Genomic DNA, 57,671 nt, shown 5'->3' on the forward strand with positions numbered 1-57,671 from the left:
CACCACCACCGGCCGGAACCGGCGCACGCAGCGACACGCGCACGCGAAACGCGCCCAAACGAGACCAACGGCCAACTCAGCCGAACCGCTCAGGCCGGGCCACACACCACGCGAAGGATCAGGGCTGAGACTCGTCATGTCGCTGTCATGGGGAGGGCGGCGTTGATCGATCTGGCACCGGCATACGGGTGAGCTGGGGGTCGGAGTGCATCGTGGCGGCGGCTGACTACTGCCCTCGTGTCGGTGCTGTCTCTTACGATGCTTGCCATGGCGATTCCCTTGTCTCCGAGCGTGATGCTCGCGACTGCGATGCACGCTCAGCCTGGGGTCTATGCGGCCCTCCTTGGGTCGGGAGTTTCGACAGGCGCGGGCGTTCCCACGGGGTGGGGGATAGTCGAGGAACTGGTGCGTCGCGTGGCTGCTCAGGAAGGGGCCGAAGCTGAGGCTGAGGCCGTGGCAGATGCAGAAGCCTGGTGGACCGCGAGATTCGATGAGCGCCTCGGCTACTCAGCCTTGCTGCGCAAGCTCGCCCCTACGTCCGCCACCCGGCAGGCGATACTCGAAGGCTTCTTCGAGCAGAATGCCGAGGGAGAGGTAGAGCCGATCCGTCCGAGCCGGGCGCACGAGGCGCTGGCACAGCTGGTGAAGCGTGGTGTCGTCCGTGTGATCGTCACGACGAACTTCGACCGGTTGACGGAACGGGCGCTTCATGCGGCAGGGGTGGAGCCGCAGGTGATCTCGCGACCATCGGCAGTGGTGGGGATGAGGCCGCTGGCGCATGCGCCGGCGACTGTGATCAAGCTCCATGGCGACTACAAGGACACCGATTCGCTCAATACGGATGAGGAACTCGCGTCCTACCCCGAGGCGTGGACGGCACTGCTGCAGCAGATCCTTGACGAGTACGGGCTCCTGGTCTCGGGATGGTCGGCCGACTGGGACACGGCCCTGGTGGCCGAGATCGAGAAGGTGCCGGGCCGTAGGTACCCGATGTACTGGGACAGCAGGAGCAGTCGTGGTGAGAACGCGCAGCGGCTCCTGGCTGTGAGGGGCGGCTTCGTGATCGAGGCGCCTGACGCGGACACGTTGTTCGCCGGGTTGCTGGCGAACCTTGAGACGCTGGATCGCCTTGCCGAACCGCCCTTGACGACGGCCATGGCGGTGGCGCGAGTGAAGCGATTCCTGCCCGACCCCGTGAAGAGGATCGACCTTCACGACCTCGTCATGGACCGACTCGGTCCGATCCGGCAGGTCGCGCTGGAGCAGGGGTCCTACAACCCGCAGATTGGGGAACCCCAGACAGCAAAGTCCGTCCTGGACGCCTACCGGGCAGCGACCGAGCCCCTCCTGCCGCTGGTTGCCGTGGGCGTGTTCCACGACGATGGAAGCCACGCGGACCTGTGGGTTCGTCTGCTTCAGCACGCACTGAACGTTCGCCAGCGTCCTGGCGGCACCTTCCACGAACCGATGTGGGCGCTCCAGCACCTGCCGGCGCAGTTGCTCTTCTTCACGATGGCGGCGGCGGCTCAGGCGTCCGGAGACCAGAGTCTACTGATCCGGCTCGCGACGCAGCCGACCTGGCGTAGTCCCTTCAACAGCCGCGAGCCGGCACCTGCCGGGGCGGTCCTTCACCCGAGTTTTGTGGTCGACCCCGAGATGGTGAACCGACTGCCGCGCGATGAGGGGGAGTCAACGAAGGGCTGGAGGTATGCGAGCAGTCACTACCTGAGGAAGGTCCTACGGCCGATCCTCCGGACGGTCATCGACGAGGCGTCGATCGAGCAGGTCATGGACGACATTGAGTACCGACTTGGACTCATCCAGTGGGCAGACCGGAACAGTCGGCAACGGTATCCCTACGTCGGAGAATTCATGCTCGGGGATCGATGGGTTGACGACGAAGTGCCGATGGCCGAGGCGCGACTACGTGAAGAGCTTCAGCACGCGGATGCTACGGGGCCCTGGCCTCGCGTTCTGAGCTCCGAGTGGGACGAGGCGCTCGCCAAGTACCGTGCTGGGGTCGCCGAGTATCGTCAGCGCTGGTCGTAGAACGCGATCAAGAGCGACGGCGGTAGGGCCTGCTACATGGATGGGTGATCTTCACCATGTGGCCCCGGATTGGAGTTGCGCGGACGCTAGCATTCCAGGCATGACGCAGGGTCCAAGCGCTGGTTGGCGCGATGAATGGCGGGCGCCCGCCACCGTGGTCGCGATCATCGGGATCGGCGTCACGATCGCGATCGCGGTTTGGCCAGACTCCCCGTCAGACGATCCACCCACACAGTCCTCGTCGTCGACTGGTCCCGCGCCAGGTACTAGCGGACCGTTGGAGATCGACGAGCAGACCCGGTCGCCCACGCCCACGCCGGATCCGTCCCCCTCGTCGAAGCGCAGCACCGACAGCGCGACCACTCCACCCTCGCCGTCCGTCGCCAGCCCTTCCACCCTCTACCTGGAGGATCTCGACGACAGTCTGATCGTCACGGAGCCGCGCAGGGTCTCGGAGAGCCAGGGAAGGGCGACCATCAACGGTGTCGAGTACCTCGACAGTCTCCTGTATGAGTACCATAACTGCAGTGAGTGTGAGGGGTCTCTGGAGTTCATCGTGCCGGAAGGCTACTCGAGGTTGACCGGGACGGTCGGCCTCGAGGACTCCTCTCGGCACGACGACGTAATCGACGGGATCGTCAACTTCGCGGTCTACGACACGAGTGGAAACCAGATCTTTCCCACGACGGTTATCGAGTACCCGGAAGCTGTGCCCGTCGATGTCAGGATTTCCGGCCAGACCCGTTTGCGAATTGAGATGACGCGCGGGACCAATTTCGAGACTTTCGTTCTCGGCGATATGGCGCTCGTGAAGTAGCGCCGCGTCAGGGAATCGGAGACGCTTCCATGTCTGTCAGTACGGAGGTCAAGGACATTCTCGCGATGCAGGCGGGGGATGCGCTGATGGTAAGGACAGTCGGTACGTGGGCGCCTGCTCCTGGATTTGCTATGACAGAGCGTGCAGCGTTCGCCGATCTGCAGTAGTCACGGACAAGATCTTGAGGCTTGAAAATTGACAGGTAGTGGAAGATCTTTTCACCGCGAGCAACGCCTGGCAGCGATAAGGCGTTGGGCGGTCGAGGGTGTCGTCCCCGAGCGAGAACGTCTTCCGATCGAGCAGCAATTCCTCGACCGGGTCGACCGCGTGGCCAACCCATTCTTCATTCCGGTGGCATTAAATGCTCTGGAATCGGTCGACTACCATCGCCAGGTGAGCTATCTCTTGGATGCCTTTGACGCTCTTCCGTTTCGGGTTGATGTGGCCTTTGACTCGGCATGGAAGGCTTTCGAATCCGCGTCGAAGCGCGTAGTTTCCGGGAACATCACCGATCGGCTCAAGTGGTTGTCGGCCGGACGTATTGGCTTCGATGTAATCGACCATCTATGCGCGAACCTTCCGGTTCAATCGTGTGAGTATCTGTTCAAGCGTCTCATCTTGGACTCCTTGGATGGTGAGAGGGGCCAGCGCCCACGTAATCGAGTCGAGAATCTAGAGTACCCGGCCGCCACTCAGCTGATGGAGTTACTGAGTCGAAAATATGGTGCCGGCCCCCCGGGGTTACGTCGCAAAGGCGCGATGTTCCTGCGCAAGGCTGTCCGTGGTGATTTGCTCACGATTGACGGTGCCGCGAAATTTCAGCTCGATGCGCGATCCCGCGCAGGCCTGCTTATGTCTGGCTTGCTATATTCCGCTCGAAACGACCGATTCCACGGTGAGTCATTCTCGCCATTTGTGAGTAGTGCAGCATCTCTTCGAACCTACACACATCCATACTTTTCATTCATCTCCTCCTACTACTTGCTCTTGTGTATCTGGGCGGAGGTTCATCCGGAAGTTATTGACTTCAGAAAGGGGAGTGTGCTGGACAGTTTGAAAGAAAACCTTAGCTATGGTATTGAGCTATTCGGTTCCCACTGGAATAGGTGACGGCGGACGCGGGCGCGGGTGATGCTCTTGACCGCTGCTACACGTCAGGGCCGAGCTGAGGGGTGCCGCCGCATCCTTGTTGTCGGGCATGGGCGGCGACCGCCCGGCGTGCTCGCACAGGCGCGTGGTCGAGTGGCGCTCAGTGCTCGGTGAAAGGGGTGCAGGGGAAGCCGAGTTCTTCGAGGATGTCGTGCCAGAGGCTTTCGGCGAAGACCGCCTTGGTGCGCAGGAGTTTCTCGATGGTGTCCTGGCGTCCGCTGGTTAATCCGGCGGCTTGGGACCAGTGCAGGATGTCGCTGGCCGTCTGCGGTATCCGGGCCTTGAGCTGGGTGCCGAACGACGTGGGGTCCTGCGCGCCGATGAGGTGTTCGCGCAGGAAGTCGTCATCCTTCATGTGTGCCATGAGCGTGTCCGGGTGGGTCGATGCGTGCCAGGGTTCGCTTCCCGGGGCCTGGCCGGTGATCCAGGTCCAGTCGCTGTCGTTGACGGTCGCGATGGCTACTGGCGCGCCGGTGATGCGGATCAGTTCGGCCAGGTCGCCGAGCAGGTCTTCGCCCACGATCGCGGGCCCGACCTCGACGAGCTGCCATCCGTGCTCGTTGGCCCAGCAGGGGTCGATGGACGCGACCGGATCCTGTTCGACCTTGTCGGCCAGGAACGGCATCGTCTCCAGCGGCTGGTCGTAGTGGGCCAGGAGGATCTCGCCGGACAATCCCATGGATCCTTCTTCCTCCTGTGGCGGCGGCAGTTGCGGACGGGTGTGGTCGAGCCTGCATCGTGCAATGCGGGCGGCGAACAGAAGTGCCAGGTTGTCCCAGGTGTTCGACCGTATCCTCGGGCTTGAGGACGTTGTCGGGAACTCAGCAGTCAGCGACACAAGGAGCAGTGCTCGCCCGTCCTCCACGATTTCGAGTCCGTTCTCTGCGCAGCTCGCCCTCTGACTTTACGCGTCTCGGTCGGGTGGTTTGACCAGATGGACGTCGGTGATGCCGCCTTGGTTGATGCAGTCTTCGGTAAGGTCGTGGACCTGCCAGTAGAAATCCAGGTCTTCGGCATCGGCGAGCACCGTCGTGGTGACGGGTGTGTAGTGTGCTAGGGGTATCGAGGCGCCGTCGTAGATTCTGTCGTTGCGCACGGTGTGGATGATGAGCGGGCTGTCACCGGTCCATTCGATTCCGACGCGAACTTCGTACTCGCTGGTGCCGGCCTCCTCTTGGATGGCCCGGATCATGCCCATGAAGTCAGCCACCGCGCACTCAATGGACACGGAGTGAACGTGGCCACCCAAGCGGCGCTGGTTGTTCTGGTGGTGGCCTGCGATTGCGGCGGCGAGGGTCACCGAGCCGTCGTGGTGGACGGCCGCCCATGCTTCCTTCCAACGATCGGCGTCGTTGGTCACGGTGCTGACGGCGTTCCAGCGTCGCAGTCCCGGCCGCGGGTTGAGCCGGTCGACGTTCTCGAGCGGGTGGATGCCGCCACGACCGGCGTAGAACAGCGCATAGTCCTCAGCGGCCTTGAATACTCTCCGTGCGTCGTCGCGTGAAGGGCGACTGACAGGGGTGTTGGGGATGCGCGGGTGGGCGACCGCGATCAACCATGCCCGTGCCCTCGTCTCGCGGCCGGCCGCGGCCTCGTCGTAGAGGTTGTCGAGGGCCTCGGTGGCGTGTCGGCGTGCGTCGAAACGTGCCCGGTACATCGCTTCGACCTGGCGTTCTTTCATCCATACGGTGTCGGCATCGTTGCGGATCGGGGCGCCGAAAAGGTCGTTGCGGTAGATCAGGTGAGGCCCGTCCACGGTCGCGGGGACATCCACGACGAGGGCGCGGTTCGGCGGCTGTCCGAGGCGGTGGATGCCGAGGCCGAAGACGGGTGGGCTGATCGCCGTGATCGCGGCACTGCGCAGCGCCCTCTCGTAGAGTTCATCGACCTTGCCTACATCGCGCCGCCCTGTTGCCTTCTTCTGCGCCTCCTCGACCCCGTAGACCAGGACCCCCCCTCCGGCGTTGGCCATGGCCGCGACGTCCTTGGGGAAGTCGCTCTGCTTCAGCTCCCGGATCGGCGGCAACTGCGACTTCCAGTCCAGATCATCGGTCTCTGCCAGGCCAGCGGCCACAGCGTCGTCGAGCAGTCCTTCGCTCAGGTCGCCTGGCGGGCGACCGAGGAGACGGTGCAGAGCAGTAAGTGTCATGGTGGGCTGCCTCCACGGAGTTGGCGACGGGGCATCTACGATGGGTCGGCGTCACCATGTCTTGTCGAAATCACTGAGCAGCATCGACGTGACGGGTCGGGCGACCTCGGGCGCGCCGTGGTCGAATGCGGCGGATGTGACGGCCTCGTCGAGCACGATGTGCACGGGCTGAGGGTTCATCTTGACAGGTGCATTCGAGCGGCCAGCGCCGCTGTAGGTCCCGCGGCTCACCAGCATCGATCCGCTGAGGCCGGCCGCGATCGCATAGGTCTCGCCGGTCAGGATCTTGAGCCCGCCGGCAAGCCGGAGACCGTCAGTGAGGTTCTGGACAAGGATGTTCTCATCCAGGATGTGGCCGAGTCCGTCCCGGGGGAGGGACCACCACACCGACAGCTGCCCGGTTGTGCTGACGTGAACCCCGAGGAGAGCGCCGGGCGAGGGGGTGGACCGCGTATCGGTGGCGCTCACCTGGACTGATGCGCTGTCGCGGTCGCCGCCTGGTTCCAGTCCGGCCGTCATCGAGACGGCTCCGAGTGTCCGCAGGCTCCCCGCGAGACGGTCCGGGAGGTCGAGCATCATCCGGCTGGGGATCGATGTGCCGTCGAGCCCGACGACATGCAGCTCGAGCGTGCCCTCGGTGTCACGTTGGAGAGGATTGGTGTTGGTCCACTCGTGCTTCCACCGGATCGAGACCGGTGTGGTCCGGGGAGCGAAGACGAGCGCTGCCGGGGCGGCGGCATGGGCTCGCAGGGCCTTAACGACCTTGGCCTGCAGGTCGGTGGCGTCGGTGAACCGCCCGTAGAAGACACCGGTCCCGTAGTTGCCGACCTCGTTGGTGAACGCCTCCTGGTCCGGCTCCATCGCCACGCCGTCCTTGCGGAAGACATAGGTCGGCTTGCCGGCCGCCCGGGCAGCCATCCACTCGTCGTGGGTGGGGGACTGATTCGTGTCGGCGAAGCGGTGGCCGTAGTTCGGTCCAAGGAGCAGGACGTACACGTCGGACGAAGCAACGCCTGCCAGGCATGCCTCACGGGAAGGTGTCGGCTGGGCGGTGAAGTCTTCGAACCTCACCGGAACGTGGCCGAGCGCACTGATCAGCCCGGGCAGGGCGTCCCGTTCGGCCTCCAGGCCATGCCGGACGCTGCTGATGAATACTCGCATCCCGCCATCATGCCCGGGGACACTGACATCCACGGCTGAAGTGGCCTGAGCGGAAGGCGTGTCCTGTCCGCGGCGCGTGGGACGCTCAGTGCGGGGTCCCCGGCCGGTGACTGCGGGTGCTGCCAGTCACCGGCCGGAGGTAACCGTCCTGCTGGTTCGGGGCCTCGCTCGTCGAGGTCGGGTGCTACTCCTTGCCGATCAGGCGATTGAGCGACTCCACGGTGGCCAGTGCGGTGGTTCCCGCGCAGGCCATGCCGACCAGGATCCTGGCCGCGGTTCCCGCGTCCACAGCCACAGCGGCTGCTGCCAGACCTGCGCAGGCCGCCAGCAGCAGGGCGATGGACCCGATCACCGCGGACCTCACGCTCACGAGCGCGTCAGGTTCGCGCGCTCCTGAGCCGCGCCGTCGTCGTACAGTGTTCTTCAAGCTGGTTTCTCCTAGATCTCGGGCGGAACTTGCTGGCGGCTCGCACCCTGGCCGGTGCGAGCCGCCCTAACTCACGGTGCCGAAGCACCCGCACGCACAAGCTTCCTCGTTCGGGACCTGGTCGTCGAGACAGGATGCATGTAGGCTTGACCCGCCAGGTCACAGTTACTCGCATATCAACATGTTGGAACTCGTATCTGGCGGGTCAAGGCGTACAGGTCAAGATCCAAGATTGGGTGCTCGTGGGTATGACCGAGATCGAGGTGGACTTCAGCCGGCCGCTGACCGGCAAGCAGCGCCAGGCGCTGAGCAAGCGGCTGGCGAGGCTGGAGTCAGAGGTGATGTCTGAGTCGGTGGAGGGGGCGCGCAATGCGTTCAAGTTGATGGCGGGGAGGGAGCTTCGTCGCCCGCTTCGGGTGCGCAGTGGGTTCGCCTACTGGGCTGATGCCCCGGAGTCTCGTACGGTCTCGGACCGGTCGGCGCCCCCGAAGAAGGATCGTCCGCCGGCGACGCGGATCGTGTCCCCTCGGGGAGTCGCGCTGCGCTTCGTGCTGACGATGATCGCTCTGCAGCAGGCACGGCACTCGAAAGCCGGGTCGCGAGCGACCAACGATGTCCCGATCCGACCGACCAGTGGTCGGGATCACGGGTGGGCTGACCTGATCGCCTCGGCGACACCCCACGCCGACGGCTTGATGTACCACACGCCGCTCGACAAGAAGGTCCGACACGTCCAATCGGCGCTGAACGCGCTATCCGGCGCACATCTCGTCGAGCTCGAACCCGGAGGCAAGCGACCCACGTACAACGGCTTCCGTCTCCTCGACGAGTGCGCAGGACTCAACCGGCCCGGCAGCACGCTGCTGCCGTACACCACCCCAGACCGTGAAGATTCGTGCCTGGCGTTGCCCGCGGCGTTCATCAACGAGGGCTGGATCCACGTTCTGGAGGACAGTGAGATCGCCCTGCTCCTGATGGTCGCCTGCGGCATCGGGAACCTGGAACCAGGGCCACAGGTCGCGATTCCCAGCAGGGTTCGCCTGCTTAAATACGGGATCGGCCGAGACTCCTACTCCACAGCCCACCCCATGCTCGCGCGGTTCGGGCTCCTCGAAGTGGAAGAGATCGGACGGCGAGACGACGGACGCGTCCTCCAATACGGTGGCGACGACGGAGAAGCACACGTGCACCGCCTTCAACTGATGAACGACGCCTTCGAGGGGCCGGCACTCGAGACCGTCACGAACGCGATCAAGGACGCACTCGACCGCAGCTGAGAGTCGCCCAGGCTCTGACCGTTCGACAGCCGAGGCCCCGGGACAGGCACCCAGCGACCCCGGTGAACGAGTACTCCGTTCCCGGGCGGTAGCGGTCGACCTCGCGAAATCCGCCGAGATGCTCACCGCGGCGTTGTAGTGACGAGGCTACGAAACTTCATGCCGAGTCCTGACCTGTTACGTCGCGCCTTGCGCATCTGCGAGCGCCCGCTTGTACTGCGTCGTCCAGTTGGTCTCGCGCTGGTCGTCGGGCAGGCCGGCGAGGCCGGCGCTGAGGTTTTGTGCTGCCTCGGCGGGTTGGCCGAGTTCGAGGAGCGCGAGCCCGAGGGGGAATCGGAGCCAGGTCGGGGTGAGCCAGTAGGCGAACTCGTCGGGGCTGGTGTCGTCGGCCGCGGTGATGGTGTCCTGGGCCTGGTGGAGTACGGCGACCGCGTCGCGGTGCTCGCCCATCAGGGCGAGGCCGTGGGCGGTGCGGATGGTGGCGTCGATCTGGTGTAGCCGGCCGGCGCCCGGGGTGGCGGCTGCGTGCTGGTAGTGCTGGACCATCGTCGCGGGTCGTTTGCGTTCCCAGGCCAGGGAGCCGCGGAAGCGGCGTGACTGGGAGGCCAGGCTGGCGGCGTCGACACTCTCCGCGCGGGTGGCTGACTCCGACCAGAGGCGGTCGGCGCGCGCGTAGTGGCCGAGTTGGGAGTGCAGCCAGCCGAGGAACTGCAGGGACTCGGCGGCAACGGTCCGTAGGGCGTCGGCGTGGCGGCCGCGGACGTCGTGCGCGAGGCCGACGACGAGGTCGTGCGACGGTGCGGCGATGGGCCACAGCTCGCCCGCTGTCATCGTGTCGTCCAGGCGTCGGTGGGATGCCAGCACCCCGGCCAGCGCCTCGACGGTCTGCCGGTCGACCAGCCGAGGCGAAGCCGCGGCACGTTCGATCCTGTCGGCGTCGGCCGCACTCGGGGCCGGTTCGGGCACCATGCCGGCCAAGGCTCCGCCCGCGTCGAGGCACTCGTCGAGCAACTCGACTCGCTCAGCGCTCGGGCGTCGTCGCCCGTTCTCATACTCACTCAGCAGGGACTTCGAGACGCGAGACAAGCGGTACATGTCCCGCAGCGAGAGGCCGGCGGCCTCACGCAACTCGCGCAGGCGCCGCCCGAACAACGGATCGACTTGTCCCATGCGCGCGCCTCCGTCGTGCGTCTCGGTGAGATTCCTAGCGGCCGTCCGTCAGCGGCGTCGACCACTTGAGAACGGTCGACCCGTGGCTGACCTTGACGGCTACCTCCAGGACCCGACCGTCGGTGAGGGACACCGTCCTGAGGACCTGGGTCACGACCACCTGGCCGCTGAGGCCGAGGGCTGCGCGCTCGTCTTCCGTGGCGATCCTGGAGGTCACTTCCTCGAGAACGTGGCCCTGGGGCACGCCTAGCCGTTCGGCGGCCAGCTCTCGCGAAGCGCCGGTGGAGACCGGTTCGGCCAGCTCCGGCGTCGCCTCGACGACGAACGGGGCGTAGTAGGAGGAAGAGAGGTGGACCGGCGAACCGCCGCGGCTGACGATCCGTCGTCGGACATGTACGGGAGACCCGGGCTCGACGTCGAGCCGCGCTGCGATGGCCTCCTCGGCACCGACCGTGGCAACCTCCGTGATCTGCGAGGTCTCCCCAGCGGCCAGAGCCCTGCTGGTGGCCGCATGCGTGCGCACCCGCGAGGCGATGTTGTCACTGCCGTAGCTGGCGACGATGGTCCCGGCGCCCGTGTTGGCGCTGGTCAAGCCCTCCTGTCGGAGCGTCTTGTACGCCCTGAGCGCGGTCGCGTTGGACACCTCCCAGTCGGCCATGACGTCTCGGATGGTCGGCATCCGGTCGCCCGGGGCCAGGGAGCCTTCACGGATCAGGTTGCGGAAATGCTCGGCGATTGCGGCGTATCCGGCAGCTTTCGTCATGCCGCCTTCCCCTCGTCTCGTCGTCGGTTGCTCTACCTGGTCGACGTCGTGCTCTACATCTTGCACTGCCCTTGACCCGTAGACCACACCAGGACATCACACCAAGCATACCGGTCCGGTGCAAGGAGGTGGTGGACGGCTGCGGCGCTCTCAAGCGCGATTTGCCAGCGGTAACTCGGGGCGCAATCGCATCGCGGTCTTGGTGAGTCCGCGACGCCGGACAGCGAACCCCTCCCGGGCTCTCGTAGTACATGGTCACCTTGAATCGGATCTTGTACTACGTGCCGGTTCGAAGACTGCGGTCGGATGCCTGTCCGTCAGGCCACGTCCGGAGACAGCCGGAACGGGTACGAGCCGCAGAAGGCACAGCACCACGAACGTCCTCGACCGGGTGGTCGCGGGCCGGCGGAGGGGAGCAGGCATGAGAACGCCGCGTCACGATCAGCGCGCCGATGAGGGTGCTCTGGAGCTTGTGTTGGGCACAGCGATTGCGATGGTCGCGAAGGTCGGCGGTGAACGGCTCGAGGTCGTGACCGTCACCAGGAACCGTGTGTGCCTGCAGCCGCGCGAGTTGTCCGACGGCGAGCAGATCGCGAACGAGCTTGCCTGCAATGCTCCGCTGGACCACCGGCTCACGATTCCCGAGTACACGATGTGGACAGGGCACCGCGGGGGCCTGGAGGTCCAGGTCCGGTCGGCGCTGCGCGATCCGGTGGCGACACACGGGGCAGGAGCACACTGGTGAGCCCCGCCGGAGGGACCGCTGCCATCGACGGGGTCACGTGGAGCATCGCGCGGCTGGTGATGCTGGACATCGATGCTCATCTGGCGGCCACGGATCAGCGGATCTCGGCCGACACGGTCGGGACGTTGGAGTTGGTACGCGCTGCCGGACACACCGTGCTGCTCTCGACCGACCGGTCGCTGCTCGGGTTGCTGCGGCTGGCCGCGCGGTTCGGCGTTCGTGAGGGCTACGCGATCTGCTCCCACGGGGCGTTGACCGTGCGCCTCGACCCGGGAATGCCTTCGGGGTACGAGGCGGTCCGCGCGGTCACGTTCGACCTCGCGGCATTGATCCTGCAGTTGGAGGACCTGCAACTACTCTCCGAGGTCTCGATCGCGGCTGAGGACGTCGGACGGGGCTGGCGGGTCAACCGCCGGTTCGAGAGCGGGCTGCACGGCCCTCAGGAGCAGGTCCCGCTCACGCGACTGCGTGGTGGGCCGACCACCTTGGCCAGGCTGCACACGGCGGGGATCAGCGAGTACGCGGCGGTCCTGGCCGCGGGCACAGGCCTGACCGTCACTCCGACCGGACCGGATTCTTGCGACGTGCACGCTCCGGACGTGTCGTCGACGGCGGCGGGTGACGCCGTGCGCGACCGCCTTGACCTCCCGGCCCACACCACAACCGCGGTCCGCGACAGCCTCAACGACAGCGTCCGCTCGCTGATCCCTCCCGATGCGCTGCGGCCCGGGCTCTCGCCGCTTGCCGCGCAGTTGACCGCCGCCGTCACCACCGTGACACCTGCTACGGCCGGTCCGGTGCCGGAGATGGTGGTCCGCGTGTGGCACGGTGACGACGTCCGCCTGGCCGGGGCCGAGGTCTGGACCCGCCGCAAGCACGGCTGGGTGCGTCATGCACCGATCCCTGCTGGACGCGGGACCACGATGCGCGACATCGAACACGCGGCCCTGGACGCGGGACTCACCTTCCCGCGCGGGAGCGAGGGGCGGCGCCGCCCCTGGTGGCGCAGCACCGCCAACGACGGCCCTCCAGCCGGATTCGAACTTCCCCTCGACGGCACGTAGAACCCCTCCTCTTGCGGCCGGGCCCATCCCAGATGCCCCCTGGGCCCGGCTGTAGATCCCCACCGCCTCACCATCGACGCTGCGGCCACGACCAGAACGTCGAAGTTCGAAGCACCGCATCGGAGCGGGGTCAGCGATCTGGCTCCGCTCTCCCCACCGGCCTCGATACCGAGGCCGACCCCGACAGCACGCAGGACCGAATCCACGCAAGGGAGCAGGTCATGTCCCACCTCGAGACCCCGAAACCCGCCACGACCCTGAAGCTCGCCACGACCTTGAGGCTTCCCACGGCGGCTCCAGCGCTCGTCGCGCTGGATATCGACGGGACGCTCCTGGAGACCGGCCAGAAGGTCCCGGACGTGACGGTCCGCGCGATGCGCGCCGTGGTCGCTGCCGGGCACTGCGTTGTGCTGGCCACGGGCCGGTCGCTGGCCGGGGCTCGACAGGTGATTCGGCAGCTCGGACTCCGGTCCGGCTCGGTCGTGTGCTCGAACGGAGCGGTCGTAGCCCGCATCTCAGCGCGTCGCCTGATCGTGCAGGACCAGGCGACCTTCGATCCGAAAACCGCTCTGCTGCGCGTGTGCGGCGCAGCGCCCGACGCGCTCCTGGCCGTCGAGGACATCGAGCGAGGCGGCTGGCGCGTGAACCAGAAGTTCCCCCGCGGACGCCTGAACGGACCTCAGCACCGCGTGCGATTCGAGCACGAGCTGTGGGACCGGCCCACCACCCGCGCCGTCGTCCACGCCGACGACGCTGCCGCGCTGGCCGGCGAACTGGCCTGGTGCGGAGTCACCGCGACCCCGGCCGGGCCGGACTGGCTCGACCTGAACGCGAAGTACCTGTCCAAGGCTGTCGGGCTCGAACGTGTCCGCCTCGCCGCGCGTATCGAGAGGAACGCGACGATCGCCGTCGGCGACGCAGCGAACGACATCCCCGTCTTCGAGTGGGCCGCCACCGCCGTGGCTATGGGGCAAGCGGCAGACGAGGTCAAGGCCGCCGCCGACCACGTGACCGGCCCGATCGACCAGCACGGCCTCGTGCCCGTGCTCCGAGCGCTGGCGGTGACACGATGAGCGCGGCCCCGGCCAGGCATCTCGCGGGTGTCGGAAGTTCGCCGGTCAAGGTCATCCCGTCCAGGATCCTGTCGCACCTGTCCGAGGAAGGGCGAGTCGTGATCCGCTGCCAGATCGCCGACCTGCCCGGCACCGACGCGAACGTCGCCATCACTCGAACGTCGGGCCGGTTCGAGACCGTGGTCTACGCCACCGAGGCGAGCCCGATCGCGATGCCGGACACACCGCCGTCGTACACGATCGTGCAGCACGCCCCGCAGCACGTCCTGGCCACCGACCGCGGCACCGATCCGGCGACTGCCGAGCAGTGGCTGACCGCTGTGCGCACCGGCGAGACGACACCGTGGACGCACGACGCCGACGACTTCGACCACGTGAAGAACTGGATCCTGGCTCACGCGCCCGACGGGCTGTTCACCTCGGTCACCAGGCGCGGCGTCGCGATCGGTCTCGGTGGTCACGCTGCCGGCGGTGGCGGCGCAGAGGCGGCGATGCTCACCGGCAACGATCTGATCGCATCCCCGCGCTGCTCGACGTCGGTGACCCGGCTGCACGGCCTGATCGCCCGCTGGCGCCGAGCCGGAACTCCTTACACCGAACAACTTCCCGCTGCGCTGTTCCGGCAGGGCCACGGCTGGCGGGTGCGCCTCGTCCTGCCCAGGACGGAGACCGAGCGATGAGCGTTCGGACAGGCGGCGTGCTGACCGGCGAGATCCGCCAGATCGGCGCGACGTCCTCCGCGACGGTCCGGCGGACTGGTGCCCGATGGTCTGGCGGACCGGCGTTCCGGCGGACTGGCAGCCGAGGTGGTCGTGGTTGTGCCGCCGTCGGCCCGCGTCGAGGTTCGCAGGACTTGGGCACCGCTTGGGCGCTCTCATCTCCCCTGATGAGCCCGGTCCGGGCAGGATCGAGAACGAGGCAATCACACCGACCGAAGGAGCCGCTGACGTGACCGAGCACCCCACCACGAGCATCGACGAGCGCGCCGCCAGCCTGCGGGAGCAGATGGTCCAGTACCTCGTGGAGCACGGCGACGCCCGCACGCCGTCGGTCATCGCCGCGCTGCGCGCCGTGCCGCGTCATCTGATCCCGGGAGCCGATCCGGAGCGGGCCTACGCTCCGGAGAAGGCTCTGGTGACGAAGCGGTCCGACGACGGCGTCGGGCTCAGCTCGGTCTCTGCCGCGCGCATTCAGGCGATGCAGCTCGAGGAAGCCGACGTCCGGCCGGGGATGCGGGTACTGGAGATCGGTTCCGGCGGAGTGAACGCCGCTTACCTCGCGGAGCTGGTCGGGCCGTCGGGGGAGGTCGTCACGGTCGACATCGACCCGGAGGTCACCGACCGGGCTCGTCAGTTCCTGGACGCGGCCAGTTACAAGGGCGTCACCGTGGTCACGGGCGACGCCGAGCATGGCGTGCCTGACCATGCGGCGTACGACCGAATCGTGGTGACGGTGGAGACGGCCGACATCCCGCCGGCGTGGGTGACGCAGCTCGTGCCGGACGGTGTGATCGTGGCCCCGGTGCGGGTGCGGGGCCTGACTCGTTCCGTGGCACTGGTCCGTGACGGTGACGCGCTGGTCAGCCGGTCGATGGACGTGTGCGGGTTCGTTCCGATGCGGGGCGAGGGGGAGAACGCGATCCGGCTGGTCGTCCTGAACGACGAACCGGGTGCGGCCGTCGGGCTGCGTGTGGACGGGCCCGAGGAACTGGACACGGAAGGGCTGAAGGCGGCGCTGCACGGCGGGCGGGCCGAACGATGGACGGGCGTGACCATCGGGGGTACGGAGTCGATGGAGTACCTCGACATGTGGCTGACCACGGTGCTCGACCCGCTGCCGCTGCTGGCAGCCGAGCCTGGGGCTCGCGCCGCCGGCCTGGTCGCCGCGGCGTCTCCGCTGGGCATCCCAGCGCTGGTGGAGGACGACTCGTTCGGATACCGCAAGGCGCGGCCTACCGAAGTCCCGGACCGGTACGAGCTCGGCGTGATCGCGCACGGGCCGCACGCCGACCAGGTCGCCGCCCGGTACGCCGAGCAGATCACGGCGTGGGACGCCGAGCATCGCGGTGACCGGCCCCGCCTCACCGTCCACCCGACAGGCGACGCATCACCGGCCGGTACCGGCCCGTCGCGGACCGTCGAGCGGCGCCACAGCCGCTTCACGATCACCTGGCCCTGAGCGGCCAGGCAGCAGGAAACCCACCGGAATCACCAACCAGGAGGTACACCCATGCCCACGTCCACCAAGACCCGGGCCGACTTCGGCGAGTTCGACCTCGACGTGACCACCGTGAAGTCGGCTCCCGTGGTCGGCAGCCTGCTCCGCGGGACGACCGACGGGTGCACGTCCACGTGCGAGTCCGCCTGCGCGAACTCCACCTGCGACTGACGCCGCACCCATGCTCCCGGTGCCGGGACGCCGCCGACTCGGCCGTCCCGGCACCGGGCACCAACCGGAGCGGAAAGGACAGACTCATTTACCGACACCTTCCCCACGCCTTGATCCGCACGGCAGCCCTGCCCGTCTCCGACCAGAGCCCCGTCTACCCAGGACCGGACGCCCGACCGACCGACACCATCGACTGGCTGACGACGGTCTGGGGTCACGAGTCGTTCCGCCGCGCCGTCGAGAACGCCAGCCCCGACCTGGCCGCCGCGGTGGCCGGGACTCTGGCACCGGGGGCTGCGCCAGATACGCGGGCTCTGCGTCGCATCGGCCTATCGGTGGCGCGTTACCAACTCCGGGCCACGACCCGGCCCAGCCCGTTCGGCCTGCTCGCAGGGGTCGGCCCGGCGCGATTCGCGCGGGCGACCAGCATTTCGCACCAGGTGCCGCAGGTGCGGATCCGGCCAGACGCGTTGTGGCTCGACGACCAGATCGGCCGGCTGGAGGCCGATCCCGACGTGCTCCGGCACTGTCGTGTGGTCGCTGACGAGACCATTCGCCGTCGGGCCGACATGCTCGTCCTTCCGCACCGCACCGGCATCGACGGGCCCGCCGAGGCCCGTCTGCGTGCCACGGACGCCCTGGTCGCCATCCTCGGGAACGCGTCTGCGCCAGTCGCGGTGGTCCACCTGCTCGACGCGGTGGGCGAGTCGTACCCGGAGGTGCCCCACTCGGTGGTCTTGAAGGCCGTCGTCGGGCTGGTGCGCGAAGGCTTCCTGCACACGGACGTGCGACCGCCGTCGACCATCGCCGACCCGATGGGGCACCTCGCGGCGCACCGAGCACCAGCCGTCCGAGCCGCCGCCGAGACCGAACCCGATGCGGTGATGACCAACTGGGTGACCGGGATGGAGGCGACCGTCTCGACGAGGGTCGCGCGGGAGACCGAGCGGGCGCTGGCCGTCATGGCGCGTATCTCCCCGCATCCCCACGGCGCGCCCGCCTGGCGCGAGTACCACGCGCGGTTCCTGGAGACCTACAGCCTCGGCACGCTGGTGCCGGTACCTGAGCTGGTCGACCCTGCGACCGGGATCGGCCTGCCCGCCGGCTATCGGGGCGCGGACGCCGCCGTTGCCCCAGCCGCCCTGACCGACCGCGACGCGTACCTGCTGGCCCTGGTTCAGCGGGCCGCCGCGGCTGGAGCACGCGAGATCGTCCTGCGCGCAGCGGACGTCGATGCCCTCAGCGTCGCCGAACCCGGCCAGGTCCCGGCGAGCACTGCCATGAACGTCTCCGTCTACTCCCGGTCGGCGGCGGCGATCGACAAGGGAGACTTCCGGGTCGTGTGCGGCGGACTGTCGCTCGCCTCCGGGGTGACGCTGGGCCGGTTCCTGCCGCTGCTGGAACCGGGCGAGCGAGACGAGCGCATCGCGGCGCTGGCGGCCCTGCCCACGCTCGACGAGAGCGCGGTGCGGGTCCAGATCTCCAGCCCCGCGTTGCGCGCTCGGACTCAGAACGTGACCCGCTCCGTCCAGGCCGCGTCCGACGTGATCGCCGTCGGCGAGCACCACCAGGACGCGACGATCCGCCTGGCCGACGTGGCCGTCGGAGCCACCACGAGCCGCATGTTCCTGGTCCACGTACCCACGGGGCGCCGCATCGAGCCGTTCGTGCTGAACGCTCTCGAACCGGTGTCTGCCACCCACCCGGTCGTCCGTTTCCTCTACGAGTTGCCCCGGGCGCATGCCGTCGTCATGGCGCCGTTCTCCTGGGGTGCCGCGGCCGGCCTCCCGTTCCTGCCCCGAGTCCGCACGGGCAAGGTGGTGCTCTCCGAAGCCCGATGGCGCCTGGATCGCAATGACATCGACCGGCCCGACGTCGCCCCTCCCTACGCACTGGACGTCTGGCTCGACCGTTGGGACGTTCCGGACCGGGTCTTCCTGGGCAGCTACGACCAGCGCCTCCGACTGGATCTGACCGAACCTGGCCACCGCCAACTGCTCCTGAAAGACGTCACCCGGCAAGGACGCGTCACGCTCACGGAAGCACCCGACCTCGCCGAATACGGATGGATCGGGTACGCGAACCAGCTGACGATGGAGTTCGCCGCCACGCAGGCTCCCGCTCCCGCACCCGAGCCGCTCGCCGGACTCGTTCTCGCGCGGCGCGGCGACGCGCGTCATCCCGGCTCCGCGCGGACCTGCCTGCTGAAGGTGTACACCCCGGCGGACCTGGCCGACGTCGTCCTGGACGGGGCTCTGCGTGCCGAGCTGGCACGCGAACCTCGCATCACGGACTGGTGGTTCACGCGCTACACCGATCCGGACGATCACCTGCGACTACGGCTGCGGCTGCACAGCCCGGACGACTTCGGCGTCGTCGCCCGCCACATCGCGGGCTGGGTAGCCCAGGCACGCCAGGAAGGCCTGGTACGCCGGATCCTCTGGGACACCGACACGCCCGAGACCGGGCGGTACGGTACCGGCGCCGTATTGGAGGCGGCCGAGGCGTTCTTCATGGCTGACTCCAGAGCAGCTCTGGCGCAGCTGACACGGCGCCGGACGGTGTTGCCGCTCTCGATATTCCCGCAGACCAGGAGATCGGCACGTGGCGCGCGGGCCTGACGGCGGCGAGCATCCTCGAACTGGCCTGCGGATTCCTCGGCGAGCGGGCCGGGCTGGACTGGTTCCTCCAGCGCCCTCGCGCGGACTCGTCCTCGCGGCCTGGCAGAGACCTGCAGGGGCTGGTATCCCGTCTGGCCGGTGCTGAAGGGCGTGACCTCCTCGGCCGGACGACACACGGGGAACGGCTGCTGGCCGCTTGGGCACGACGCCGCGACGCGTTGGGCAGGTATACCGCGGTGCTGCGATCGGACGGCGCCGATCCAGCCGGAATCCTCGGCGCATTGCTGCATATGCACCACAACCGCGCCCTGGGCATCGACCGCGAACGGGAACTCCAGATCCTCCACGCAGCACGACAGGCCGCAGTCTCCCGCGTTGCTCGCCGCGGTCAGCCAGCACTTCGGGAAGGGGCGCCCGCATGAACACCACTAAGGCCGGCACAGTGCCGCCCGAGCGGGAGACCAGCTCGGCAAGCGGCGGCGAATTCGACGTCGCTGCGCGCCAGTCTCTGTCCCGAGGCGACCTCGGTGCAGCGCTGGTACATGCGATGCGTTCCGACGATCCCACCCACGCGGAAGCGCTGAATCGGCTCGCGCGTGCAGCGATGCCGCTGGTCGACGGCCCGCACGCGGGCATCTTCTTCGGCGCGCCCGCGCTGACATACGTCCTGCATATCGCGGGCTGGGGCGGCCCCACGATGGACCGCCTCGACGACGTCGTCACCGCCCACACGAGAAGACGCCTCGCGGCCGCGCACCAGCGCATCGACGCCGGCAAGCCCGCCGCCTTCGCCGAATACGACCTCATGCACGGCCTGACCGGCATCGGCACGCTGCTCCTGGCTCGCGGCGCCGACCCGGACACGACCAGGGCGCTGCTGTCCTACCTGGTCCGCCTCACTGAACCGCTGCGCGGCACCGGTGGCGTCGCTCATCCCGGCTGGCGGGTCTGGCATCACCATTCCGCGCCTGCTCGCCCCGGCGCGCATGCCAACACCGGACTCGCGCACGGCATCACGGGGCCGCTGGCCGTGCTGGCGCTCGCCGTGCGGCGGGGCATCCGGGTGCCTGGGGATCTCGACGCGATCGGCCGCATCCTGGACTGGCTGGACGCCTAGCGCAGGCCGGAGGGCGGCTGGGCGCGATGGTCGCGGGACCACGACACCGGCGCGTTGGCACCCTCGTGGTGCTACGGAACGCCAGGGATCGCGCGAGCACAGCAGCTCGCCGCCATGGCCACCGGCGACCGGCGGCGGAAGCTCGCGGCCGAGACGACCTTGGTCGCGTGCCTGGCCGACCCGGCACAGACCGGCGCGCTGATCGGCAGCGGTCTGTGCCATGGCCCGGCCGGCGTCCTGCAGGCCGTGCGCCGCGTGGCCGCCGACGCCGACTGCCCGCAGTCGTTCGTCCAGCACATCGACCACTGGACCACACGCGTGCGATCTGCATCCTCGGTGGCCGCCCGCCCGTCCGGATTGCTCGAAGGACCGCCGGGAATCCAGCTGACGCTCGAGCACCCACCCGGACCGCGGGCAGCGGACTGGGACACCTGCCTCGCACTTGCCTGAACGGAGGAACATGACCACGCACGAGCTGACAGCCCGTTCGATGGCTGCCGCGGCTGGAGACCTTGGGTCCGGGAACCTGGAGAACGCCGTCCTGGCCCACCTGACCGGCACTGACGCGATAACGGCAGCGCGCCTGGCGGGAACGAGCGCTGAACGCCTGGCGCGAGCCGCCACCCGATACCGCACTGCCGGCCGGGCAGCCCTCGCCCCCGCTCCGAGTGGCTGGGCACAGGTCAATCTCAAGTTCACCGACTACGCCGCGGCCGAGACGGTGTTCCGCGCTGGCCTGTCGCCGGTGATGCAGGAGCCATGGTGGTTCGTTCGTAAGGCACCGTGCTGGCGGCTGCGCTACCGACTTCCCGATGAGTCGGCGGCCATGCCGAATGATCTGCACGCCGCGCTGGACGCGATGATCGCCGACGGCGCGCTGGGCCAGTGGACGCAGGCGCCCTACGAACCGGAGACGGCCGCGTTCGGCGGACGCGAGGGGCTCGCCGCTGTCCATGCGATCCACGTCGCCGACGCCGTCGGCCTGTTCACCTACCTGGACGCCGCCGCCGCCGACCGCGCCTGCGACGGACTGGGCAGGTCCGTGGCGTCTCTGATGGTCCTGTCGCACCTCATGCGGGCGGCCGGCGTGGAATGGAACGAGCAGGGCGACGTCTGGGCGCGCGTTCAGGCCCAGCGGCCACCCGCCCGAGCGACCGACGAGCAGATCGCGAAGCTGGCGGCGAAGGCACGTACCGCGTTGGCCGCCGACCTGACGCACCTGATCGCCGACGAGCCGCGATTCTCCGGCCTGAGCACGTGGGCTACCGGGATGCAGAACGCCGGGGAGCAGCTCGCCGCCGTCGTCCGGGAGGGTCGGCTTCAGGCCGGCGTCAGGACAGTCCTGGCTCGCGTCGTCGCCTTCTGCTGGAACCGCGCCGGGTTCACCACTGATCAGCAGGCCGTCTGGGCACGCGCCGCCCGGCTCGCCATCCTGGAGTGAGCTCGTGACCCGACACACCGCCACCATCACGACGGTCGCCCCCGACACGTCGACCCGCTCCCGGATGCTCAACGCGTTCGAGCACGCGACAGAACGTCTCGACGGCCGGGCCGCATCGGGCGCCGAGCTCATCTGGGGCTGGCGCGGACGGACGTTGTCCGGACCGGTCATCGTCGGCGGCGCGCGCGTCTGGCTCCGGCTGGCCAGTGGCCGCAGCGGAGAGATCGCACAGACCTTCTGGCGCGGGAACGCCACCGCTCAGCGCGACCTGCCAGCCGCCGTCCCCCGCCCGCGGCTGCTGGTGCGCGACGAGTGGGAGGCGGAACCGTGGCGCTACGCGGTCGAGGTGTTTGAGTGCAGCGACCGTGATCCGCTCAACACCAGGCCCGTCCCATCCAGGCCGCTCGCGATCGGCTCTCTCAAGGACTCGTGGTGGTCGGCGCTGCGCACGGCCCTCGACGACGTCGCCACCGTGCCCACCGACCGCTTCACCGTCGGACCAGTTTGGGCCGACAAGCTCGTGGCCGAGTACTTCGGCCCGTCCGACGGCCCGCACCCGTGGATGACCTGCCACGGCGACCTCCACTGGGCCAACCTCGCCGGTCCGGACCTCGTCGTCTTCGACTGGGAAGGCTGGGGCAGCGGCCCGCTCGGGTACGACGCCGCGACGTTGCTGGTACACAGCCTCCTCGCGCCCGACCTGGCCGCTGAGGTCCGCTCGCGGTTCGCCGACGTTCTGGACGGCGAGCACGGCCGATACGCCCAGCAGGTCGTGGTCGCAGAGCAGCTATGGCGACGACGGGACACCCCGCACGACTTGCTCCTGCCAGTTCTGCGCGACCACGCCGCCATGCTCTGTGCATGAGATCCTGCCACACTCTGGCGGCGGAATCACAAGGGACCGGTGCCGTGTCTATCACTTCTTGGTGGCGGCCAGGGCTTTCTTGACCTCATCAGGATCGCTTCCAGTGACGTTCCAACCCGCGTTCGCGAGGCGTTTCCGTGCGGGGGCGTCGATGTCGTCGTTCACGACGACGACGCGATGTGTCGACCAGGTGAGCAGGCAGGAAATGCCGTAGAGCCTGCGCGGTCCGACGGCCGGTGGCGGAAAGTGCTCCGACATGTCATTGGCGAGTGTGCGAACCAGTTCGTAGAGCTTTGAGTTTGCTCGCTCAGCCTTCGCCAGGCTCGCCGTCCAGGCCGGATTGATGTGGTCGTTACCGGTCGGCATGAAGTACGGCCGGAGCCTTTCGCGAAATGCCGGGTCGCAGACATAGACGTACGTGCCTCGGATGCCACGGGTGAGCAGGATGGTATAGATATTCCGAACGAAGCTGAGGATGTCGTCGTCGCTGTAAACGACACCCAGATTTCTCGCGTTGGCCTTGCCCTTGCGGTCGTGGTAGTTCTCCCGATCGAGCACGAGTCTTCGCTGTTCGCGATCGAACCGTAGATCTGGGCCAATGATGACGCCAGCGAAGTTGAGATCGATGCCCTGGACTGTGTGGATGGATCCGACCTCGTCGACCGACGTCGGCGACTCGACCCACCTCATTTCGGTGTTCCAGCGAAGCGACCGGCCGTCGATCTCGATGTCAAACGCGTCCTTGTCCCGCCACGATCGCCAGGGCCAGGCATAACCAGCCACGAGCCGTGCGAGGCCATATTCGGCCTCACGCTCCCTGATTTTATCCACCATCGCGCCGAAGTCGTCGTACATCCGCAGGTCGTACGGCGCGATCTGCGGGATTGACGAGGGTGGTTCGTCACTGAGAACCTGACGAATATATCGCGGATAGTCAAAACCAGCACGCACGCGCATCTGGGTGTTCAGTTGGTAGTAACGGCCCTGGTCCCGGGCTGAATCGATGATGGTGCGCTGTACGGAGGCGGGAACATCCGATGGCCTGATTATCTGGTTGATATCGAGAATCCAGACCTGGTGCTTGCTCCGAGCCTGGATCCAGTCGAGAGCATTGGACCTATGGCTGGCGTTATCATCGAGCAATGTGTTGGAGATGGCGTCAAAGCGGTCGTACTGGGCACTGTTGAACAATCCGGTGCGCTGCATAAGGCGATGTGCCTCATCGATGACGAGAACGTCATAGGGTTCTGCGTCTTCTCCGACCTCGAACGGGCTGAGCACCATTTCGCGGCTCAGCCCGTCGGTCTTTTCGAAGGCGCTGCTGACCATGGCGCGCAGCGACAACTGCGGAATGACCATGCCCAAGCGGCGGTTTCGGAGCTCGCTGCCGTACGCGGCGAACGCAAGGCCGGAGTCGGTTGCGTCGAACAACCCATCAGCGGTGGGCATTCTGGTGTCGTTCCCGATGTCACGGAGCAACTTGAGCAGGAAGATCGCGACCGTGGTCTTTCCTGTGCCAGGTGCCCCCTCCACAACGATGGAACTTGAACGTCCGGCTTCGATATCGACGAGAAGGCCCTCAACGATCTCCGTGACCGCGGTCTCTTGATCGTTGCTGAGCGTCTTGAACGGCGAGAACTTGAAGAGCGGAAGGTTTTCGATATCTCGGATCGATCGGTTGATTAGGCCATGCCCACCGAGTTCGGCGAAGACCTTCTCGAAAAGGCGCTCGTAGGATTCGCGCTCGTGGTAATCGTGCGAGGTGAGTTGGCGGATGTCGTTGGTGACCTCGTGCTGCCCATTGCCGTGCAGGTACCGAGCGAGGTACGACTCCAGGTCCAAGCAGACGGACTTATTGAAGCTGTCGCCGAAGATGATGCGCAGCTGATCCAGCTGGACCTTGGCGGGGTCACGCCGGTGCTCCGCCATTCGCCGCGCCACGTTAGCGGTCTCGCCGACGTACACCTCACGATCGTTGTTCAAGATGTAGACGACCGGCCAGTTCGCGTAGCGCAGATCCCTATTCCTCAACTCGGCTCCCGTGGCGTCGGTGAAAGGAAGCCGGATGATGTCAAAGCCGGTCATGCGTCATGGCCCAGCCGCGCACAGTCCCCACGAGACGCTTCTCATCGCTTGGATCCAGCATGCCCGCAGGCTAACAGTCGGAACGCTGTTTGTGCAGGTGAGACGCCAGCGGCGACACGCTCCTTAGTTGCCGGTCAACTGGCAGCGCAGTGCCTTCCAAGCCGAGCTGAAGTCGGGAGTTGTGCCCCCATCGTGCATCTGCCACGGCGTTGCATGGGAAGGATTGCTGCATGACGCAATCAGCGCCTGCTCGCCTGGCAATCCAATCTGCCCTACCGTTCAGTTCAAGAGGAGTTCGTAGACGGCGCGGTCTTTGCCTGGTCCCTTGAAGTTGGAGATCACCTGGACGCCGGCGACCTCGCGGTCGCCGGATAGGTTGGACCAGCCCAGCTTCCGCCAGGTGGCGTCGGCGGCCTGATTGTTGGGCTCCGAGGTGAGCCATATGCGGCGGCAGCCCCACTCCTGCGCCTGGGCGCGCACGGAGCCCAGCAGCGCCGTGGTGATGCCTTGGCGCTGGTGGTCGGGGTGCACCATGACGTCCTGCACGTACACCTCGGAGGGGTCGTCCTGGCTGCGGAACGCCATGACCGCGCCGGCGAGTACGCCTTCGACGTGCGCGACCGGGCACGTGGAGGAGAAGAGCGTGGCGTACGCCCAGTAGTCCGACGCGGTTCGCGCGGTGATGAATGGCGCCCCCATATCCATCAGCTCGATCACGTCGGCAATCATGGGGACGGTCAGCGGGGACACGGTGACGCTCCGTACGTCGTTCATGGAGTCCTCTCGGGGGTGCGGACGATGAGGTCGGTCAGGGCGGCTGTCGCGCGGTGAGGGTCGGCTGATTCGGTCACGGCGCGTCCGGCGATGAGGATGTCCCAGTCGGGGCTTGTCACGACGGACGGGTCGGCGGCGGTGAAGCCGCCGGAGACCGCCACGGGAAGCTGGCTCCACGCGCGGATCTGCCGGGCACGCTCCAACGGCTCTCGTCCTCCGGGGCCGAGGTCGATGTTGGTGGTGACCACGAGTCCGTCGATGCCGGCCCGGGCCATCTCGCCCACCCACTCGGCGGAGTGCCGCTCGGCGGGGGCGTCCAGGAGTATTGAGGTCCCCAGGCGTCGGGCAGCGGAGCATGCCGCGGCCACGCTTGCGCTGCTTGCGGGTCCGATCAGAAGGACGACGTCGGCGCCGTGCTCGACGGCGTTCTCCACCTGGTCGCGTCCCCAGTCCGACGACATCATCTCCGCGACAACGAGCGCGTCAGGCACGGCACGCTTGACCGTCTCGATGGCGAAGACGCCGTTGGACTTGATGAGGGGATCACCGACCTCCATGAACGTTGCTCCCGCGTCGACTGCGGACTGTGCGACGGCGACGGCCAGATCCAGGTCGGGCACGTCCAGAGCGACTTGGAGGTGCCTTCCGCCGCGCAGCCGGCGGTACGCCGCGCTGGTCATCAGATCGTGCGTTGGTTGGCCGCGACGGGCGGCCTGGGCGGCAACCGCTCTGCCTTCGCGGACAGCCAGCCAGGTCCCTGACCGGGAGGCGAGATCGGCGAGCAGCGCAGTGCGTTCGGGCGGAGGGGCGACCGCACCGGTGCGGATCTCTCGCAGCAGGGGGACGACGGCGTGCGGCACGACGGCCTGCTCGACCTTCGCCGGGTTGTCGCACAGCAGCGACAACCGATCTAGGAGATCACGCGCGTACCGGGGCGCATGGCGCCACGCCTCCTGAGAACGACACCGCGCCAGCGCAGCCCGGACCAGATCGTCAGGATCCGCGCGGCGGGCGAGGCTCTCCAGCGCCTGGGCACGCACGTACCAGACGTCGTCGTCCAGCAAGGTTGGAAGGACACCAGCTACGACGTCGTCGGGTGCGGTGCGCAGGAGCTGGGAGCTGGTGGCCCGGACCTTGTAGTCGCGATCGGCCACGAGGTGCTCGAACCCTCGAGTCATGGCAGGGGCCGCGGGATCCATGTGGCTGAGCCCTGTCGCGACGGCCGCCCGGACGCGCCAGTCCACGTGGTTGAGCAACCGTGCGACCAGGCCACCGTGGTCGTCCGGTGTGATGAACAGATTCAGGTGGTTCGCCAGGAACGCTGCGACGTCGGGGGCGTTGAGGTCAGCTTCCTGGACGAACTGAGCGGCCGCGGCGCCGTCGAAGTGCGCCTCGACGTGCTGAGCGACGTCGGACCATACCTTCGAGCCGTGGTCGTGCAGCGCTCCGGACAGCCAGGAGCGCCAGTCGCTCCCCAGCGCCGCGGGGAGCGACGGCTGGCGTAGCAGGGCGCGGACCACCGGCAGGGAGGCCGGGTTCCCAGTGCAGGCGCGTGCGCACGAGCGCAGCACGTCGGGCGTCGTGAAGCGTGATCCGTCGGTTGCGACGTCAAGCAGGCGGGCCAGGGTCGTCGTTCCCGCCAGGCTTGGAGCGAGCGCGATGGCTGACAACGCCGCGGGCGTGGCCTCGTCGACCGCCATCACGAAGAACCGAAGCAGACCGGCGGCGATGGCGCTCGTATCGGCGGCGTCCGACAGCTTGCTGATCACATCGCCGAGCCGGGAACGTCCGGGGTCCGAGGCGACCTGCACCAGGCGGGACGCAGCGAAGTACTCCCGGACCAAGTCGTGGGAGAACTCGACGCGCCCGCTCGGGGTGCGCTGAGCAAGTTCCGGGGGAACGGGAAAGGTCTCGGGTACGGCGGCGAGGGGGAACCACTGCCGCGCGAGCGGCAGGCGTCGGCCGAGGCCGGCTCCGGCGGCGTCGCCCAGGATTCGCACGACCTCATCGACGTCGTGCACGGACCGGTCCACGATGGCTCGTACGCACTGGTCGACCAGCAGGTATGGGCTGGCCTTGCGCAGTGGAACGGCGACAGCGCCCTCGCGGAGCAGGGACATGAACATCGGGAGCCGGACAAGATCCTGCAGGTGCGCCGGTAGATCTGCGAACGCGGTCTCGCCAGGCTGCTGCTCCTGCTCCCACGCGCGGGGGGCGGTGGATGGAGACCACAGGGCGGTCGTGTGCGAAGCGCCGTTGCTGGGGCGAAACAGCGATGCAGCCAGCAGCGGGTAGCCCGACAGATCGGGCGCCGGGGGAGTGCGGATCACCAGGACGAAGCGCAGCGCGGGCGCAGCGGCCTGACGGAGGATCGTGTCGACTGCCCGCCCCACCGAGCCGAGCACGCCCGCGGTGTTGATCCCGTCCACGATCACGACCAGAGGGCGGGACAAGGACTCCGCCGTCCGCTCCAGAGTCAGCAAGGCGTCCTCAGCCGACCGGGACGGAGCCGTACCGGAGGACGGCCGCAGCCAGATCGGTCGCACTCGCCTCAGCGCCTGGGTGCATCTGGACGTCCGCTGTCCCCGCCAACGACGCAATCGTGGACTGCACCAGCGTCGACTTCCCCGTACCCGCCGGGCCGCACAGCACGAAGACGCGAGAATCGGACGCCACGAACTCCTTCAGCGCGGCGGTTCCCGCCTCGTCGGGCACATGCCAGCGGGGCAGGGCGGTTGCGCCCGCAGTCCGCGTCGCCGAGACGGTGGCGAGGTCGCCGTCCTCCGGCCCCTCGAGCAACAGCCAGAACCGCTCCCGCACCGACTTGGAGGCCTGCTCCAGATCCGTGTCGAGGATCTCCTGCGTCTCCATCCGGAACACCATCGCAGCGCCCTTCCGCTCCGCGGCGGACAGGGCGACGTCGCTCAGGCCGAGGTGCGCGGCGTACCGGCGCTGACTCAGTCGGCGGGCCAGGCGCAGCGCCTTCAGCTCCCGCCCCAGGACGTCGGCAAAGTCTGGTCTGTAGGAGTGTGGTGGTTGGGGTCTGACTTGCGTCTTTGCTGGTGAGACGAGGTGCGCGGGTGCGTCCCGGTGCGGGTTGGATCGGTGGTTCCTACGCCAGACCGCTCTCACCTGCAGGAACACACCCGCGCTGATGTCATCGTCTCGTGCCACCGCCCTGACCTCCAAGTCCGTCTCGTCCGAGACCCTTCTGATCGAGCTCCTCGCCAAGCTGCCCGACCCGCGGGCCCGACGTGGTCGGCGTCACTCGGTCGGTGCGCTGGTCGCCGTGGCGCTGTGCGCGGTCCTGACCGGCGCGCGAGGCTTTACCGCGATCGCCGAGTGGGCCGGGGACGCGGGGCGGGTCCGTCTGGCACGCCTCGGCATGGTCCGCCGGGCCGCTGATGAGTCCACGTTCCGTCGGGTCCTGTCCCGCCTGGACCCGACTGCGCTGGAGGAGGCCCTGGGTGCCTGGGCGGTGACCCGCGCCCGGAAGACCGGCGGGCGGCGCGTCTACGCGATCGACGGCAAAGCCGTACGCGGCGCACGGAAGAAGGGCGCCGCCCGTGCGTTCCTGGTCGCCGCGCTGGACCACGTCACCGGGACCGTGGCCGCACAGGTCGGGGTGGAAGCCAAGGGCTCGGAGATCACCGCGGCCCGTGTGCTGCTCGGGCTGCTGGATCTGACCGGGGCCGTGTTGACCCTGGACGCGCTACACACGAACAAGACGACCGCCGCCCAGATCGTGACCGCCGGCGCGCACTACGTCTTCACCGTCAAGGGCAACTCCCGGGTGCTTTTCGCGATGCTCAAGGCACTGCCCTGGGCCCTGATCCCCGCCACCACCTCGACCGACCGGGGGCACGGCCGGCGCGCGACGCGCACCATCAAGGTCCTGGACGCCCCGGCCTGGATCGAATTCACCGGCGCCGCCCAGGTCGCCCAGCTACGACGCACCATCACCGTCAAGGGCAAGAAGACCGTCGAGGTCGTCTACCTCGTCACTTCCGCCGGCGCCCGCATCGCCGACCCCGCCACCCTCGCGACCTGGGCAAACGGACAGTGGTCGATCGAGAACAGGCTCCACTGGGTGCGGGACATCACCTTCGACGAGGACCCCTGCCAGATCCACACCGGCCACGCACCCCAGAACATGGCCGCCCTACACAACACCGCCATCGCGATCCTGCGCACCACAGGCTGGAACAACATCGCCGCAGCCCTGCGACATCACGCCCGAGACGTCAACCGGCCCGTTCACACACTCCTACAGGCATGACTTTGCCGAGGCCCTGGGTCCGACGCGGCTGGGAGCGAGTTCGATAGCCGATGAGTGGCGTGTGGCTTGACACCGGGGCTTCTTGGGTCTGTATCGGCATGTTCATTCGGTGCGTCGCTCGAGGTACCTGTCCACGGTGGAACGCGTGGCGAGCACCCGGCGTCCGACGCGCCTCCCTGGTATCTCGCCGCTGCGGACCAATTCGCCCGCTGTCCAGGTCGAGATGCCGAGGTAGTCGGCGATGTCGCCGTATGTCATGTACGGATCCTCGGGTCACCGTGGAGACGCTCCAGGTACTCCTCGAGGGTCGAGAGGCGGACGCGGATCCGGTTGCCGATGCGGGCGCAGGGACCGACTTGACCGCGGCGCACAAGCTCTCCGAACCACCAGCGGGAGATACCGAGTACTTGTGCCGCCTGGGCGGTGTCGAGGAGCGGATCGAAAGCTGTCGAGGCCGAAGAGGCAGTAGCGCTCATGGCTCATCTCCCGGTTCGTGACGACGTCCATGCACGAATCAGGTGCGGGACCGCGCCCGGGTGTCCTGACCCGGACGGGGCCCGCTACATCAGGCAGGGAACGCGATCACGTTCCCGCCTCTGTACTCCTCGTCAAGTGCTGCCATGCGCTCGGCGAGTCGGGCATCGCCGGTGTCGGTCGCGTGCTGGTAGACCATGGCAGCGGCAACGGTGGAGTGTCCGATCCGCTTCATCAGCTCGGCCAGCGTCGCGCCGGCTTCGGCGGCACGGGTCGCGGCGAGGTGACGCAGGTCGTGCCACCGGATCTCGGCCGGCATGCCCGCGCGCGCCTTGGCTCGGGAGAACATCTGGGTGCGCTGCGCTGCGCTGCCCGGAGAGGGCGCCCGGTGCTGGTCGTGAAGACCAGTGCCTGAGGGCTGGGGCCGGTGAACTGGTCGAGGTGCTTGAGGAGCGCTTGGCCAGCCTCGGGCGGCAGGTGCACGGGGCGCTTTCCGGCGTCGGACTTCGGCGGGCCGAACGCCAGCGGCTTCCCCGTGACGTCCACCAGTGCCTGACGGACTCGCAGCCGAACGCCTCCGGAGCGCGTCCGCTCCACGTCCTGTCGTCGCAAGGCGAACAGCTCACCAGCCCGCAGCCCGGACCACGCCGAGACGATCACGGCCGCGCGGTAACCCTCCGAGCTGCCTCGGCAGGCGGCCGCGATCATGTCGACGACGCTGCCCGCCGGGATGACGCGCTCAGCGGGGCTGGTCTTGCCGGCGCCTCGGATTGCGCACGGGTTGGCGTCCAGGAGCCGGTCGCGTACGGCGTCGCCGCAGATCGTGCGGAGCAGCGCGTAGGCGCGGGCGGCCTGGGTGCGTCCGGTCACCGCCGCCGACTTCTCCGGAGCCTCGGCCGCCGGGGGAGAGCCGGCGGCGCGCCACGCCTCCCAGAGCGCGGTGGACATGTGCCCGGACTCCTTCACCGGGCGGCCGTTCTGCCGGGCCCACGCGCGCACGTGCTGCGCCTCGGACGGTCCGGGTCCCCGGGCGAGCCACTCCTCGGCGGACTTGGCCGTGGCTACCTTCAGCGCCGCGTACCACTCGCTGACGACGCCGTGGGAGATCGAGCGAAGCGGGTATGTGCTCAGGTCGATCTGGCGGGCGGTGCCGGGCACGTCCAGGGGGGTGAGGATCCACCGGCGCAGGAGGTCGTCGTACCTGCTGCGGGTGGTGTCCTTGAGCTCGCGGATCGCGAGCCAGCGTGGTGCGTACTCGCCCAGGGCGATCTCGCCGGTCTCGGGCTCGCGGTAGGTGCCGCGGTGCACGTCGGCGAGGACCTTCGCCAGGGCGGCGGCGGCAGCGTCGTAGGTATCGAACGTGCCGACGGGTCGGCGCTTCTTGTCCGGGCCGGTGTACCGGGCCTGGAAGCGGCCCGGCCGCGTCTCCCGGATGTTGCCGTACGCGGCGCGCCGGGTGCGTCGTGGCGCTCTCACGCCCTGAGGCGTGGAGGCGTCACCGCGGCGAGCGGGATTGATCGTGGGGGAGTCGGACATCGTCGTGCTCCTGCTCCTGCCCCAGCCGTCACAGACTTAGGGCACATAAGGGCACGGAGAAGAGCTTCCAAGCCCCGCGGAGCACGCGACGGGCAGGTCAGAAACAGCCTCTGACCTGCCCGTCCGCATCGTGAGCGGGCGACGGGAATCGAACCCGCGTAATCAGTTTGGAAGACTGAGGCTCTACCATTGAGCTACGCCCGCGCGGGTCCCGACGACGGTATGTGCCATGGTTGGGGTGACCCCTCCGAGCGCACCGTCCGCCGTCGAACCGCGGGCTCACGATAGCAAATGTCCGGGGCCTCGTGCCGCCTCCATCGAGGGCGATTCGTCACGTCGGCGGAACTCGGGTGTGCGTGACGGCGCGTCGGTGAGCAGGTGTCCTGGCGATCCTGACCTGTGGCACTACACTTGCTCTGGCCCGGCTGGAGACCGGGCGTCCGGGGCGTGGCGCAGCTTGGTAGCGCATCGGCTTTGGGAGCCGAGGGTCGCAGGTTCGAATCCTGTCGCCCCGACTGCAAAGGGCCAGGTCAGACACACTTCTGACCTGGCCCTTCCTGCGCGCACCATGGGCGCACGCGGTCACCCTCAGCGGGCAGTGGGGACAGGATCGGCGATGTGGTCGTGCACCTCGCCGAGGTCTGAGCCTGTTCGATACCGCGGACGAGGGAGTGCGCGTGGGGCAGGCCCGCCGCACGCGCCTGCGTGATCCACGCGGTCAACGCCTCGATGTTCCCGCCTTCGGGACCCGGCGGCGCGGCGAACGAGTCCAGCAGCTCGGCGTCAGTTGGGCCCGTTAGGTGATTTCATTGGGTCTGCGGCCTTTGACCTCTTAGAATGTGCGAGATGGAGCACTCTCACGACGATGCTGCAGGCCCTACGAGCAACCGGCGTCGGCTCGGGCGAGTCATCGAGGCGTCCGCATCGGTCGGTGCTGTTCTCGGGATCGTCCTCATGTTGCACAACCACCTGTCGGCGTACCTGTGCTTCTTCGGCGCCTATTGCATGCCTGACGACGGCGAGATCGTCACCTACAGGGTGCTGGCCGTCACCACCGTGGTGCTCGTGGTGGTGGCCACCGTGGCCGGCGTGTACAACCACAGGCGACGGCTGCTGGCCTGGCACGGGCTGGTAGCGGCCGCCGTGGTCGTGGCACTGGTCCTGTTCGCCGTCCCGCAGATCCGCTGGGACCGACCCGGGTCCCCGGTCCGGAACTTCGAGAACGGTGAACAGTGCTACACGGGCGGGACCGGGTTCTGCCAGGGCGGATGACGTCTCCTGGCAGCTCGGACGAGGTGGCGAAGGCCGGGGCCGGCGTGTCGGGACAGGCGCGCCGGCGCGTGACGGCGTCGGGATCGTCCCACGTGGACGGGTGAATGCCGTCCTTGGCGAGTCCGGCTGTGGTGTTAAAGTCACCGTGCCGGCGTTTCCTACCCTGGACGCTTTCTCGGCACCTTCGGCGCGATCGTGTCGCCCTGAGCCCGTGTGGAACATCCGTGGGCGCGGCGACCGACACGTGGGCTGCTCGTATCGGATCTTCGTGAGCCCCCGCGACCGCCAGTCAAGCTGACAGCCGGCGCCCGGCGCCCGGCTGTCGTGTGGTCATTCACCAGTCCAGGAGCACGCCATGGCCTTCATCGCCGCCGCTTCAAGCACCCCGAACCCACCGTCCTCCCCGTCACCGCGTCTGGTCGTCGACGGCCCGGCCCCTGCGGGGGAAGCCCTCACCGGCGCGGACGCCGTCGTCCGTTCGCTCGAGCTGCTGGGGGTGACCGATGTGTTCGGCATGCCGGGCGGCGCCATCCTGCCCGTCTACGACGCGCTGATGAACTCCGACACGCTGCGGCACATTCTGGTGCGCCACGAGCAGGGCGCCGGGCATGCGGCCGAGGGCTACGCCGTGGCGTCCGGCAAGGTCGGCGTGGCGATCGCGACGAGCGGGCCGGGGGCGACGAACCTTGTCACCGCGATCATGGACGCCCGGTCGGACTCCGTGCCGCTACTCGTGATCACGGGGCAGGTGCACTCCGCGCTGATGGGAACCGACGCCTTCCAGGAGGCCGACATCGAGGGCATCACGCTGCCGCTGACGAAGCATTCCTACGTCGTGACCAGGGCGGCCGACATCCCGGGGGTGCTGGCCGAGGCCTACCGCCTCGCGGGGTCGGGCAGGCCCGGACCCGTGCTCGTCGACATCACCAAGGACGCCCAGCAGGCTGCCGTGCCGTTCGCCTGGCCCCCGGCCGGGCACGACGTCGAAGGCGCGCCCCGGCGCGTCAGCTCGACCCAGATCGGACGCGCCGCCGAGGAGATCGCCCGGGCCGCTCGTCCGGTGCTGTACGCCGGAGGGGGAGTGGTGCGCGCAGGCGCCGCGGCAGAACTGCGCGAGCTCGCCGAGCTGACGGGCGCGCCCGTGGTGACGACGCTGATGGCGCGCGGGGTCTTCCCGGACTCGCACCCCCTCAACCTCGGCATGCCAGGGATGCACGGCTCCGTGCCCGCCGTGCTCGCGTTGCAGGAGTCGGACCTCATCATCGCCGTGGGTGCCCGGTTCGACGAACGGGTCACCGGCGACACCGCACTCTTCGCGCCACGGGCGCGCGTGGTCCACATCGACATCGACCCGGCCGAGATCTCCAAGATCCGGCACGCGCACGTGCCGATCGTGGCCGACGCGCGCACCGCACTGTCCGACCTCGGCCGAGCCCTGCGGGCCGTGCGTCCGGCGTCGCCGGGTGACCTGTCGTCGTGGTGGTCCTTCCTCGACGGTCTGCGGCGGGACTACCCGCTCGGCTACGCACCCACCACCGACGGGCTCATCGCTCCGCAGCACGTGATCCAGCGCATCAGCCGGCTGTCGGGGCCCGACGCCGTCTACACCGCCGGCGTCGGCCAGCACCAGATGTGGGCCGCGCAGTTCCTCCGGCACGAACGCCCCCGCCACTGGATCAACTCCGGCGGTGCGGGAACCATGGGCTTCGCCGTCCCGGCGGCGATGGGGGCCAAGATCGCCCGGCCCGACCGGGTCGTGTGGGCGATCGACGGCGACGGCTCGTTCCAGATGACGAACCAGGAACTGGCGACCTGCGCGCTGAACGACATCCCGGTCAAGGTCGCGATCATCAACAACTCCGCCCTCGGCATGATCCGCCAGTGGCAGACCCTCTTCTACGCCGAGCGCTACTCCAACAGCGCTCTGCACACCGGACACGAGACGGCGCGGATCCCTGACTTCGTCCGTCTCGCGGACGCCTACGGCTGCGCGGCCCTGCGGGTCGAGGACGAGAAGGACATCGACCAGGCCATCGAGACCGCCCTGGGGATCAACGACCGCCCCGTGGTGCTGGACTTCGTGGTCAGCGACGACTCGATGGTGTGGCCGATGGTTCCCCAGGGCGTCGGGAACGACCGCATCCGGTACGCCCGGGACCACGAGCTCGCATTCGGCGACGACAGCTGATCGGACGGCTCGGGGGCCCGCCGCAATGCCGGGTCCCCGGGCCGGGGGCGAGGGGTTCGCCGAGGGTGGTTCGACCTCTCGCCATATGACGTAAAACGGCTCGGTGGCCTCTTGGTGACACGCGCGCACAAGGCATCTTGAGGCCACACAGGATGCTGCTGTCCCGGCATTTCCTCTCCAGGGGATGGCACTTTTCTCCCACTTCCCGGGTGCTTCCGGGAATTGCCAGTATTCCCGTGTCCGGTTCGAAACCCGAATCGGTTGGGAAATTATCGGGTCGCCTCCGCGACCCGCTGGAGGGAGAAACTTCGATGAGAAGAGCGTCTGCGCTTCTCGCGGTGGTCTCGTTGGTGGCCTCGATCCTGGGGATCGCGGTCGGCGTGGCAGGGCCGGCATCGGCCGCGGCACGTGACGGGGTCTGCGACAGCGGCGAGTTCTGTTACTACTACAACAGCAACAACGCCGGTTCCGTCTCGGACTTCACCGCGTCGGTCAGCGACTACGGCACCAGCCAGCCGTCGTGCTACGACTTCAAGGGTTCGGGCAGCGGCCAGGGCGACTGCATCAAGAACAACGCGGCCTCGGTGTGGAACCGCTCCGGTGAGACGGTTCGCGTCTACTTCAACACCGGCTACGGCGGCACGTACCAGAACATCGGCCCGGGCTACAAGGGCCAGCTCAGTGCGGAGCTGTACAACAACAACGCGTCGCACCAGTTCGTGGGGAGTGCCGGCACCGACACCGGGGCCCGCAGCGGTACCTGCGAGGACGGCGAGTTCTGCTACTACTACAACAGCAACAACCAGGGGTCCATCTCGGACTTCACCGAGTCCGCGGGCAACTACGGTGATGCCCAGCCGACGTGCTACGACTACAAGGGTTCGGGCAGCGGCCAGGGCGAGTGCATCAAGAACAACGCCGCTTCGGTGTGGAACCGGTCCTCCAAGACGGTCCGTGTCTACTACAACAGCTACTACGGCGGCTCGTACCAGGACATCGCGCCCGGCTACAAGGGCCAGCTCAACAGCACCGTCTACAACAACAACGCGTCGCACCAGTTCCTCGGCACCACGTCTGCCGGCAGCGGTTCGCGCAGCGGTACCTGTGAGAGCGGCGAGTTCTGCTACTACTACAACAGCGGCAACGAGGGCTCGATCTCGGACTTCACCGACTCGATCGGCGACTACGGCGCCTCGCAGCCCGACTGCTACGAGTTCAAGGGTTCGGGCAACGGCCAGGGCGAGTGCATCAAGAACAACGCCGCCTCGGTGTGGAACCGGTCCAGCAAGACGGTCTGCGTCTTCTACAACAGCTACTACGGCGGCTCCTCGCAGGCCGTGGCTCCGGGCTTCAAGGGCCAGCTGAACGGTACGGTCTACAACAACAACGCCTCCCACAAGTTCATCACGGGCTCCGAGTGCCCCGTCTACAACGGGGGTGGCGGCACCAGCGGCGGTACCAGCGGTGACACCAGCGGCTCGTACTCCGAGAAGGTCGAGCGGGTCATCGAAGCCGCTCTCTCCCAGACCGGCAAGGGCTACTCCTACTCGTGGGGCGGCGGCAACAAGTACGGCCCGACCTACGGCATCTGCTGCAGCCCGAGCGGATACGACGACCGCAGCCGGTACGGCTTCGACTGCTCCGGCCTGACGCAGTACGCGTTCTGGCAGGGCGCGGGCGTGGACATCGGCACCTACACCGGCGCCCACCTCAGCAAGGGCACGAAGGTCTCCATGAGCAACCTGCGGCGCGGCGACCTGATCATGTGGGGCGGTTGGTCGAGCACCTACCACACCGCGATCTACCTAGGAAACGGGCAGATGGTCGAGGCGTCAGTACCTCGCGGCTCGAACAGCGTGCACGTCACGAACGTGTACGGCGGTGACTTCGGGATTCGCGTGAACATGTGATCCCGGGATCCCAGTGAACTGGCACGATCCTGCCACCGAATTCGGTGGCAGGATCGTGCCATTTCTCGATTCCCCGGCAGGAATTGCTCCGGCACCTCCGTGACAGCCCGATTCTCTTGTTGCGCCATCGGCGGCGGGAAAGAATAGAACTCAGAAACAAGAAACCCGTGCAGAATGGAGAATCACCATGCAGCTCTCAGTTTTTCGGCGTTCCGTCGTCGTCGTCCTGACCGCGGTCGTGCTCACCGCGGCCGGCCAGGGAGTGGCCAGCGCCGAGGACCCGCAGTGGGAGACGGACCCGCAGTGGGAGACGACCCCGCCTGCCACCACCCAGCCGTGATGCCCTGTGCGGATCGTCAAGATCACCGTGGAGGCCCCACATACCACGGCCTGGACCACGTCGGCGAGCATCGTCGACGCGATCCAGGCCGCGGCCGTCCCGCAGGATCAGCTGATGCACGTCTATGCCGCCTTGCTTCCCACCGGCTTCGGCGTCGTGATGTACCTCCTGGTGCCGCTCGACCGGGCCGCGGCGACCGGGAGCCGTCTGGTCCTCGCCGCGACGGACTCGCTCGAACTCACCGACTGGACACTGGGAAAGGTCGAGGCCTGGGACCCCGCCGGGCTCAGCTGAGGTCCGCAGGCTCCAGCCAGCCGTGGTCCAGTGCCCGCGCCCCCGCCTGAAAGCGGCTGCTGGCGTCCAGGCGCTCCATGAGACCGCTGCTCAGGCGCCGCACCGTCCGCAGCGACACACCGAGCCTGCGCCCGGCGGCCTCGTCGGTGGCTCCCTTGGCCCACAGCCGCAACAGCTCGTGCTCCTGCACCGACAGGCCGTCGTCGTCGCGGCGGCGGTCCGCGCCCAGAGGGGTGGCCGCCCGCCAGGCCTGCGTGAACAAGGCCATGAGCGCGGCGACGACCCCGGGTGAGGTCATCACCACGGCGCCGGACCCCGACTCGGTGTCGGTCAGGGGCACCATCGCATGGTCCTGGTCGATGATCTGGAGCCGGACCGGGACGGTCGCGGCCAGCCGCACCTCGGCGCCGTTGTTGCGCAGCCACGTGGCGTGATCCCACGTCGCCTGATCGTTGCGGATGCTCTCCAGGTAGACCGTGCGCATCCGCACGCCACGTGCCAGCAGCGTCTCGCTCAGGGCGCGGCTCGAGCCCAGCGCACGCGGTGACGTGGCCCGGGTCGGCACGAACGTGCACAGTTCCTGCGTGCACCGTTCGATGAGCGTGGCCAGGCGGTCCCTGGCCTCCGCCGCGGTCTCCAGCACCTCGACGTCGGGCCCCTTGTGCACGTTGCTCAGCTCGGAGACGAGACGTGCGAGAGCCACCCGGCCCTCCTCGATCTCCTGGTTGCGCTGCGCGACCTGCGCCTGCTCGCGGGCGAGCAGGGCCGCGAGCCCCACCTCCGGGCTGACCGGACGCAGCCTGTCGTCATCGCCCCACGACTCCTCGACGAGCATCAGATGGGACAGCTCGTCCAGGGCTTCCCGGACACGCTCCTCGTCGATCCCGAGGGCCTCGGCGATACGGTCCGGTCCGGCGTCGCGATCTCTGAGCATCTGCAGGTAGACCGACTCGGCCGTGCTGGACATCCCCAGACCTTGCAGCATGCTTCGACTCCCCGATCGATCGAACGAACGGGCGCCGGGCGACCGTCCCGGTCTTGCATGCTCGCACAGGTCAGCGGGGTCGAACAGAGGTTTTACCAGATTTCACCCGTTCTTCGAAGTGGCCGTTGACCTGCAGATTCTCTTTGGGCGGCGCTCGTGATACTTGCGCCGGGCAACCGGCCGGGGGGAAAATCCCGCATGCCTCGCTTCCCGCACTCGCACGACGGACCGCCGCCCACTCCGTCCGTGCCGGCGTTCGTGGGACGCGGCCGGGAGCTGTCGGCTCTCGAGAGCGCGCTGGCCCGGCCGCCGGCGATCGTCCTGGTGGAGGGTGAGGCAGGGATCGGCAAGAGCAGGCTGCTGCAGCACTGGCTCGCCGATGCCCCCTCCCGCCGGGACACCACGCTGATCTCGGTGTGTCCGCCGCTGCGTGAGTCGCTCACCCTCGGACCCGTCGTGGACGCGTTCCGCGGCACCACCGTGCCGGTCCCGCGCCTGGAGCTCAGCGACCTCGCCGGCGCGCTGCGCCCGCTGTTCCCGGAGTGGTCGGGCGTGCTCCCGCCGGCACCGGCGCCGCTGGGTGACGCGGGGGCCGCGCGCCATCGTCTGTTCCGCGCGCTCGACGAGCTGATCCGGGCGCTCGGCGTGCGTCTCCTCATGGTCGAGGACGCGCACTGGGCCGACGACGCCACCCTCGAGTTCCTCCTCTTCCTGGCCTCCGGCCAGCGGGCGGGCGGGCCGAGCCTGGTGATCTCCTACCGGCCCGAGGAGGTGGCCGCCGACTCGCTCCTGCGACGGCTCACGTCCCGGCTGCCGGCGGGCATCACCTGCTCGCGCATCCCGCTCGGCCCCCTGAGGAGCGAGGACACGGCCTCACTGGTGTCCTCCATGCTGGGCGGGAGCCCGATGTCGCCGGAGTTCACCAGGTTCCTCCAGGAACGGACCGACGGCATTCCGCTGGTCCTGGAGGAATCGGTGCGTCTCATGTGCGACCGGGCGGACATCCACGTCCGGGACGGGCACTGGAGCAGGCGAGAGCTGTGCGAGCTGACCGTGCCGCCCACCGTGCGCGACTGCACGCTCGAACGGGTCACGCGGCTGTCACGCACGGCCCAGCGGGTGCTGCACGCCATGGCGACCCTGGCGGAGCCCGCGCCGGAGGCCACCATCGCCGCGACCGCGGACCTGCTGCCGCGGGAGTGCCGGACCGGCATGGCGGAGGCCGCGGACGCCGCGGTCGTCGTCGACGACGACCGCGGCCAGTGGCGGTTCCGGCACCGGCTGGCAGCGGCAGCGGTGTACGAGGCGATCACGCGGGCCGACCGCGCGCTCCTTCACCTGCGGGCAGGACGGGCGCTGGAGAGCCTCCGGCCGGCCCCCGCCGCACGCCTCGCGCACCACTTCCGCCAGGCGGGTGAGACGGAGCCGTGGACGCGCTACTCCGAGCACGCCGCACAGCACGCCGTGGCCTCGGGCGACCACACCACGGCGGTCGTCCTGCTCGACGAACTCCTGTCGGCGACAGAGCTGCCGCCGCCGGATCTCGCACGGGTCGCGCGCACCATCGGCGTCACCGCGCTCAGCCGCCGGGAACCCGTGGACGAGGTGCACCACCGCGTGACCCGCACGCTGCGGGCCGTGCTCGAGTCCCCGGCGCTGTCGGCCCGCCAGAAGGCGGAGATCCGCAATCCCCTCGGGCGGCTGCTGATCCTCGGCGGCGAGGCCCGGGCCGCGCTCGCCGAGCTCGAGCAGGCGGTCGCCAACCTCGACCACGACCCGGTCGAGGCGGCCCGCGCGATGACCTACCTCGGCTGGGCCTACGCTGGGCCCTGGCCCGCACCCACCCATCTGCGGTGGCTCCAGCGCGCGGCGGAGATCACCGACGGCATCACCTCCCCGGCCGAGCGCCTGAACCTCGCCGGGAACCGCGCGGCCGCACTCCTGATGCTGGGCGAGGAGGAGGCCTGGGACGTCGTGGCCGGCCTTCCGCTCGACGCCGCGACCTCCGCCGAGCGGATCGACCTGGCCCGCATCCACTCCAACATCGGCACCGGCGCGATGCTGTGGGGCAGGCACGCGGACGCGGAACGGCACCTCGCCGTCGCCAGAGGTCTCGCCGACGGCGAGGGCGCCTCGCGCCTGCGCTACGTCATCGAGCTCGAACGCGCCGGCCTGGACTGGTTCACCGGCCGGTGGGACGGGCTCGCCGAGCGCGGCGCCGCGCTCGCGGAGGCGAGCCGGGACCGCCCTACCGCCTACCTCGCGGGCGTCCGCCTGGCAGCGCGGCTGGCCTCCGCGGCCGGTCGGCGGCAGGCCGCGGAGGAGCAGTTCCGGCTCGTCCTCGACGAGAGCGCGCGGCTCGGCGTGGTCGACGACACGATGGAGCCCGCCGCGGCGCTGGCCCGGCTGTGGCTGGCCGACGGCGACACCCTCGCGGCGCTGCGGGCCACCGACCAGCCGATCGACGCCCTGCGCCGGAAGGGGGTCTGGGTCTGGGCGACCGACGTCGTCCCCGCCCGGATCGAGGCGCACCTCGCCGACGGCGACCAGGTGGCGGCGAGGCAGCTGACCGAGCAGTTCGCGAGGGGCCTGCGGGGGCATGCCGCCCCGGCGCCTCGCGCGGCGCTCGCGCTGTGCCGCGCGCACCTGCTCGCCGCGGCGCAGGACCACCCCAGGGCGGCAGCCGCCTACGCACGGGCCGCCCGAGCCTGGAGCGCGTTGCCGCGCCCGTACGACGCCATGCTGGCCCGGGAACGGCAGGCGGAGGCACTCCTCGCGGCGGGGCAGCTCCACGAGGGCCAGGAACTGCTGACCGGCCAGTACGAGCAGCTGTTCCGGCTCGGGGCCCGTGGCGACGCGGACCGGGTCGCGCGGCGGCTCCGGGAGTCCGGGGCGGACGTCCCGCGTCCGTGGCGCGGCGGCCGGCGCGGCTACGGCGACCGCCTCTCCCCGCGGGAGCTGGAGGTCGTCCGGCTCGTCGTCGTCGGCCACACGAACCGGGAGATCAGCCGGATCCTGGTGAAGTCGCCCGCCACCGTGGACCAGCAGCTGCGTGCGGCGATGCGCAAGCTCAAGGTGACCTCGCGGACCGCGCTCGCGGTCACGGCGGTGGAGGCCGGCGTGCTCTCGGAGGAGCAGGTCGTGGCCGACGCATCATGATTTTTGACGCATTCGCAGGATAGCGACGTCTATATCCTGCCCGGAGCATGGCACGCATGATCCATGCCCCGATGAAACTGCTGACCGTCGTGGCGTCGCTGGCCCTCATTGCGGGCCTCGGCGTCGGCGCCCCACCACCGGCGGCCGCCGCGCCACCACCTGATCCGGGTGCGGCGCCGGCGGGGAGCGCGGAGAAGATCGATCCGCAGCTCCAGGAGTCGTTCCGCAGCGACCGGACCGCCGAGTTCTGGCTGACGTTCGACGAGCAGGCGGATCTGGAGCCGGCCAAGGACATCGCGGACTGGACCGAACGCGGCCAGTTCGTCTACGACGCGCTGACGGCGACGGCGGAGGCCTCGCTGGCGACCGTTGCCCCGCAGCTCGACGCGGCGGACGTCGACTACGAGTCCTACCCCATCGCGAACGCGGTACTGGTCAAGGACGGCACCGAGGGCCTCGCACTGGACCTGGCCGAGAACCGGCAGGTCGCCGAGGTCCAGGACGCGCCGGAGGTCGGGCTGGTCGAGCCGGTGCAGCCGGACTCCGACGCCCCCGAGCTGCGTGCGGCGGCCGACGACGTCGAGTGGGGCCTCGACTACATCAACGCACCCGAGGCCTGGGAACAGGGCGCGACGGGTGCGGGCATCACGGTGTCCAACCTTGACTCGGGCGTGGAGTTCGACCACCCGGCACTCGTGGGCAGCTACCGGGGCGCGAAGGCCGACGGGACGTTCGACCACGACTACAACTGGTTCGACAGCCGGGGCGTGTGCGAGGGAACCGCGCCGTGCGACGACAACGGGCACGGCACCCACACGATGGGCACCATGGTGGGCGACGACGGCGTGGGCAACCGGGTGGGCGTGGCCCCGGACGCGCAGTGGATCGCGACCAACGGCTGCTGCCAGAGCACCGGGTTCGAGTCGCTGCTGGACTCCGGCTGGTGGCTGCTGGCCCCCACGGACAGCGACGGGCAGAACCCGGACGTGTCCAAGCGCCCGCACGTGGTGAACAACTCGTGGGGCTCCACGGAGGAGCACCTGTACTCGGACTTCTTCACGGCGATCGACGAGGCGTGGACGGCGGCCGGGATCTTCAGCGTCTGGTCGGCGGGGAACACGTCCCCGGGCGCGGACTGCGGGACGGTCTCCTCGCCGGGATCGCACCCGGACGCCTACTCCGTGGGCGCGTTCGCCTCGAACGGCTCGCTGGCCGCGTTCTCCCGCAAGGGTGAGGGTGAGGACGGCGTGATCAAGCCGGAGATCTCCGCGCCGGGCGTCGGCGTCCGTTCCTCCTGGCCGGGGAACACGTATCGGCTGCTCAACGGCACGTCGATGGCCGCACCGCACGTCGCGGGCGCCGTCGCCGCACTCTGGAGCTACGACCCGACGCTCATCGGGCAGATCGACACCACACGCCGCCTGCTGGCGGAATCGGCCGTCGACGTCGACGACACCTCCTGCGGCGGCACCGCGGAGTTCAACAACAAGTACGGTGAGGGCCGTCTCGACCTCGTGCGGCTGCTGGAACTCGCCCCTCGCGGCGGCGGCACCCTGAGCGGCGTCGTCACGTCCGGCGGCACGCCGGTGCCCGGCGCCGAGGTGACGATCGACGGTCCGTTCGACCGCACGATCGGCACGGAGGAGGACGGCTCCTTCACCGTGCACCTGCCAGAGGGGCACTACGACCTCACCGCGGAGGCGTTCGGCTACCTGACGTCGTCGGCGAGCGCCACGGTGTCCGTCGGCGAGGACGCCGCCGTCGACATCACGCTCACCCCGGCCGACACCCACGACGTCGGTGGCACGATCCTCGACGAGGACCGGCAGCCGGTCCCGCACGCGGAGGTCTCCGTCAAGGGGACGCCCCTGGACGCCGTGGTGACGGATGCCGACGGTGCGTTCACGATCGCGGACGTGCCGGAGGGTGACTACCGGCTCGGCGTCGTGCCGAACGCCTGCCTGTCGCCCACCACGGTGCCCCTGACCGTGGGGCCGGAGACGGGTCCGGTCGAGGTGCCGGTCCCGCGCGTGGTCGACGACGGCGGCTACACGTGCGCCGTTTCGGAGGGTGACTACCGGCGCGGGACCGACAAGGTGGAGTTCACGAGCGGCGTCTGGGCTCAGGTGTCGCTGCCGCACCCCATCGCGCTCTACAACGGCACCCACGACACGCTCAACATCGGCAGGCGAGGGGTCATCTCCGTCGACGACGCGTACGCCGGTCCCGGCACCGGGGGAGTGGGCGCGTTCCCGTTCTACGTGCAGACCCCGTTCAAGCTCGACGACGGTGGCATCTACACGGCGCCGACCACGGTGGACGGCGAGGACGCGTTCGTCGTGGAGTACCGGGACGTGCACGTGTGGGGTGGTTCGGACCGGCCGGAGTGGTCGCAGGACACGGTCAGCTTCTCCGCCACGTTCACCCGGAACGGGACGGTGATCCTCGCCTACGGGGACGGCGTGGGCGGCGATGACCCGCTGACGGCCGGCTCGGTGACGACGACCGGCATCCAGGGCTGGGCGGGCGTGGACGGCATCCGGTTCTCGGAGAACTCCCCGACGCTGCACGACGGGCTGGTCGTCACCTACGACCTGCCGGACTTCGGGTTCGTCGACTCGACGATCGTGGACGAGAACGACGGGCTGCCCGTGGCGGGTGCCACGATCGCGATCGCCGACGACGAGGGTCTCGTCGAGAGCCTCACGACGACGCCGACCGGCGTCATGCACCGTCAGCTTCCCGTGGGCGACTACACGATGACGGTCTCCGCGCCGGACTACGTGACCGAGACCTACGAGTTCTCGCTCGACCACCTGTACGCGGCCACCGAGGTCGACGTGCGCCTCACCACCGGGATCGCCGACCTGACGGCCGACGGTCTGGACGTGGTGCTGGGCACCGGCCAGAACGGCAAGGGTTCGCTGACCCTGACGAACCCCGGCTCGGCCCCGGTCACGTTCGACCTGGGCGAGGTGGCGCGCCACCCGGAGCTCGACACGGGTGAGGCCGTCACGCGGACCGGTGCGGGGACCGACAGCACGATCGACATGACGGTCTGGGACGACGCCGCGGCGGAGGCCGGCTACGAGTCCTCGGCCGCCGGCGACGAGAAGGCCGGCAGTGAGAAGACCGGCGACGATGTCGCCACGTCGTCGGACGAGGTCGGGACCCATTCCGGCGGGGAGGTCATCACCCGCATCACGCTGGACGGGGACCTGGACGAGAAGGAGCCGTCCGGTCTCGGGTACGACGGCGACGTGTGGGTCCATGACTACAACGCGCGCACGAACACCGCCTACACGGTGACGGGGGAGAAGACCGGCAAGGAGTTCGCCGCGAACTGGAACCCCGACTACCGGGCGTTCGACATGGCGTTCGACACCCGCACCGGCGACATGTGCCAGCTGGAGGACAGCCCGGCGAGCTTCATCCACTGCTTCGACCGTGACACGGGTGCCGAGACGCGCCAGATCAAGGGCGCGTGGTCGAACACGCAGCTGACGGGGCTGGCGTACAACGAGGCGCTGGACGTCTTCTACGTGGGCGGCCGAGGTGTCGGCGCGATCGGGACCGTGGCCGGCACGTCGTACGAGACGCCCGGGCAGTTCCTGTCGTACTGCTCGCCGCCGCTGCCGGAGGCGATGGGCCTGGCGTACAACGCCGCGTCCGACACCCTCTGGTACACGGACCTGGCGTCGAACCGGCCGACCCGGCTCCTGCAGGTCGACCCCGTGGACTGCTCGCTGGTCAACGCCTGGTGGTTCCCCGGTCAGCGGCCGCTGCAGGGTGGCGGCCTCGCGACGGACGCCACCGGTGCGCTGTGGGCCACCGACCAGCTCACCGACGAGATCCTGCTCGTGGACGTCGAGGACGACCTGGTCACGGACCTGCCGTGGCTGTCGCTGTCGACGACCGGCGGCACGCTCGCGCCGGGTGAGTCGACGACGGTCGAGGTCGAGGTCTCTTCCGACGACGTCGATCCGGGCGTGCTCGGGGCGAACATCCTCGTGACGTCCGACGCGGGCCGGCAGTCCAAGGAGTACATCCCGGTCACGCTCACGACCACCGAGTACCAGGTGGCCGTGAACGCGGCGGGCGGGGCGTTCACCGACGGCGACGGCTTCTCCTGGTCGGCGGACCAGCCCCTCGGCAAGGGCTCGTGGGGGTACCGGGGCCGGACACGGACGATCTCCACCCGCTCCGCGGTGGACGGCACCACGGACGACACCCTGTTCCGGTCCCAGCGCACCGCGCGGCACCAGGACCTGACCTACGAGTTCGGCGACGCGCCGGAGGGCACCTACCGGGTGGATCTCGCCTTCGCGGAGATCCAGCGCGTCGCCCCGGGCCGGCGCGTGTTCGACGTGCTCGTGGACGACTCGCTCACGCGGTACGCCTACGACGTGGCGGGCACCGCCGGCCGGAACACCGCCGACTGGCAGACCGCCGTCGTCGAGCACTCCGGCGGTCCGCTGACGGTGAAGCTCAAGGGCGCCCTGGGGCTGCGTGCCCCGAGCGTCGCGGCCCTTCGCGTGACCCTCGACCCACGGGCCGTCGAGCGGCCGGAGCCCGAGCCGCAGCAGCCGGAACCGGAGGACGTGCCGGTGGCTGGGGCACAGCGCGGGTACGAGGTGCACGAGACGACCGGCCTGTACCGGCAGGGCACCACGGACACCGGCTGGTCCGGACGCTACGGGTGCGGCGTGCTGTGGTTCGGGTTCGACCTCCCGTTCTACGACACCGCGTGGGACGGGGCGTGCGTCGCGAAGAACGGCATGCTGACCCTGGACCGCGCCCGGTCCGACTCACGCAACACCGCGCTCCCGACGAGCTGGCCGGCGGACGCGATCTACCCCTTCTGGGACGACCTGCTCGTGGACGACGAGGCGCGGATCTACGTCGGCGTGACGACCGTGGACGGGCTCGACGCCCAGATCGTCGAGTACCGGGACGTCACGTTCAACGACGACCGGTCGGCACGCGTGAGCTTCTCGGTCACCCTCGTCGAGGACGGGCGCATCCAGATCGGCTACGGCGACGGCTTCGGCGGGTCCGACCCCCGCACCCGGGGCTCGTCGGCGACGATCGGCGTCGAGAGCCTCGACGGACTGCGCGCGAGCCAGTACTCGTTCGACGAGCCGAAGCTCACGGCCGGGATGGGGCTGGAGTACGTCCTGCCCGCGTCGGGCACGATCGAGGGTGAGGTCACCGACGCCAACGACGGGAAGCCGATCGCGGGCGCGCTCGTCACCCTGACGGGCCCGGACGGTGGCACGCGCACGATCACCTCCAACGCCCAGGGTCTGTGGAAGGCCCAGGCACTCGTCGGCGACAGCACGGTGAGCGTCTGGTCGCCGAACTACGAGGCGGACGACTCGACCGTGACCGTCGCCGAGAAGGGGGCGGCCGAGGTGCTGGACACGGCGCTGGCCACGGGCGTCGCCGAGATCTCCGGGGACGACCTCGAGTGGTTCCTCGACCAGGACCGGACCGCGACGGCCCAGCTCACCGTGACCAACTCCGGGACCGCCCCGCTCGGGGTCGAACTCACGGAGCAGCGCCGGGACGGCGAGGACGGGCACGAGGCCGCCGACCTGCCCTGGCTGTCGCTGGCCGGTGACGCCGCCGAGGGCGGGGTCGAGCTGGCCGTGGGCGAGTCCACGACCGTCACGGTGTCGGTCGACAACACCGGTGCCGGTCCGGGCGTGCAGGTCGGGGACGTGCTCGTCTCCTCGAACGCGGGACGCGTCCCGCAGCAGTACGAGCGTGCCCGGCTCGCGACGTCCGCCTACTGGCTGGGGGTCGACGTCGGTGGACACGGCCTGGCCGGCGCGGACGGCTTCGTCTGGTCGGCGGACCAGTCGCTGGACAAGGACCCGGACGGCTGGGGCCACGTCGGCGGCGTGCGGCGCGCCACCCGGGCCGACATCGACGGGACCGAGGACGACGAGCTGTTCCGCACCGAGCGGACGGGCAAGACGTTCGGCTACGTCTTCAAGGACGTCCCCGAGGGCACCTACCGCATCGACCTCGGCCTGGCGGAGATCAGCAGGATCGACCTCGGCAGGCGGAGCATCGACGTGCTGGTGGACGGCAAGGTCGTGCTCTACGACCACGACGTGCGGTCCCACGTCGGTGCGCTGACCGCGGACCGGCACACCGCCACCGTCCGGCACACGGGCGGTGACCTGACGGTCGAGCTGGTCGGCGAGACCGGCAAGCGGCCTCCCGTGCTCAGCACCCTCGCGGTGCGGGAGGACCCGCGCCTGTGACGTAGCCCCGGCTCGTCAGCAGGAGCACCCCGGAGGCAGGGCCTCCCCGGCACGATCTGCCGGGGAGGCCCTGTCCTCCCTCGTGGCTCAGTCACGTGCCGCGACCCACGCGTCGCTCGCGCGCTGCACGTCCGCGGCGCTCACGGCGTCGTCCACCGTGACGAAGTACCAGCGGTGCCCGAACGGGCAGCGCACGGCCGCCTGCCGGAAACCCTCGAACCAGTCCGCGGGCTCGCTGAGGCCGGTCGCCCCGGCATCGACGGCCCGGGTGTAGGCGGCGTCGGTGTCCGTGACCGGCACCGTGAAGCTCGCCGGCGTCGGAGCACCGGGCTCGGGCGCGACCGAGTCCGGCGGGAACGCGGCCGCCACCGTGAACGTCGACTCCCCGGCGGCGGACCGCAGGACCAGATCGGAGTGGATCACGACGTCACCGGCCGTGATCACGTAGAGCGTCTCGGCGCCCAGTGCCGCCTCGTAGAAGGCGACGGCCGCGCGGGCGTCGGACACGGAGATGTTGGGATGCAGGGCCGAGTTCTTCATGTCCTCGATCCTGGCGTGGCCCGGCCGCGCCACTCTTGGAATAATGCGACAGGTGTTCGACAGGACGGCAGGGGCGGACCAGGTGCTCGGGTCCGGGCCCACCCTCGGCATCGTGAACCCGGTCCGCGCGCGCGACCGGCTCTCGCTGGTGCGGGTCGCGCCCGCGCCCGATCTCGCCGATCTGGTCGACTGGCACTGGGTGATCACCTGGGACCTGCCCGACGGCGTCTCCTTCACCCAGACCGTGATGCCGCATCCCGTCGGCCACGTCGTCGCCGAGGACGGCGGCTTCCTCGCCTACGCCATGCCTGCCGGCCTCTTCGAGCGCACGCTCTCCGGCGCGGGCGGCGTGGTGGGGACCAAGCTGCGCCCCGGTGGCTACCGCACTCTGCTCGGACGTGCGGACGCCGGCCGGCGCGGCACCGTCGAGCCGGCCCGGTTCCTGGGACCGGCGGCGGATCCTGCCGCCGCGGAGTCGCTCGACCAGGCGTCGGCAGGCAGACCGGAGGCGGCCGTCGCCACCGTCACCCCGCTGCTCCGTGCCGCCGCCGAACGGGTGCGCACGCCGCGGTCGGCCGCCGCCCTCGCCGCCCTCCGCGAGGCCTTCGACGTCATCGCCGACGCCGCGCCCGGGTGCACCGTCACGGCGCTCGCCGCCGAGCTCGGGACCACACCGCGCACGCTGCAGCGCCTGTTCGCCGACTGGGTGGGTGTCAGCCCCAAGTGGGTGCTGCAGCGTCACCGGATCCACCTCGCCGCCGAGCTGCTGGGCCGCGATCCCGGCCTGGACCTGGCGGGGCTGGCGGCGGCCGTCGGCTACTACGACCAGGCGCACTTCACCGGCGACTTCGTACGCGTGATCGGACTCGCCCCCGGTGAGTACGCCCGCAGCTGCGGGGCCGGTGCTGCGGACCCGGGCGCCGCCGGGCACCATTGAGGCCATGCGGTTCATCCGGGCGCTGACGCGCTACCCGCAGATCACGATCACCGTTCTCGTGGCCCTGGCCGCGCTGGTGCTGCACGCCGCGGGCGAACCCGCCGCGGTCCGGTGGGTGGTGACCGCCTACGTGGCGGTGTTCGTGGCCTGGACGCTGGTCGGGATGGTGCGCGACGTGCTGCACGGGCACGTGGGGCTCGACATCCTCGCGGTGGTGGCGATGGTCGCGACCCTGGCCGTGGAGGAGTACATCGCCTCGCTCATCATCGTGCTGATGCTCTCGGGCGGCGAGGCGCTCGAGGACTTCGCGGCCCGGCGCGCCAAGCGCGACCTGACCGCTCTGCTGGACCGTTCTCCGCGCACCGCGCACGTCCTGGCGAGCCCGGAGGCGACCGACTCGAACCTCGTGCGGGACACGGCGGTCGACGACGTCGAGGTCGGCGACGTGTTGCTCGTGCGCCCGGGGGAGATCGTGCCCGTGGACGGGGTGCTGGTCGGTGGCAGCGGCACGTTCGACGAGTCCTCCCTGACCGGGGAGAGCCTGCCGGTGACGCGCGGCACGGGCGACGAGGTGCTGTCGGGAGCGATCAACGGGACCCGGGCGGTCCGCCTGCGGGCTGTCCGGAGCAGCGCCGACAGCCAGTACCAGCAGATCGTCGCGCTCGTGGAGGAGGCCGAGGAGTCGCGCGCCCCGGTCGTCCGGCTCGCCGACCGGTTCGCCGTCCCCTTCACCGCCGTCTCGCTCGTCCTGGCGGGCACGGCGTGGGCCCTCTCGGGCAACCCGACCCGGTTCGCCGAGGTTCTCGTGCTGGCGACTCCCTGCCCCCTCCTCATCGCGGCGCCCGTCGCCTTCCTCGGCGGGCTCTCCCGGGCCGCCAAGACCGGCGTGATCATGAAGGGCGGCACCGTGATCGAGCAGCTCGCGCGGCTGCGGTCGGCCGCCTTCGACAAGACCGGGACGCTGACACAGGGCCGCCCGGACCTGGTCGGCGTGCGGCCGGCCGGCGGCTTCACCGCCGACGAGGTGCTCCTGCTCGCCGCGTCCGCCGAGCAGTACTCGTCGCACGTCTTCGCCGACAGCATCCGCCGCGCCGCCGCGGACCGGGGCCTGGACCTCGTGGCCGCCGAGGAGGCCGGCGAGGTCGCCACCAACGGGGTCACCGCGTCGGTCGGTGGCCGGACCGTCGTCGTGGGCAAACCGGCCTACGTCGCGGCGCTGGCACCGGACACGGAACATGCCGCCTTGGGTGCGGGGGAGGCCGCCGCCTATGTCGCGGTCGACGGCCGCTTCGCGGGCAGCGTCGTGCTGGCCGACGATCCCCGTCCCGAGTCGCCGGCCGTCGTCTCCTGGCTGCGCGCGAACGGCGTCGAGCACGTCACGATGCTGACGGGCGACGCACGGCCGACGGCGGAGTCGATCGCCCGGCAGGTCGGCATCGAGGAGGTGCACGCGGAGCTCCTGCCGCCCGAGAAGGTGCGGCTCGCCGCCGAGCTGCAGCCCCGGCCGGTGATGATGGTGGGCGACGGCGTGAACGACGCCCCGGTGCTCGCCGCGTCCGACGTCGGGGTCGCGATGGGTGCCCGGGGCGCGACCGCGGCCGGGGACGCCGCCGACGTCGTGCTCCTGGTCGACTCGCTCGCCAAGCTGACCGACGCGGTCTCGATCGGCCGCCACACCCTGCGCGTCGCCCTCGCCGCGATCTGGATCGGCATCGGGCTGAGCGTGGGACTGATGCTCGTCGCGATGACCGGGGCCATCCCGGCGGTGGCCGGCGCCCTCGTGCAGGAGCTCGTCGACCTCGCGACCATCCTGTACGCCCTGCGGGCGCTCGGCGGGCCGGCCGGTGGCCTGACGACGCCCCCGCCGGGCGGGGCGACGGAGTCCGCGGAGCCTGCTCGAACGGGGGCGGGCGATGCCGCACGGGGATCCGGCGGCTCCGCCGCGTCGTGACGCCTGCCGGACGCCGGGTCCTGGTTTCTCGCCGTCGCCGTCGCCGTCGCCGGAGGCGCGGGTGCCCGGGAAGAGGGCCGGGAGACGAGACGGCCGGGGCCGGGGAGACGCGAGGTCTCCGCGGCCCCGGCTCTCGCCGTGGCAGGTCTCCTCAGGAGAGGCGGATGCTGTCCAGCTCGGCGTACCCGGTGCCGCCGCTGAAGTAGGGCGACCCCTTGGCCAGGCGGATCATGTTGTACCCGGCGTGCAGGTCGACCGTCACGCTCACCGTCGAGAACTGTGCCCATCCCGCCGTCGGCGGGTAGGAGACGGTGGACCAGGCGCCGCCGTTGTAGGCCAGGCCGTGGGTCGACGTCGCCCCGGTGCCGTTCGCGTAGCGGATCGTCATCGTGTAGCTGCGGGCGGTGGGCACGTTGACCGTGAAGTCGACGAAGCTGTCCGAGCGCATGTCGGCCGAGCCGTCGATGCCGCCGACGTAGTACCCGTTCGACGCACCCGACGACGAGCGGGTCTGAGCGTTGACCACGGTGGCGTTCTCCGCCTCGTAGGTCTGCTGCCAGGACGACGTCGGGCCTCCTGCCGGGGTGACGACCACCTGGTAGGCGCCCTCGGCGGTCATGCCGTCGACGGGCACGGTGACACTGCCTCCCGAGACGGACATGGTCGAGGTGGACATGACCGTCGGGGCCGGGACATAGGTGTGGCGGCCGGAGCCGGGCACCGAGCTGACCGTCACGTCGACCGAGGAGCCGAACGAGGACAGGCCGTTGATCCGCACCGCGTTGTTCCCGCTGTCACCGCCGAGGACGACGTTGACGATCTTGCGCGTGGAGTCGTACGAGGCGACGCCGTCGAGCCAGCTCTGCGGCGTGGTCCGCACGACGTTGCCCGCCATGGCGCCGTACCAGCGGTAGGCCCAGTAGGACGCCGTGGGCCGGCCGTCGAGGGTGAACAGGCCGTCGAAGGTGCCGGCCTCGAACCAGTAGGCGCGGTGTGCCTCGCGCGCACCGTACCGTTCCAGGACCGAGATCCAGTGCACGGCGACGCTGGGGATGTCCATCTGGTTGTAGGAGTTGTACTCGTTGATCGCGATGGGGCGCGGGCTGATGCCGAGCTGGTTCTCGATCGCGCGGTAGTCGGCCACGTGCTCGTCGAACGAGTTCCAGTTCATGTCGTCCAGCTCGTGCCAGACGATCGCGTCCGGGACCGTGTTCGTGTTCTTCGCGTTCGTCAGGAACGCCAGCATCCGGTCGTGGTTGTAGGTGGCGTAGCCGGGGCCCACGATCGGCGTCACGGTGTCCATCGTCCGGATGAGCCGGTGGGTGCGGGTCCAGCCGTCGTTGAAGCTGCCCGCCGCCGCGGTGTCCCACGTCCAGTCCGGCTCGTTCCAGATCTCCCAGCCCTGGATGTTCGTGGCCCACGTGGCGTCCAGGCGGTCCTGCACCATGGTGCGGACCTTGTTCTCCCAGTCCGTCCAGCCCTGCCACTCGTACGGGAAGGTGGGGTAGATGTCCGGCATCCGGATGAACTGCTGCGCGCCGGCGCGTGTGATGTTCCCGGCCACGTCGAGCGCGTCGCAGCACGGCTCGGTGGCGCCGTTGCCCAGGTGCGTGGTGCCGGGCGGCGGCTGGGTGAAGCTGATGGGGCTGAGCGGCAGGAGCTGGTCGGTGGTGGGCTTGGTGTCGGAACCGACGCCGTACAGGCCACCGGAGCCGACGTGCGTGACGGGACGGACGACGTTGCCGACGTCGACGGTGAGGGTGTTGCCGGCGGCCTCCGCCGGGAGTGCCGGGGCCAGGGAGGCGCCCACCACGAGGGCGAGCGCGCAGGCTCGGGACAGGACTCTTCGCATTGCATCTCCTCGTTGAGACTGGACTCAGCGTGTGAACCGGTTCGACGATCGCGGCTCGGTCCGAGACGCTAGCTTCGAACGCCGTTCGCTGCAATACCCTGGTAATTGCAGCGATATCGGCTGCTGCGCCGGCTTCTCGGCGAGGAGCTGCCGAACCGGTTCACTCGCCGGAGGTGCTTCGGGACGGTGTCGCGGTGCGGCCGGCGTCACTGAACCCAGGCAGAACCGGTCTCGCCGGACGCCTGCGGAAGGAGGATCAGCCGTACTCCTCGCCGAGCGGTGTGGATCCCGCGGAGTCCGCCGTGTCCGCCGGGACCGAGGTGACCTCGACGAGTTCCTCGCGGCCACCGCCTCCCGAGACCCCCAGGGTCAGCACCGGGCCGATCCTCGGTGCGTAGAGCTTGTACTCGAGCACGTCCGGCTCGATGGTGATGGTGTCCTTGGTCAGCAGTGCGCCGTCGAAATGCCCGGCCGGGACGTCGGCCTGCTCGTCGAGGCTGAGCACCTCGCCGTTGTCCTCGGCCTCGCCCTGGAGGTACTCCTGGCGGTAGGCCATCCCGACGGCAGGGTCGCCCGGCATGATGACGCCCGCCAGAGCGCCGTCCGCCCCGGCCTCGAAGGAGCCCTCTCGGGAGGCGACCCTGCCACCCTCGAACTCCGCGGTGTCCTCACCCAGGTACCAGATCGTCCCCCTGGAGTCCTGCGCGTACCAGTCGAAGGTGTCCTCGACGATCTCCCCGTCCCGCGTGACGGTGTCCCGGACGACACGCCCGGTGACACCGCTGGCGACCGTCTTCGTCGCGCTCGTCACGGTGACGACGACGCGCAGCTCCTGACCTTGCTCGTCGACCTCGCGGTAGACCCACCTGGTCCCCGGTTCCATCGGCCAGTACGTGTTGTCGATCGTGGTGGTGAGGTCGGACGGGTCCGGGCCGGCCGACTCGCTGGACCGCGGGAGACTCGTGCCGGAGAGGTCCGTACGGGACGCGCTCGGTGTGTCCCCGGACGAACTGCATCCGGCGAACAGCACGACCGTGCCGAGTACTGCCGGCACCCAGCGTGCGGGGCGGTCGACGGAGGTCATGGTTCATCGCCTTTCGCGTGTTCGGTGGCGGTGACCTTCGGAGCGAGGAAGTCTCCCGGTGCGCCGACCGGCGGCTCGCCGGCGCGCTCGGGTCGCTGCCGGCGTCGTGCGATCCAGAGCGCGGCCACGACCAGAACCAGGCCGGCTCCGAGCAGCGCCACCGGGGCGGCGAACGTGGCGCCGAACCAGGTCTGCACGGCGTTCGGCAGCGCGATGAGCAGGCCCACGGCCCCCACTCCCAGGAGGGGCAGGTCGGTCGTCCAGACGGCCGCGGCGACGATCGCCACCGCCGTCACCAGGGTCAGCGCGATCCCGCCGTCGGTCGGCAGCGTCATCAGCGCCCCGAACACCGCGAGGGCGCTCCCGAGCACGAGCGCCAGTTCGCGCGGACGAAGCAGTCCGGCCCGGGCGAGCAGGAACCACGCCAGGCCGACCGTCCAGACGCCGACGCCGGGCAGGTAGTCGGCGTCGGTCACCTTCGCCACCGTGGCAGCCACCGTGGCGGCCAGCGCCAGAAGAGCCACGAGGTGCTGCAGCCCCGTCGGCCGGAGCCACCAGAGGGTCGAGGCGACGGCCGCGGCGGCCGCGGCCGCGGTGAGCGTGGCGTCGTCACCGGACATGCCCAGGGCGTCGGACGCGAGCAGCGCCGCGAACCCGGCGAACGCGACCGTGGCGCCGGCCCAGAGCACCGCGCGCAGCCGGCGCCCCTGCTCACCGGCCCGCCGGGGCACGGCGACGCCGGCCACCAGCATCGTGCCGGCCGCGGCACCGACCACGACCAGGCGCCCGCCCGTCCCGAGCTGCTCCCAGAACTCGGTCGCGAGCAGCACGGCCGCCACCAGGATGACCACACCGCCGACATAGCCGAGCGCCTCGGCGAGCAGTGACGGACCGCCTCGGGGCGCCGGACGCCGTTCTGCCTGCGCGAGCTCGTGGGCGGCGATGAGATCGGCCTGGTCCCGGGTGATGATCCCTGCGGCCGCCCACTCGGCGAGCCGGGCCGCCGGGACCGGATCCGGGCCGGGGTGCCGCACCGGGAACACCCGGTCGTGGTCTCTCGGGTTGACACTCATGACAGCCGCTCCCTGCATCGGCAACGGAGCCGTCCCGGGCATGCCGGGGACGCATGCCGACGACGGCCTGGTGGTTCCGACGCTATTGCTGCCGACGACGCCACCGCAGGGTCCTTGGTCCCCTCGACATGGGCCGCGAGACCCTCGGACGACCGGCCGTGCGGACGCCGGCGCTCACGCCTCGGGCCGGTCCACCACCCGTGACATCACTATCGACGTCCGGGTCTTGACGACGTGCGCGGCGGACCGGATCCGTTCCACGGTGCGTTCGATGCCTGCCATGTCGGCGGCCACGACGTGCACGATGGCGTCCGCGTCGCCGGCCACCGTCGCGACCCGGACCACCTCCGGGATCGGTGCCAGGTCCCGTCGGAGCACGGCGGGGGCGACGATCCCGTCGCAGAAGATCTCGACGTAGCCCTCCAGGGTCCAGCCCATGGCCGCCGGTGTGACGTGCACGGTGAACCCGGCGATCTCGCCGCGCGCGAGCATCAGGTCGACGCGCCGCTTCACCGCCGGCGCGGACAGTCCCACGGCGTTGCCGACCTCCTGGTACGTGGCGCGACCGTCGCGCAGCAGGCGCTCGATGATCGCCCGGTTCAGCTCGTCCATGTGCGCATCGTGTGCCGCCGCGGGGACACGCGCAAACCAGCGTCGTGCCGTTGCCCGAGCCGGGACACCGGGAGGGCCGGCGGCGACTCCGCCGTCGTCGGCCCTCCCGGTGACAGCGGCTCCGCCGTCGTGGGCGCGGGGCGTGTCACCCGTTCCGGCCCGCGCATTCGGCAGGAGGCGCGCTGGGGCGTACGATGATCGGGATTGCCGTGCATCTGTCGCACGATCCTGCATCCCCGCGCCCGCCAGGTGGCTCCTGCCGTCGTGAGTTCCTCACGTCCCAGGTACCGGGTGAGCGCACCACCGATCATCTGGAGACCAACGAAGTGAAGAGCGCCGTCGAGACCCTGGACCCCACCAAGGTCAAGCTGACTGTCGAGGTGGACTACGACGAGCTCAAGCCGAGCATCGACCACGCCTACAAGCACATCGCGGAGCAGGTGAACATTCCCGGCTTCCGCAAGGGCAAGGTCCCCCCGCGCATCATCGACCAGCGGGTCGGTTGGGGCGCCGTCGTGGAGCACGCCGTGAACGACGGCCTCAACGACTTCTACCGTCAGGCGCTCACCGAGAACGAGCTGCGCCCGCTCGCGCAGCCGTCCGTCGACGTCACGGAGATCCCGGCCAAGGCCGGCGAGGGCCAGCTGAAGTTCACGGCCGACGTCGAGATCAGGCCGGAGCTCGACCTTCCCGAGCTGGACACCATCGATCTGACGGTCGACACGGCCGAGGTCACCGACGAGGACGTCACCGAGCGCCTCGACGCCCTGCGCGAGCGCTTCGGCACGCTGGTCGGCGTGGACCGTCCGGCGGTCGAGGGCGACTACGTTGTCATCGACCTGACCGCGAAGATCGGCGACGAGGAGGTCGACTCGGTCTCCGGCGTCTCCTACCAGATCGGCTCGGGCAACATGCTCGAGGGTCTGGACGAGGCCCTGACGGGCCTGTCGGCCGAGGAGACGACGACGTTCCGTGCGCCGCTCGCCGGCGGTGACCACGAGGGCGAGGAGGCGGACGTGACCGTCACCGCCACCAGCGTCAAGCAGCGTGACCTGCCTGAGGCGGACGACGACTTCGCCCAGCTCGCCTCCGAGTTCGACACGCTCGCCGAGCTGACGGAGGACCTGAAGTCGCAGGCAGCCCAGGGCAAGGGCTCCGACCAGGCCGTGGCCGCGCGCGACGCACTCCTGGAGAAGCTGCTCGAGGCCGTCGAGGTTCCGGTGCCGTCCGGCGTGGTCGACGCCGAGGTGCACCGGCACCTGGAGCAGGAGAGCCGCCTGGAGGACGACGAGCACCGCGCCGAGGTCACCGAGGACGCGAAGAAGGCTCTGAAGAACCAGATCCTGCTGGACACGCTCGCCGAGAAGCTCGAGGTCAAGGTCGGCCAGGGTGAGCTCGTGGAGTACCTGGTCAGCATGTCGCGCCAGTACGGCATGGAGCCGTCGGAGTTCATCCAGACGCTGGAGCAGGGCGGCCAGATCCCGGCGATGGTCGGCGAGGTCGCGCGGTCGAAGGCGCTTGCCGTGGCGCTGCGCCAGATCGAGGTCAAGGACTCGGCCGGCGCCGCCGTCGACCTGAGCGAGTTCATCGGCTCGGACGAGATCGACGAGCAGCAGTCCGCGCTGGAGCAGGCCATGGCCGAGGCTCAGGCCGCGGGCGAGGCGGAGGCCGAGGCCGACGGTGCGCAGGAGTCGGCCAAGGCCTGACCTCCGGTACGGACGCGTTCATAGGTCCGATGGCCGTCATGGTCGCGGAAGTGGTCGCGTCCTGATGTC

General features: G+C 69.4%; 45 protein-coding genes, 2 tRNA genes and 1 pseudogene. 27 read left to right on the forward strand and 21 right to left on the reverse strand.

All coding sequences use genetic code 11. The features are described 5' to 3' along the window. The first annotated feature begins 267 nt into the window (after positions 1–267). The 3 genes from HGK34_RS11435 to HGK34_RS11445 all read left to right on the forward strand — a co-directional run bounded on the left by HGK34_RS11435 (position 268) and on the right by HGK34_RS11445 (position 3,976). On the forward strand, positions 268–2,049 hold the full coding sequence (locus tag HGK34_RS11435; RefSeq protein ID WP_201847305.1) for an SIR2 family protein: 1,782 nt from the start codon (positions 268–270) through the stop codon (positions 2,047–2,049). 277 nt (positions 2,050–2,326) lie between these two features. After that, positions 2,327–2,866 (forward strand): NPCBM/NEW2 domain-containing protein, encoded by a 540-nt coding sequence (locus HGK34_RS11440; RefSeq protein ID WP_201847307.1) that lies wholly within the window; start codon positions 2,327–2,329, stop codon positions 2,864–2,866. Positions 2,867–3,061: 195 nt separating this feature from the next. Next, complete coding sequence (locus HGK34_RS11445; RefSeq protein WP_201847309.1) at positions 3,062–3,976, forward strand: hypothetical protein; 915 nt, start codon at positions 3,062–3,064, stop codon at positions 3,974–3,976. Between the two features lie 139 nt (positions 3,977–4,115). Here HGK34_RS11445 and HGK34_RS11450 read toward each other — a convergent pair whose 3' ends face one another. The 4 genes from HGK34_RS11450 to HGK34_RS11465 form a co-directional block, all read right to left on the reverse strand. Next, the gene (locus HGK34_RS11450) at positions 4,116–4,688 is read right to left on the reverse strand and encodes a hypothetical protein (protein WP_201847311.1); all 573 of its coding nucleotides are present in this window, start codon (positions 4,686–4,688) and stop codon (positions 4,116–4,118) included. A 231-nt stretch (positions 4,689–4,919) separates the two neighbouring features. Next, entirely contained in the window at positions 4,920–6,164 is a 1,245-nt protein-coding gene (locus tag HGK34_RS11455; RefSeq protein ID WP_201847312.1) for an AlbA family DNA-binding domain-containing protein, read from the reverse strand. Positions 6,165–6,215: 51 nt separating this feature from the next. Next, a complete protein-coding gene (locus HGK34_RS11460; RefSeq protein ID WP_201847314.1) occupies positions 6,216–7,325 on the reverse strand; it encodes a DUF4062 domain-containing protein in 1,110 nt (369 codons plus the stop codon). Between the two features lie 184 nt (positions 7,326–7,509). Then, the gene (locus tag HGK34_RS11465) at positions 7,510–7,752 is read right to left on the reverse strand and encodes a hypothetical protein (protein WP_201847316.1); all 243 of its coding nucleotides are present in this window, start codon (positions 7,750–7,752) and stop codon (positions 7,510–7,512) included. Between the two features lie 248 nt (positions 7,753–8,000). Here HGK34_RS11465 and HGK34_RS11470 point away from each other — a divergent pair, with 248 nt between their 5' ends. Further along, positions 8,001–9,029, forward strand: coding sequence for a hypothetical protein (locus HGK34_RS11470; RefSeq protein WP_201847318.1), 1,029 nt, complete (start codon positions 8,001–8,003; stop codon positions 9,027–9,029). Between the two features lie 177 nt (positions 9,030–9,206). On the opposite strand, the gene HGK34_RS11475 is transcribed toward HGK34_RS11470, so the two are convergent. Next, entirely contained in the window at positions 9,207–10,199 is a 993-nt protein-coding gene (locus HGK34_RS11475; RefSeq protein WP_201847320.1) for a helix-turn-helix domain-containing protein, read from the reverse strand. Between the two features lie 34 nt (positions 10,200–10,233). Further along, a complete protein-coding gene (locus HGK34_RS11480; RefSeq protein WP_201847322.1) occupies positions 10,234–10,962 on the reverse strand; it encodes a GntR family transcriptional regulator in 729 nt (242 codons plus the stop codon). Positions 10,963–11,437: 475 nt separating this feature from the next. On the opposite strand from HGK34_RS11480, the gene HGK34_RS11485 reads away from it, so the two are divergent. From HGK34_RS11485 to HGK34_RS11540, 11 genes and pseudogenes are all read left to right on the forward strand, one after another. Beyond that, entirely contained in the window at positions 11,438–11,707 is a 270-nt protein-coding gene (locus HGK34_RS11485; RefSeq protein WP_201847324.1) for a hypothetical protein, read from the forward strand. Then, entirely contained in the window at positions 11,704–12,771 is a 1,068-nt protein-coding gene (locus tag HGK34_RS11490; RefSeq protein ID WP_201847326.1) for an HAD hydrolase family protein, read from the forward strand. The genes HGK34_RS11485 and HGK34_RS11490 overlap by 4 nt, the downstream gene beginning before the upstream one ends. Before the next feature lie 221 nt (positions 12,772–12,992). Beyond that, a complete protein-coding gene (locus HGK34_RS11495; RefSeq protein WP_201847328.1) occupies positions 12,993–13,844 on the forward strand; it encodes an HAD family hydrolase in 852 nt (283 codons plus the stop codon). Beyond that, positions 13,841–14,524 (forward strand): hypothetical protein, encoded by a 684-nt coding sequence (locus HGK34_RS11500; protein WP_201847329.1) that lies wholly within the window; start codon positions 13,841–13,843, stop codon positions 14,522–14,524. The genes HGK34_RS11495 and HGK34_RS11500 overlap by 4 nt, the downstream gene beginning before the upstream one ends. Positions 14,525–14,792: 268 nt before the next feature. Then, positions 14,793–16,022 carry a methyltransferase, FxLD system gene (gene fxlM / locus HGK34_RS11505; RefSeq protein ID WP_201847331.1) on the forward strand — a complete coding sequence of 410 codons (1,230 nt, stop codon included), beginning with the start codon at positions 14,793–14,795 and terminating at the stop codon, positions 16,020–16,022. A gap of 51 nt (positions 16,023–16,073) precedes the next feature. Next, positions 16,074–16,232 carry an FxLD family lanthipeptide gene (locus tag HGK34_RS11510; protein ID WP_201847333.1) on the forward strand — a complete coding sequence of 53 codons (159 nt, stop codon included), beginning with the start codon at positions 16,074–16,076 and terminating at the stop codon, positions 16,230–16,232. A gap of 110 nt (positions 16,233–16,342) precedes the next feature. Next, complete coding sequence (locus HGK34_RS11515; protein ID WP_201847335.1) at positions 16,343–18,853, forward strand: lantibiotic dehydratase; 2,511 nt, start codon at positions 16,343–16,345, stop codon at positions 18,851–18,853. Positions 18,854–18,873: 20 nt separating this feature from the next. After that, positions 18,874–19,275, forward strand: a complete 402-nt coding sequence (locus HGK34_RS23750; protein ID WP_372433117.1) for a lantibiotic dehydratase C-terminal domain-containing protein — start codon at positions 18,874–18,876, stop codon at positions 19,273–19,275. After that, positions 19,272–20,420, forward strand: a pseudogene (locus tag HGK34_RS22675) (lanthionine synthetase C family protein). Before HGK34_RS23750 ends, HGK34_RS22675 begins: the two are co-directional and overlap by 4 nt. Before the next feature lie 10 nt (positions 20,421–20,430). Beyond that, positions 20,431–21,411 carry a thiopeptide-type bacteriocin biosynthesis protein gene (locus HGK34_RS11535; RefSeq protein ID WP_201847340.1) on the forward strand — a complete coding sequence of 327 codons (981 nt, stop codon included), beginning with the start codon at positions 20,431–20,433 and terminating at the stop codon, positions 21,409–21,411. Between the two features lie 4 nt (positions 21,412–21,415). After that, on the forward strand, positions 21,416–22,276 hold the full coding sequence (locus HGK34_RS11540; protein ID WP_201847342.1) for a phosphotransferase: 861 nt from the start codon (positions 21,416–21,418) through the stop codon (positions 22,274–22,276). Positions 22,277–22,327: 51 nt separating this feature from the next. On the opposite strand, the gene HGK34_RS11545 is transcribed toward HGK34_RS11540, so the two are convergent. The 4 genes from HGK34_RS11545 to HGK34_RS11560 all read right to left on the reverse strand — a co-directional run bounded on the left by HGK34_RS11545 (position 22,328) and on the right by HGK34_RS11560 (position 28,006). After that, positions 22,328–24,361, reverse strand: a complete 2,034-nt coding sequence (locus tag HGK34_RS11545; protein WP_244666642.1) for a DUF2075 domain-containing protein — start codon at positions 24,359–24,361, stop codon at positions 22,328–22,330. Positions 24,362–24,640: 279 nt separating this feature from the next. Next, complete coding sequence (locus HGK34_RS11550) at positions 24,641–25,111, reverse strand: GNAT family N-acetyltransferase (protein ID WP_201847344.1); 471 nt, start codon at positions 25,109–25,111, stop codon at positions 24,641–24,643. Positions 25,112–25,131: 20 nt separating this feature from the next. Beyond that, positions 25,132–27,618 (reverse strand): orotidine 5'-phosphate decarboxylase / HUMPS family protein, encoded by a 2,487-nt coding sequence (locus HGK34_RS11555; RefSeq protein ID WP_201847346.1) that lies wholly within the window; start codon positions 27,616–27,618, stop codon positions 25,132–25,134. A gap of 7 nt (positions 27,619–27,625) precedes the next feature. After that, positions 27,626–28,006: a hypothetical protein gene (locus HGK34_RS11560; protein ID WP_201847348.1), complete on the reverse strand. Its 381-nt coding sequence runs from the start codon at positions 28,004–28,006 to the stop codon at positions 27,626–27,628. 283 nt (positions 28,007–28,289) lie between these two features. Here HGK34_RS11560 and HGK34_RS11565 point away from each other — a divergent pair, with 283 nt between their 5' ends. After that, positions 28,290–29,414, forward strand: coding sequence for an ISAs1 family transposase (locus HGK34_RS11565; protein WP_201847350.1), 1,125 nt, complete (start codon positions 28,290–28,292; stop codon positions 29,412–29,414). A 102-nt stretch (positions 29,415–29,516) separates the two neighbouring features. Here the strand turns inward: HGK34_RS11565 and HGK34_RS11570 are convergent, their stop codons facing one another. The 5 genes from HGK34_RS11570 to HGK34_RS11590 form a co-directional block, all read right to left on the reverse strand. Continuing rightward, the gene (locus tag HGK34_RS11570) at positions 29,517–29,672 is read right to left on the reverse strand and encodes a helix-turn-helix domain-containing protein (RefSeq protein WP_201847352.1); all 156 of its coding nucleotides are present in this window, start codon (positions 29,670–29,672) and stop codon (positions 29,517–29,519) included. Then, positions 29,669–29,890 (reverse strand): helix-turn-helix domain-containing protein, encoded by a 222-nt coding sequence (locus HGK34_RS23755; protein ID WP_201847354.1) that lies wholly within the window; start codon positions 29,888–29,890, stop codon positions 29,669–29,671. The genes HGK34_RS11570 and HGK34_RS23755 overlap by 4 nt, the downstream gene beginning before the upstream one ends. Positions 29,891–29,979: 89 nt before the next feature. Further along, a complete protein-coding gene (locus HGK34_RS23760) occupies positions 29,980–30,237 on the reverse strand; it encodes a tyrosine-type recombinase/integrase (RefSeq protein WP_201847356.1) in 258 nt (85 codons plus the stop codon). Further along, the gene (locus tag HGK34_RS11585; protein WP_201847358.1) at positions 30,123–31,424 is read right to left on the reverse strand and encodes a site-specific integrase; all 1,302 of its coding nucleotides are present in this window, start codon (positions 31,422–31,424) and stop codon (positions 30,123–30,125) included. The genes HGK34_RS23760 and HGK34_RS11585 overlap by 115 nt, the downstream gene beginning before the upstream one ends. A 133-nt stretch (positions 31,425–31,557) precedes the next feature. Beyond that, a tRNA-Gly gene (locus tag HGK34_RS11590) sits at positions 31,558–31,628 on the reverse strand. Between the two features lie 237 nt (positions 31,629–31,865). On the opposite strand from HGK34_RS11590, the gene HGK34_RS11595 reads away from it, so the two are divergent. The 6 genes from HGK34_RS11595 (at position 31,866) to HGK34_RS11620 (ending at position 37,428) form a co-directional block, all read left to right on the forward strand. Further along, positions 31,866–31,939, forward strand: a tRNA-Pro gene (locus tag HGK34_RS11595). Between the two features lie 331 nt (positions 31,940–32,270). Then, positions 32,271–32,696 carry a hypothetical protein gene (locus tag HGK34_RS11600; protein ID WP_201847360.1) on the forward strand — a complete coding sequence of 142 codons (426 nt, stop codon included), beginning with the start codon at positions 32,271–32,273 and terminating at the stop codon, positions 32,694–32,696. A 355-nt stretch (positions 32,697–33,051) separates the two neighbouring features. Then, positions 33,052–34,884 carry an acetolactate synthase large subunit gene (locus HGK34_RS11605; protein WP_201847362.1) on the forward strand — a complete coding sequence of 611 codons (1,833 nt, stop codon included), beginning with the start codon at positions 33,052–33,054 and terminating at the stop codon, positions 34,882–34,884. Between the two features lie 311 nt (positions 34,885–35,195). Continuing rightward, a complete protein-coding gene (locus tag HGK34_RS22685) occupies positions 35,196–36,794 on the forward strand; it encodes a peptidase inhibitor family I36 protein (RefSeq protein WP_201847364.1) in 1,599 nt (532 codons plus the stop codon). A 187-nt stretch (positions 36,795–36,981) separates the two neighbouring features. Beyond that, entirely contained in the window at positions 36,982–37,134 is a 153-nt protein-coding gene (locus HGK34_RS11615) for a hypothetical protein (protein ID WP_201847366.1), read from the forward strand. A gap of 6 nt (positions 37,135–37,140) precedes the next feature. Then, complete coding sequence (locus HGK34_RS11620; RefSeq protein WP_201847368.1) at positions 37,141–37,428, forward strand: hypothetical protein; 288 nt, start codon at positions 37,141–37,143, stop codon at positions 37,426–37,428. Here the strand turns inward: HGK34_RS11620 and HGK34_RS11625 are convergent. Beyond that, positions 37,421–38,413 (reverse strand): helix-turn-helix transcriptional regulator, encoded by a 993-nt coding sequence (locus tag HGK34_RS11625; RefSeq protein ID WP_280517895.1) that lies wholly within the window; start codon positions 38,411–38,413, stop codon positions 37,421–37,423. The two genes, HGK34_RS11620 and HGK34_RS11625, sit on opposite strands and share 8 nt — an antisense overlap. A gap of 198 nt (positions 38,414–38,611) precedes the next feature. Here HGK34_RS11625 and HGK34_RS11630 point away from each other — a divergent pair, with 198 nt between their 5' ends. Continuing rightward, positions 38,612–41,572 carry an ATP-binding protein gene (locus HGK34_RS11630; RefSeq protein ID WP_201847372.1) on the forward strand — a complete coding sequence of 987 codons (2,961 nt, stop codon included), beginning with the start codon at positions 38,612–38,614 and terminating at the stop codon, positions 41,570–41,572. Positions 41,573–41,619: 47 nt separating this feature from the next. Beyond that, the gene (locus tag HGK34_RS11635) at positions 41,620–47,847 is read left to right on the forward strand and encodes a S8 family serine peptidase (RefSeq protein ID WP_201847374.1); all 6,228 of its coding nucleotides are present in this window, start codon (positions 41,620–41,622) and stop codon (positions 47,845–47,847) included. A gap of 87 nt (positions 47,848–47,934) precedes the next feature. Here HGK34_RS11635 and HGK34_RS11640 read toward each other — a convergent pair whose 3' ends face one another. Then, complete coding sequence (locus HGK34_RS11640) at positions 47,935–48,387, reverse strand: VOC family protein (RefSeq protein WP_201847376.1); 453 nt, start codon at positions 48,385–48,387, stop codon at positions 47,935–47,937. 52 nt (positions 48,388–48,439) lie between these two features. On the opposite strand from HGK34_RS11640, the gene HGK34_RS11645 reads away from it, so the two are divergent. Then, positions 48,440–49,324: an AraC family transcriptional regulator gene (locus HGK34_RS11645; RefSeq protein ID WP_201847378.1), complete on the forward strand. Its 885-nt coding sequence runs from the start codon at positions 48,440–48,442 to the stop codon at positions 49,322–49,324. A 4-nt stretch (positions 49,325–49,328) separates the two neighbouring features. Then, entirely contained in the window at positions 49,329–51,275 is a 1,947-nt protein-coding gene (locus tag HGK34_RS11650) for a heavy metal translocating P-type ATPase (RefSeq protein ID WP_201847380.1), read from the forward strand. Between the two features lie 151 nt (positions 51,276–51,426). Here the strand turns inward: HGK34_RS11650 and HGK34_RS11655 are convergent, their stop codons facing one another. The 4 genes from HGK34_RS11655 to HGK34_RS11670 all read right to left on the reverse strand — a co-directional run bounded on the left by HGK34_RS11655 (position 51,427) and on the right by HGK34_RS11670 (position 55,896). Continuing rightward, positions 51,427–53,127, reverse strand: a complete 1,701-nt coding sequence (locus HGK34_RS11655) for a carbohydrate-binding protein (RefSeq protein WP_201847382.1) — start codon at positions 53,125–53,127, stop codon at positions 51,427–51,429. Between the two features lie 256 nt (positions 53,128–53,383). Then, a complete protein-coding gene (locus tag HGK34_RS11660; RefSeq protein WP_201847384.1) occupies positions 53,384–54,211 on the reverse strand; it encodes a hypothetical protein in 828 nt (275 codons plus the stop codon). Then, positions 54,208–55,284, reverse strand: coding sequence for a DUF2157 domain-containing protein (locus HGK34_RS11665; RefSeq protein ID WP_201847386.1), 1,077 nt, complete (start codon positions 55,282–55,284; stop codon positions 54,208–54,210). Before HGK34_RS11665 ends, HGK34_RS11660 begins: the two co-directional genes overlap by 4 nt. A 174-nt stretch (positions 55,285–55,458) precedes the next feature. Continuing rightward, the gene (locus tag HGK34_RS11670) at positions 55,459–55,896 is read right to left on the reverse strand and encodes an Lrp/AsnC family transcriptional regulator (protein WP_201847388.1); all 438 of its coding nucleotides are present in this window, start codon (positions 55,894–55,896) and stop codon (positions 55,459–55,461) included. Positions 55,897–56,222: 326 nt separating this feature from the next. On the opposite strand from HGK34_RS11670, the gene tig reads away from it, so the two are divergent. Then, entirely contained in the window at positions 56,223–57,602 is a 1,380-nt protein-coding gene (gene tig, locus HGK34_RS11675; protein ID WP_201847391.1) for a trigger factor, read from the forward strand. Positions 57,603–57,671 lie beyond the last annotated feature (69 nt).

The organism is Myceligenerans indicum (assembly GCF_016742955.1).
Classification (GTDB): domain Bacteria; phylum Actinomycetota; class Actinomycetes; order Actinomycetales; family Cellulomonadaceae; genus Myceligenerans; species Myceligenerans indicum.

What these genes read in the sequence shown, in the direction of transcription:
- HGK34_RS11660 (WP_201847384.1), bottom strand. Translation starts at nt 54,211, where the DNA reads ATGACCTCCGTCGACCGCCCCGCACGCTGGGTGCCGGCAGTACTCGGC.
- HGK34_RS11650 (WP_201847380.1), top strand. Translation starts at nt 49,329, where the DNA reads ATGCGGTTCATCCGGGCGCTGACGCGCTACCCGCAGATCACGATCACC.
- HGK34_RS11640 (WP_201847376.1), bottom strand. Translation starts at nt 48,387, where the DNA reads ATGAAGAACTCGGCCCTGCATCCCAACATCTCCGTGTCCGACGCCCGC.
- HGK34_RS11535 (WP_201847340.1), top strand. Translation starts at nt 20,431, where the DNA reads ATGACCACGCACGAGCTGACAGCCCGTTCGATGGCTGCCGCGGCTGGA.
- HGK34_RS11605 (WP_201847362.1), top strand. Translation starts at nt 33,052, where the DNA reads ATGGCCTTCATCGCCGCCGCTTCAAGCACCCCGAACCCACCGTCCTCC.
- HGK34_RS11565 (WP_201847350.1), top strand. Translation starts at nt 28,290, where the DNA reads ATGTCATCGTCTCGTGCCACCGCCCTGACCTCCAAGTCCGTCTCGTCC.
- HGK34_RS11510 (WP_201847333.1), top strand. Translation starts at nt 16,074, where the DNA reads ATGCCCACGTCCACCAAGACCCGGGCCGACTTCGGCGAGTTCGACCTC.
- HGK34_RS11435 (WP_201847305.1), top strand. Translation starts at nt 268, where the DNA reads ATGGCGATTCCCTTGTCTCCGAGCGTGATGCTCGCGACTGCGATGCAC.
- HGK34_RS11670 (WP_201847388.1), bottom strand. Translation starts at nt 55,896, where the DNA reads ATGGACGAGCTGAACCGGGCGATCATCGAGCGCCTGCTGCGCGACGGT.
- HGK34_RS11495 (WP_201847328.1), top strand. Translation starts at nt 12,993, where the DNA reads ATGTCCCACCTCGAGACCCCGAAACCCGCCACGACCCTGAAGCTCGCC.
- HGK34_RS11635 (WP_201847374.1), top strand. Translation starts at nt 41,620, where the DNA reads ATGGCACGCATGATCCATGCCCCGATGAAACTGCTGACCGTCGTGGCG.
- HGK34_RS11470 (WP_201847318.1), top strand. Translation starts at nt 8,001, where the DNA reads ATGACCGAGATCGAGGTGGACTTCAGCCGGCCGCTGACCGGCAAGCAG.
- HGK34_RS23755 (WP_201847354.1), bottom strand. Translation starts at nt 29,890, where the DNA reads ATGAGCGCTACTGCCTCTTCGGCCTCGACAGCTTTCGATCCGCTCCTC.
- HGK34_RS11570 (WP_201847352.1), bottom strand. Translation starts at nt 29,672, where the DNA reads ATGACATACGGCGACATCGCCGACTACCTCGGCATCTCGACCTGGACA.
- HGK34_RS11480 (WP_201847322.1), bottom strand. Translation starts at nt 10,962, where the DNA reads ATGACGAAAGCTGCCGGATACGCCGCAATCGCCGAGCATTTCCGCAAC.
- HGK34_RS11560 (WP_201847348.1), bottom strand. Translation starts at nt 28,006, where the DNA reads ATGGAGACGCAGGAGATCCTCGACACGGATCTGGAGCAGGCCTCCAAG.
- HGK34_RS11625 (WP_280517895.1), bottom strand. Translation starts at nt 38,413, where the DNA reads ATGCTGCAAGGTCTGGGGATGTCCAGCACGGCCGAGTCGGTCTACCTG.
- HGK34_RS11600 (WP_201847360.1), top strand. Translation starts at nt 32,271, where the DNA reads ATGGAGCACTCTCACGACGATGCTGCAGGCCCTACGAGCAACCGGCGT.
- HGK34_RS11500 (WP_201847329.1), top strand. Translation starts at nt 13,841, where the DNA reads ATGAGCGCGGCCCCGGCCAGGCATCTCGCGGGTGTCGGAAGTTCGCCG.
- HGK34_RS11655 (WP_201847382.1), bottom strand. Translation starts at nt 53,127, where the DNA reads ATGCGAAGAGTCCTGTCCCGAGCCTGCGCGCTCGCCCTCGTGGTGGGC.
- HGK34_RS11615 (WP_201847366.1), top strand. Translation starts at nt 36,982, where the DNA reads ATGCAGCTCTCAGTTTTTCGGCGTTCCGTCGTCGTCGTCCTGACCGCG.
- HGK34_RS11455 (WP_201847312.1), bottom strand. Translation starts at nt 6,164, where the DNA reads ATGACACTTACTGCTCTGCACCGTCTCCTCGGTCGCCCGCCAGGCGAC.
- HGK34_RS23760 (WP_201847356.1), bottom strand. Translation starts at nt 30,237, where the DNA reads ATGTTCTCCCGAGCCAAGGCGCGCGCGGGCATGCCGGCCGAGATCCGG.
- HGK34_RS11665 (WP_201847386.1), bottom strand. Translation starts at nt 55,284, where the DNA reads ATGAGTGTCAACCCGAGAGACCACGACCGGGTGTTCCCGGTGCGGCAC.
- HGK34_RS11545 (WP_244666642.1), bottom strand. Translation starts at nt 24,361, where the DNA reads ATGACCGGCTTTGACATCATCCGGCTTCCTTTCACCGACGCCACGGGA.
- HGK34_RS11630 (WP_201847372.1), top strand. Translation starts at nt 38,612, where the DNA reads ATGCCTCGCTTCCCGCACTCGCACGACGGACCGCCGCCCACTCCGTCC.
- HGK34_RS11475 (WP_201847320.1), bottom strand. Translation starts at nt 10,199, where the DNA reads ATGGGACAAGTCGATCCGTTGTTCGGGCGGCGCCTGCGCGAGTTGCGT.
- HGK34_RS11460 (WP_201847314.1), bottom strand. Translation starts at nt 7,325, where the DNA reads ATGCGAGTATTCATCAGCAGCGTCCGGCATGGCCTGGAGGCCGAACGG.
- HGK34_RS22685 (WP_201847364.1), top strand. Translation starts at nt 35,196, where the DNA reads ATGAGAAGAGCGTCTGCGCTTCTCGCGGTGGTCTCGTTGGTGGCCTCG.
- HGK34_RS11585 (WP_201847358.1), bottom strand. Translation starts at nt 31,424, where the DNA reads ATGTCCGACTCCCCCACGATCAATCCCGCTCGCCGCGGTGACGCCTCC.